Annotated in this window: 47 protein-coding genes, 3 tRNA genes and 1 pseudogene (1 of these 51 cut by a window edge); 38 read left to right on the top strand and 13 right to left on the bottom strand. The window is 40.6% G+C overall.

Translation table 11 applies throughout. The annotated features are described in order from the left end of the window. Positions 1 to 125 precede the first annotated feature (125 nt). The 3 genes from Q0779_RS06850 (at position 126) to Q0779_RS06840 (ending at position 478) form a co-directional block, all read left to right on the top strand. Positions 126 to 201, top strand: a tRNA-Gly gene (locus Q0779_RS06850). A 32-nt stretch (positions 202 to 233) separates the two neighbouring features. Continuing rightward, a tRNA-Cys gene (locus Q0779_RS06845) sits at positions 234 to 307 on the top strand. Positions 308 to 392: 85 nt separating this feature from the next. Beyond that, positions 393 to 478: transfer RNA gene (locus Q0779_RS06840), tRNA-Leu, on the top strand. Between the two features lie 528 nt (positions 479 to 1006). Here the strand turns inward: Q0779_RS06840 and Q0779_RS06835 are convergent. From Q0779_RS06835 to Q0779_RS06825, 3 genes are all read right to left on the bottom strand, one after another. Further along, entirely contained in the window at positions 1007 to 1588 is a 582-nt protein-coding gene (locus tag Q0779_RS06835; RefSeq protein ID WP_298770857.1) for a murein L,D-transpeptidase catalytic domain family protein, read from the bottom strand. A gap of 138 nt (positions 1589 to 1726) precedes the next feature. Then, entirely contained in the window at positions 1727 to 2056 is a 330-nt protein-coding gene (locus tag Q0779_RS06830) for a zinc ribbon domain-containing protein (protein WP_298770855.1), read from the bottom strand. Between the two features lie 225 nt (positions 2057 to 2281). After that, positions 2282 to 3199, bottom strand: a complete 918-nt coding sequence (locus Q0779_RS06825) for an IS5 family transposase (RefSeq protein ID WP_298770853.1) — start codon at positions 3197 to 3199, stop codon at positions 2282 to 2284. An 802-nt stretch (positions 3200 to 4001) separates the two neighbouring features. On the opposite strand from Q0779_RS06825, the gene Q0779_RS06820 reads away from it, so the two are divergent. After that, the gene (locus Q0779_RS06820; RefSeq protein ID WP_298770852.1) at positions 4002 to 6194 is read left to right on the top strand and encodes a hypothetical protein; all 2193 of its coding nucleotides are present in this window, start codon (positions 4002 to 4004) and stop codon (positions 6192 to 6194) included. A gap of 182 nt (positions 6195 to 6376) precedes the next feature. Here Q0779_RS06820 and Q0779_RS06815 read toward each other — a convergent pair whose 3' ends face one another. The 4 genes from Q0779_RS06815 to Q0779_RS06800 all read right to left on the bottom strand — a co-directional run bounded on the left by Q0779_RS06815 (position 6377) and on the right by Q0779_RS06800 (position 9399). Then, on the bottom strand, positions 6377 to 7291 hold the full coding sequence (locus Q0779_RS06815; protein ID WP_298770849.1) for a hypothetical protein: 915 nt from the start codon (positions 7289 to 7291) through the stop codon (positions 6377 to 6379). A 395-nt stretch (positions 7292 to 7686) separates the two neighbouring features. Next, positions 7687 to 8079: a PPC domain-containing DNA-binding protein gene (locus tag Q0779_RS06810; protein WP_298770845.1), complete on the bottom strand. Its 393-nt coding sequence runs from the start codon at positions 8077 to 8079 to the stop codon at positions 7687 to 7689. Between the two features lie 84 nt (positions 8080 to 8163). Then, complete coding sequence (locus Q0779_RS06805) at positions 8164 to 8415, bottom strand: DUF2999 family protein (protein ID WP_298770843.1); 252 nt, start codon at positions 8413 to 8415, stop codon at positions 8164 to 8166. Between the two features lie 132 nt (positions 8416 to 8547). Beyond that, positions 8548 to 9399: an alpha/beta hydrolase gene (locus Q0779_RS06800; RefSeq protein ID WP_298770841.1), complete on the bottom strand. Its 852-nt coding sequence runs from the start codon at positions 9397 to 9399 to the stop codon at positions 8548 to 8550. Between the two features lie 194 nt (positions 9400 to 9593). Between Q0779_RS06800 and Q0779_RS06795 the strand changes: the two genes are divergently transcribed. Next, entirely contained in the window at positions 9594 to 10052 is a 459-nt protein-coding gene (locus tag Q0779_RS06795; protein WP_298770840.1) for a GNAT family N-acetyltransferase, read from the top strand. Between the two features lie 180 nt (positions 10053 to 10232). Here Q0779_RS06795 and Q0779_RS06790 read toward each other — a convergent pair whose 3' ends face one another. The 4 genes from Q0779_RS06790 to Q0779_RS06775 all read right to left on the bottom strand — a co-directional run bounded on the left by Q0779_RS06790 (position 10233) and on the right by Q0779_RS06775 (position 12817). Beyond that, complete coding sequence (locus tag Q0779_RS06790; protein WP_298770839.1) at positions 10233 to 10685, bottom strand: hypothetical protein; 453 nt, start codon at positions 10683 to 10685, stop codon at positions 10233 to 10235. Between the two features lie 475 nt (positions 10686 to 11160). Then, positions 11161 to 11346: a hypothetical protein gene (locus Q0779_RS06785; protein WP_298770837.1), complete on the bottom strand. Its 186-nt coding sequence runs from the start codon at positions 11344 to 11346 to the stop codon at positions 11161 to 11163. A 300-nt stretch (positions 11347 to 11646) separates the two neighbouring features. Further along, positions 11647 to 12156, bottom strand: a complete 510-nt coding sequence (locus Q0779_RS06780; RefSeq protein WP_298770835.1) for a zf-TFIIB domain-containing protein — start codon at positions 12154 to 12156, stop codon at positions 11647 to 11649. Between the two features lie 19 nt (positions 12157 to 12175). Then, on the bottom strand, positions 12176 to 12817 hold the full coding sequence (locus Q0779_RS06775; protein ID WP_298770833.1) for a VTT domain-containing protein: 642 nt from the start codon (positions 12815 to 12817) through the stop codon (positions 12176 to 12178). Positions 12818 to 12977: 160 nt separating this feature from the next. Here Q0779_RS06775 and Q0779_RS06770 point away from each other — a divergent pair, with 160 nt between their 5' ends. The 32 genes and pseudogenes from Q0779_RS06770 to Q0779_RS06615 all read left to right on the top strand — a co-directional run bounded on the left by Q0779_RS06770 (position 12978) and on the right by Q0779_RS06615 (position 46842). Continuing rightward, a complete protein-coding gene (locus tag Q0779_RS06770; protein WP_298770862.1) occupies positions 12978 to 13517 on the top strand; it encodes a GNAT family protein in 540 nt (179 codons plus the stop codon). Between the two features lie 48 nt (positions 13518 to 13565). Next, on the top strand, positions 13566 to 14102 hold the full coding sequence (locus Q0779_RS06765) for a DUF924 family protein (RefSeq protein WP_298770832.1): 537 nt from the start codon (positions 13566 to 13568) through the stop codon (positions 14100 to 14102). Positions 14103 to 14198: 96 nt separating this feature from the next. Then, positions 14199 to 14948 carry an ElyC/SanA/YdcF family protein gene (locus Q0779_RS06760; RefSeq protein WP_298770830.1) on the top strand — a complete coding sequence of 250 codons (750 nt, stop codon included), beginning with the start codon at positions 14199 to 14201 and terminating at the stop codon, positions 14946 to 14948. An 85-nt stretch (positions 14949 to 15033) separates the two neighbouring features. Beyond that, positions 15034 to 15432 carry a flagellar basal body rod protein FlgB gene (gene flgB / locus Q0779_RS06755; RefSeq protein WP_298770828.1) on the top strand — a complete coding sequence of 133 codons (399 nt, stop codon included), beginning with the start codon at positions 15034 to 15036 and terminating at the stop codon, positions 15430 to 15432. A 2-nt stretch (positions 15433 to 15434) separates the two neighbouring features. Further along, the gene (flgC, locus tag Q0779_RS06750) at positions 15435 to 15854 is read left to right on the top strand and encodes a flagellar basal body rod protein FlgC (protein WP_298770826.1); all 420 of its coding nucleotides are present in this window, start codon (positions 15435 to 15437) and stop codon (positions 15852 to 15854) included. 50 nt (positions 15855 to 15904) lie between these two features. Next, positions 15905 to 16600 (top strand): flagellar hook assembly protein FlgD, encoded by a 696-nt coding sequence (locus Q0779_RS06745; protein WP_298770824.1) that lies wholly within the window; start codon positions 15905 to 15907, stop codon positions 16598 to 16600. 70 nt (positions 16601 to 16670) lie between these two features. Beyond that, positions 16671 to 18032 carry a flagellar hook protein FlgE gene (flgE, locus tag Q0779_RS06740; protein WP_298770823.1) on the top strand — a complete coding sequence of 454 codons (1362 nt, stop codon included), beginning with the start codon at positions 16671 to 16673 and terminating at the stop codon, positions 18030 to 18032. A gap of 232 nt (positions 18033 to 18264) precedes the next feature. After that, entirely contained in the window at positions 18265 to 19008 is a 744-nt protein-coding gene (gene flgF, locus Q0779_RS06735; protein ID WP_298770822.1) for a flagellar basal-body rod protein FlgF, read from the top strand. A gap of 63 nt (positions 19009 to 19071) precedes the next feature. Next, positions 19072 to 19860, top strand: a complete 789-nt coding sequence (gene flgG / locus Q0779_RS06730) for a flagellar basal-body rod protein FlgG (protein ID WP_298770820.1) — start codon at positions 19072 to 19074, stop codon at positions 19858 to 19860. A gap of 10 nt (positions 19861 to 19870) precedes the next feature. After that, positions 19871 to 20575, top strand: a complete 705-nt coding sequence (gene flgH, locus Q0779_RS06725; RefSeq protein WP_298770861.1) for a flagellar basal body L-ring protein FlgH — start codon at positions 19871 to 19873, stop codon at positions 20573 to 20575. Continuing rightward, a complete protein-coding gene (locus Q0779_RS06720; RefSeq protein WP_298770819.1) occupies positions 20575 to 21717 on the top strand; it encodes a flagellar basal body P-ring protein FlgI in 1143 nt (380 codons plus the stop codon). The genes flgH and Q0779_RS06720 overlap by 1 nt, the downstream gene beginning before the upstream one ends. Positions 21718 to 21750: 33 nt before the next feature. Beyond that, positions 21751 to 22887, top strand: coding sequence for a flagellar assembly peptidoglycan hydrolase FlgJ (gene flgJ, locus Q0779_RS06715; protein ID WP_298770816.1), 1137 nt, complete (start codon positions 21751 to 21753; stop codon positions 22885 to 22887). Between the two features lie 106 nt (positions 22888 to 22993). Further along, positions 22994 to 24928: a flagellar hook-associated protein FlgK gene (flgK, locus tag Q0779_RS06710; RefSeq protein ID WP_298770814.1), complete on the top strand. Its 1935-nt coding sequence runs from the start codon at positions 22994 to 22996 to the stop codon at positions 24926 to 24928. 182 nt (positions 24929 to 25110) lie between these two features. Further along, entirely contained in the window at positions 25111 to 26313 is a 1203-nt protein-coding gene (flgL, locus tag Q0779_RS06705; protein WP_298770812.1) for a flagellar hook-associated protein FlgL, read from the top strand. 202 nt (positions 26314 to 26515) lie between these two features. Then, positions 26516 to 27937, top strand: coding sequence for a flagellin (locus Q0779_RS06700; RefSeq protein ID WP_298770810.1), 1422 nt, complete (start codon positions 26516 to 26518; stop codon positions 27935 to 27937). Between the two features lie 212 nt (positions 27938 to 28149). Further along, the gene (locus Q0779_RS06695) at positions 28150 to 28569 is read left to right on the top strand and encodes a flagellar protein FlaG (RefSeq protein WP_298770809.1); all 420 of its coding nucleotides are present in this window, start codon (positions 28150 to 28152) and stop codon (positions 28567 to 28569) included. A 58-nt stretch (positions 28570 to 28627) separates the two neighbouring features. Continuing rightward, entirely contained in the window at positions 28628 to 29992 is a 1365-nt protein-coding gene (fliD, locus tag Q0779_RS06690) for a flagellar filament capping protein FliD (RefSeq protein WP_298770807.1), read from the top strand. Positions 29993 to 30107: 115 nt separating this feature from the next. Further along, positions 30108 to 30473: a hypothetical protein gene (locus Q0779_RS06685; protein ID WP_298770804.1), complete on the top strand. Its 366-nt coding sequence runs from the start codon at positions 30108 to 30110 to the stop codon at positions 30471 to 30473. 8 nt (positions 30474 to 30481) lie between these two features. Continuing rightward, positions 30482 to 30883 carry a flagellar export chaperone FliS gene (gene fliS, locus Q0779_RS06680; RefSeq protein WP_298770802.1) on the top strand — a complete coding sequence of 134 codons (402 nt, stop codon included), beginning with the start codon at positions 30482 to 30484 and terminating at the stop codon, positions 30881 to 30883. 275 nt (positions 30884 to 31158) lie between these two features. Then, the gene (locus Q0779_RS06675) at positions 31159 to 32589 is read left to right on the top strand and encodes a sigma-54-dependent Fis family transcriptional regulator (RefSeq protein ID WP_298770800.1); all 1431 of its coding nucleotides are present in this window, start codon (positions 31159 to 31161) and stop codon (positions 32587 to 32589) included. 260 nt (positions 32590 to 32849) lie between these two features. Beyond that, positions 32850 to 34145, top strand: a complete 1296-nt coding sequence (locus tag Q0779_RS06670; protein ID WP_298770798.1) for a PAS domain-containing sensor histidine kinase — start codon at positions 32850 to 32852, stop codon at positions 34143 to 34145. Continuing rightward, positions 34142 to 35893 carry a sigma-54 dependent transcriptional regulator gene (locus Q0779_RS06665; protein ID WP_298770796.1) on the top strand — a complete coding sequence of 584 codons (1752 nt, stop codon included), beginning with the start codon at positions 34142 to 34144 and terminating at the stop codon, positions 35891 to 35893. The genes Q0779_RS06670 and Q0779_RS06665 overlap by 4 nt, the downstream gene beginning before the upstream one ends. 1255 nt (positions 35894 to 37148) lie before the next feature. Next, complete coding sequence (locus Q0779_RS06660) at positions 37149 to 38912, top strand: HEPN domain-containing protein (RefSeq protein WP_298770794.1); 1764 nt, start codon at positions 37149 to 37151, stop codon at positions 38910 to 38912. Between the two features lie 366 nt (positions 38913 to 39278). Next, positions 39279 to 39629 (top strand): hypothetical protein, encoded by a 351-nt coding sequence (locus Q0779_RS06655; RefSeq protein ID WP_298770792.1) that lies wholly within the window; start codon positions 39279 to 39281, stop codon positions 39627 to 39629. A 682-nt stretch (positions 39630 to 40311) separates the two neighbouring features. Beyond that, positions 40312 to 40488, top strand: coding sequence for a hypothetical protein (locus Q0779_RS06650; protein WP_298770790.1), 177 nt, complete (start codon positions 40312 to 40314; stop codon positions 40486 to 40488). A gap of 91 nt (positions 40489 to 40579) precedes the next feature. Continuing rightward, positions 40580 to 42265 carry an NAD(P)-binding protein gene (locus Q0779_RS06645; protein ID WP_298770788.1) on the top strand — a complete coding sequence of 562 codons (1686 nt, stop codon included), beginning with the start codon at positions 40580 to 40582 and terminating at the stop codon, positions 42263 to 42265. A gap of 229 nt (positions 42266 to 42494) precedes the next feature. Then, positions 42495 to 43019, top strand: a pseudogene (locus Q0779_RS06640) (IS3 family transposase); the annotation flags it as partial. A 103-nt stretch (positions 43020 to 43122) separates the two neighbouring features. After that, complete coding sequence (locus tag Q0779_RS06635) at positions 43123 to 43800, top strand: hypothetical protein (protein ID WP_298770786.1); 678 nt, start codon at positions 43123 to 43125, stop codon at positions 43798 to 43800. Positions 43801 to 43998: 198 nt separating this feature from the next. After that, entirely contained in the window at positions 43999 to 44448 is a 450-nt protein-coding gene (locus Q0779_RS06630; protein WP_298770784.1) for a GNAT family N-acetyltransferase, read from the top strand. 59 nt (positions 44449 to 44507) lie between these two features. Next, entirely contained in the window at positions 44508 to 45005 is a 498-nt protein-coding gene (locus Q0779_RS06625) for a hypothetical protein (protein ID WP_298770782.1), read from the top strand. A gap of 277 nt (positions 45006 to 45282) precedes the next feature. Then, a complete protein-coding gene (locus Q0779_RS06620) occupies positions 45283 to 46410 on the top strand; it encodes a serine hydrolase (RefSeq protein WP_298770780.1) in 1128 nt (375 codons plus the stop codon). A gap of 84 nt (positions 46411 to 46494) precedes the next feature. Continuing rightward, positions 46495 to 46842, top strand: a complete 348-nt coding sequence (locus tag Q0779_RS06615) for a hypothetical protein (protein WP_298770778.1) — start codon at positions 46495 to 46497, stop codon at positions 46840 to 46842. A gap of 492 nt (positions 46843 to 47334) precedes the next feature. Here the strand turns inward: Q0779_RS06615 and Q0779_RS06610 are convergent, their stop codons facing one another. After that, positions 47335 to 49179: a hypothetical protein gene (locus Q0779_RS06610; RefSeq protein ID WP_298770776.1), complete on the bottom strand. Its 1845-nt coding sequence runs from the start codon at positions 49177 to 49179 to the stop codon at positions 47335 to 47337. Between the two features lie 182 nt (positions 49180 to 49361). Here Q0779_RS06610 and Q0779_RS06605 point away from each other — a divergent pair, with 182 nt between their 5' ends. Then, positions 49362 to 49475 (top strand): zinc-binding dehydrogenase, encoded by a 114-nt coding sequence (locus Q0779_RS06605; protein WP_298770774.1) that lies wholly within the window; start codon positions 49362 to 49364, stop codon positions 49473 to 49475. A 125-nt stretch (positions 49476 to 49600) separates the two neighbouring features. On the opposite strand, the gene Q0779_RS06600 is transcribed toward Q0779_RS06605, so the two are convergent. Further along, positions 49601 to 49923 carry the end of a bile acid:sodium symporter family protein gene (locus tag Q0779_RS06600; protein ID WP_298770773.1) on the bottom strand. Its footprint extends 553 nt past the window's final position, so 323 of the gene's 876 nt are visible here — the last part of the coding sequence; the start codon falls outside the window, past its right edge — the gene reads right to left on this strand; its stop codon occupies positions 49601 to 49603.

Raw genomic sequence — 49923 nt, 5'->3', positions numbered from 1 at the left:
TAGCTCAGTTGATAAGGTTGAAAGTTGATACCTTCAATTGTGTTAGAGTAGCAAAATAAGCGACATTAGCTCAGTTGATAAGGTTGAAAGTTGATACCTTCAATTGTGTTAGAGTAGCAAAATAAGCGACATTAGCTCAGTTGGTAGAGCGATACCTTGCCAAGGTATAGGTCATCGGTTCGAACCCGATATGTCGCTCCAAAATATTTTAAAGTTATTTTGAAATAAAATTTGGCGCGATGGCAGAATGGCTATGCTGCGGATTGCAAATCCGTCGATCTCGGTTCGACTCCGGGTCGCGCCTCCATATTAAGAATAATTGAGTCAGCGATTTTACTATCAATGGCAGTATTAACTACCGATAATACGTATCAATTTATTCAACCCGTTTTGCCCGAGTGGTGGAATCGGTAGACACAAGGGATTTAAAATCCCTCGCTTAATAGGCGTGCCGGTTCAAGTCCGGCCTCGGGTACCATCTTTATACTAATCAGATAGTAAAGAGTATTTAATCCTCGACATTAAGTCGGGGCTTTTTTATATCTGTATGACTGTTAAAGTTAACCTTGTATGCTGACGGTATTGATTCAGGCTTGGGATTATCATCCCTCGTCTCTTGCTTTTAAGACGGGCGTACAGGTATCAAGTCTGGCCTCGGGTACCATCTTTATTGCAATATAAAATTTGCAAAGAGTATTAAAGCCCTAGCTAATGCTAGGGCTTTTTTGTTTAAATTTTCTAAAAAGATAAACAGTTTTACTCAGATTGTATGGGATTGCTTTATGCTTGGGATTATCATCCCTCGTCTCTTGCTTTTAAGAAGGGCGTGCCAGTTCAAGTCTGGCCTCGGGTACCATCTTTATTGTAAAGATTATTAAAGCCCTGACTCATGTCAGGGCTTTTTTATCTGTATGACTGTTAAAGTTAACCTTGTATGCTGACGGTATTCATTGAGACTCGGGGTTATTATCCCTCGTCTCTTGTTCTTGAGTATGTTCTTGTTAAGTTATTTAATTTTTGGGGTGTTAGGATAAATATAAGGTGAGTCTTTGAACCACTCTTTTTTGGGAAAATAGGCGATAAGTATAGTGCCACCTTTTATATATTCAATAATCGTTCTTGATAGCTTAGGTTCAACAGCAAAGCAACCCCAGCTTTTTCCAAGTTTGTGATGTAGATGAGCAAAGTTTATGGATGCATATCGTGCTTTGTGCATGACGATATGTCGGCTTTCTGCATTATTATTAAACTTACCATCAATACCTTTTAGTTTTAAGGATAATCCATGTTTACCGTAATAGACCGATTCAGTTAAGTAAATGCCGATACTTGATTCATGGCTGTGGGGTTTGTTGGAAAAGTGAAATGGGTTTATACCATTAGCGACTAATGCCCTATAAATAACTTTATCGCTTTTTATATTGACAACCCATAATCTTTTATGAGCGGAATTTAATGAAAAATCGATAACAGTGACAATATTTGATGAGGTTAGTTTTTTTATTTTAGGCTCTGAAAGAATACTATTTGCAAAACGTAAAATTTCAATATTGATTTTTGAAGAGGGGGGATTTAAAGTACTGGCCACTAAACTGTCTGCTAATAAACAAGCAAAAAGTAGTGTAAGTGGCAATAATGGCTTTATTTTTTGTTGAAAAATCATCTTGGATTAATGACGTTCATTTTAGTTAATAGGTGTTCATGGTTAATAGTATGAAATTGTCTATTATTCATTTTGTATCTCAATGAGTTGCTTTTCGTAGTGTAACGGATGGTGTTTGGGATCATAAAACTCAATGGCTAGGCAATATAACATGAAGGCTAACCAGGCGAGGGAAATAGCTTGAGTTGTGAGTTTATAACCTTTACGAAGAACGAACCAAACAAAAATGTAAGGTATAAAGATAATGCCAAGCAATAATGGCCATGAAACTTTTCTTTCAGGGCCTTCTATTTTAGGTTGAGTTTGTTGCTCATTTGGATGGCCACAGAGTGGACAAGTTGAGCTGTCTTTTGAAATAGGCTGTTGGCATTGACTGCAAAGAATGAGTGCCATGACGATGTACTCTATGTGTGACTGTTTCTTAATTCTAGTTTAATTCTAGTTTAAATTGGGTTTGATTTGAGTTGGCCTTAACAAATATTGCTCAATTTAGAATGAGGTTCGATGTATTTCGAGGGATAATATACCCGTGACTGGGGATCCCTCAGTCACGGGTATATAGGGGCCTTGTTGATCAAATAGCTGCTTGAGATACAGCTATAGCAAGGTTTTCCGTTTTTATGCAGTTGCCTGTCGAACAGGCATACCTAGCCCTATGACTTTGTTTATCGCCTTGACGCCAGCCAATGCTTCCCCCACCTGTGCATTGTAATCACGCAAGCTTAACTTGCTGCTAATGAGTTGTTTATAACGGTACATCGCCGTCTCCGATAGTGAGCGTTGATGGTAATCATTGTCAACTTTCCATTGCTTTAACGTTCCAGATTTCAATGCGTCAACAGCTTTATTTCTCGGATGACCCTTTTCCCAATATCCTGCGTTTGAACGCGGTGGAATTGTGGGTTTTGCCCCTTTGCGTCGCAGTAACTGATGGCACGCTTTTGTGTCATATGCACCATCGGCTGAGACTTGACTTAATTTCCGGCGAAGTGGGTTGAACAATGTGGGGAACACTTCGTTATCAGCGACATTAACGAGGCTGACTTCAGCTGAGACAACATCATGAGTCTTTGCATCAATCGCGAGGTGCAACTTACGCCATGTGCGTCGCCGTTCCTTACCGTGCTTGCGCGTTTTCCATTCGCCTTCACCGTAAACTTTCAATCCTGTTGAATCCACAACAAGATGAGTGACGGGGCCTCGACAGGGACTGCGATAGTTAACCTTAACAGTCTTGGCCCGTTTGCTTATACAAGTATAATCCGGTGCCGCTAATGGCACATCCATCAGTTGAAACAGAGAATTGATGAAGCCTTCTGTTGCTCGCAGTGATAACTTAAAGACGCCTTTGAGCATAAGGGCGGTTTCAATTGCGGTATCACTGAATTGAAAACCTCTACCACGGCCGCCGTGATGGGTTTTGCAGTGCCAAGCATCGATAGCGGAGTCATCCAGCCAAAAAGTGACCGAACCTCGATTGATCAATGCTTGGTTATACTGTTTCCAGTTCGTTATTTTACGTTTGGATTTGCCCATGTCGTCTGTTTCGTTTTGATACTTATACGATCAGATCACAGAACAGCCAAATGGTTCCTTAGATTTAGGCAACAACGCTGTATATAGGTGTAAAAGTGCAGTTATATGCATTCATTTCCTGTTTTGTGGATATTCAAGTACCACTTGTTCACAGCCGAAGCGGACTAATTCTCATTTTTCCTATTCACATTTTGGTTTCACTTTATTTAGAGGTTAGTCAATATGAGTTTTAAGTGGTGATGTCATTTTATATAAACGAGTCGTTAACGCCAAGCTGAGTTAAACAAGGCCAATATTTAATTGAATATGTGAGACAGATAGTGTGAGTTGTGAATGAATAGATATAGCTATTCCATGTTATTTATTAGTGATACTTTCAATTTATGAATAAAAGATTAACTTAGTATTAATTATTTTTAATTTAACTTCTGTTTTGATGGTAAAGTAATCTGTTTGTGTCTATTTTGATTTATTGTTTTTTATCCTGTTGTTATATATCTATTTTTATTTAATTGTAAATGATCGTGATTTATTATTTTTGTTGTTTATTATTATCAATATTGTTTTTTATTTAAGTGGTGAAATATAGGGTCGTTTTAAAATTAGAATATTTTACTTTTTCTCACTTAATTCAATTTATAAATGATGTGTGAGTGAACATTCTTAATGTCATAGAGCCGTCAATAAGAGTGTTTTATTACGGCGAAGTATTTTCAACTGTGAAGCTTAAAAATATGCTTTATCTGGGTCTATAAATTTTTTATGGATATTAAAATCATGATATTTTCAAATAGGTATAATAATGCCAAATAGTACTATTCGTATTTTACTTTGTTTTAGTTCGCTGATGTTACTATCAGCTTGTGGAGGATCTGAGAGCGATCCAGAGCCTAGTACCCATGAGAGTCATCAAAGCGAAGGGGAAGGTGATGATTCAGGTGTTGTGGACGATCCGATTTCGGAAGATGAGCCAGTTGTTCAAGATCCTGTTACAGTCACAACGGGTGAAGTAGAGCGAAGTGACTTGGGTTTTGCTACGCTGACGGCAATAGAAGTGACATTACCTGATGCTCAATTGAATGCTAAAGAACAATATCAAGTTGCTCATTATATTGGGCGTACAGATAGTCAGCAAAATGAAGATAACATCAATCTACCTATTCGAAGTTACACTGCGACTTGTGATACAGAAACAACGACGCCACGCATGTTTGTGTCTATTTCTCTTTCTGAAGGAAGCAGTAGTCAAGATACTACGTATGGTTCGGTTTATGAGTTAAAGTATAACCCTGCAACAGAAAATTTTGAGCAAACGGGTAATGCTGCCGTTTTAAACCAATGTTATGAATCCCATGGTATTACAGCAAGTAATGATTGTTCTCGAGTTGCAGTACTTTGCAATACTGGCTATCAGGCTCATGTTGAAGATGAGGTTAATGCCGATCTTATCGAACAATTCGGCACAACTTGGATGAAAACAGAGGATAATAAGAGTCAAATTGAATCTCGAATTCAACAAGATATAGGATTAATGGTCGCCACTAACCATAATCCTCTTATTTATTTCTTTACCGAACACCCTACATTGACGATTCAGGATTTTCTTCCAGGATTGCAAGTTACTTTTCCTGACAATAATTTCGATGAAAGTATTACTTTTAATACCATTAAAGGCTCAGATATGGCTGATGAAATGGCTTATATCATTGATCAATTGTCAGAGGAGGACCATAGTGCTTTATTAGCGCATATTCGTGACAGTTTATATAAATATAATGATCAAATCTGGCTAATGGAATGGGATGACAATAAATTATTGTCTGAGAAACCTGCCGCTTATGTTGTTAATAAGATGCATGGGGGGACTCATTTAGGCACTCAAGAGCTTATTTATGTTGACAATGATGCCCAAGGGAAAAGTGCTTATGCTTTTTCTGTATCAGCAAGAATGTTTGATGGTTATGGCAATTCTCATTATTCTGCGGGATTAACGGTTATTGATCGAGATAACTGGGAAATAAATGACAGTGATAGAGGTTGGTCTTGGGCTTGTGGAGATGGCCATGTTTTAAATATTCGTAGTTTTTATAATCCAGCACGAGGATCATTTGGTGCTATTTGCACCAGTGATTGGAATGATTGGATTGGAAATAGCCATGGTCAACTTGGCACGGTAGCAATTAAAATGGACTCCGCGAGCAGTAGCTCTGAAGGTGTGGTGAATTATTTTGTTCCTGCTACTTCAGCGATGGTTTCCAATGGTGGTGGGCATACTGTTGTACCAGTTGATTTTGACACTAACTTATCTGTGATTGTGGCTCCGAAATATATTGATGATACAGACATGGAAAGATTTCTCGTTAACGAAGTGGGTGTTGATACCCATTCATCTAACGCTTTTGACAGTCAGTGCGCTGATTATGATTCGGTAAACTGTTTTATTTCGTATATGAGTTATGAGTATTGGGAAAAAAATGGACTTTATCCTAGCTTGCCAAGACAAGGCTTGTATTCGGGAAATACGCTAGAGGCAAGTTCATTAACTCGAATTGGCATTGCTAAAGTGAATGGGGAATATGGAAGCATCAGTAATTCTGCTTTTCATTGGCTTGTTGAAGATGAGGATTGTCAAATCAGTGATCCTCAACTCATTGATTTACGTAATGGACGTTATTTACTTGGCTATGCGCGATTTCAGTGTATCTCTGACGGCTTATCGTTTGACAGAACCGATAGCAGTCGCGGTGCAATGCGTATGTTAGTGCCTAAAGATTATCATGTGATGGAAATAGATAAGGATTTTAATATATTAGCAGGCCCTGCTAGACTTCCTAATCATGGTTGGGGAGGACTCGATGAGCCAGTGTATCTTTCTGAGGGGAAAGTGGCTTGGACTTATATTAAAAATCCAACCATAGACACTTATGTCGCAGGTCAACAAAATGAATGGGAGGTGATGGTATACCACTCTAATAGCGTTGAAAGCGGGCAGTAAATTTTAAAGAAGACACTAAGATTATTGCTAAGGGAGTGACCCCCAAGTGTTACGCTTTAGCTGTTTTTATTCTTACAGAACGTTCACTATTTGCTGTTCATTTAGCCAATAGTGAACGATAAGATTGCCAGTGTGCATATGGTAAAATGTTCGACATTGAACACTCATTATTGCGATGCCAGTTAAGCTATTTTAGTACCTTGATTAACTTCATCATAGACTTTACTTTTTCCTGTCACGATAACGAGTTTATTATCGCTAAATGTCAAAGAATCATTCTTAAACATGTCAATCATTATGGCTAACCCTCCTAAAGCTGAAGGTTCAAGGTTAAGTTGGCTATTGTTGGCAAGTAAGATTGCATCATCAAGAGACTTTTCGGTAAATTCATTGATAGATGAGTATTGTCCTATTCTTTTCATTGCGACTTTAGTTTTGATGAAATTGTCATCGATTATTGAGAAGGGGTTAAATGGTGCATAGAGTTTATCTGCTTTTGAATATTTACAATGTGTTTTTCCACCTATGACATTGACATTAAATGGTTCGTTAAAAATATCCATAGATAAAAAGCTACCGTAGAGATGACCTGTCCCATAAGGCACAAAGATGTAACCGTTATTAAAGTGGGACAAGTGAGACATAAAATCTTTGTAATAACTATCGTAGGGTTTAATCGCCATATTGGATGTGATTTCTATCCCCTTTTTATTGTTTGTGAGTGTTAGAATATCATTAGATGATAATAAATGAGACTCGAGATCACATGTGTATATTTCACATCCCATTTTTTCTAATATGTTAATTTCTTCTCTTGAAGAGTCAATCAGTACTTTTAATGAAGGGAGTTGGCGTTCAATTAACGCGATTTGAATAGCATATGCAGCAGAACCACTGGATATTATAGATAATCTCAATTTAGTATGGTGTTTCAACATCTCTTGATAGATAGTTGCAATGGTCTGTGCCATGCGATCTTTATGGGTTCCCGATGGATTATTTGATTCATCAAGTATTGCTATTTTTCCATAAATTGAGTGTGTGATTGTCTGTTTGGCTGGTTTTCTTATTGGTGTTGCTTTATTATTTTTCAACATAAACTGATATCCTTTTCCTTGTGTTGAATAGTAATGGTTTATTTTAGGTATGACATTTAAAATGGCATTGATAGTCGGAGTAAAATAAATTTTGATGGCTATCAAGTAACATTCTATATAGAATTTAACATATAAAACACATTATAGGAGTGTATATATGTAACAAAATATAATATTCGAATTTATATTATTCGATTTTTTGTTAATGGGCGTTAAATATTATTTTTTATAATATATAACCGTAAGAAGGGGCTATGTTTATTGATTTTAAACATGATGTCACTTTATTTTATTTGTAAGATTATTAGGCGAATAAGGGAGCACTTTCTTTTATGTATAATGTTTAAATGTTAGCTCTTCAGTTGACTCATTATTTCATTGTTAGGTTGCTCATGTTAATCAATAGCAAGCTCAGTAAAGCCTGTGTTGGGATCGTATTCTCTTGTGAAGTTGAGTTGAGGATAATGATGAATAATGAGTTCGCCTGTGGTGTCGATAATCGAACCTTCTAGTAAATGGCCTCCAAAGACCTCACCTTTTTGGTTGGCTACACAGAGATGAATATGGGTGTGTTTAAGGGTCAGTGTGCCCATCACAGAGACTATTTCTAGAGGCTCTTGCAGTGTGAGAGTGTCAGTTGCACCTGCAAGCCTGATTTTGAGTGCGGATAAGCTACCGACACAAGAAGCGATACTTCCAGCCGTAATGTGATTTTTTTGAACCACTTCTTGAATAGCGACCTTTAAATCAGTGCCTTGTGTAAGACGAGAGGCAAGGGGGGTGATCATGATTATGTCCATAGAGAGTATTGAGTGAGAGAATAAAAGCCAGTTAATGGGCTGACTTTTCGTATGGAATTCATTGGTGACTGACTATTTATTTAAGCTTGCTTTTGCTTTTTCTACTTTAGAAAAGTCCAAGCCTAATTCATTGACGGCTTCTTTAATTAGCTCAGGTTGTTGCATCAGTAACATCATTAAGGATTGTAATTTTTCTTGTGGGATCCCCAACTCTTGTACTGTCGTCATCGCCATGAGTGGATTTTCAGTTAATGCCTGAAAAACGGCTTTAGTTTGTTCATCGCTGACATTATGTTCTTTTAAGAGTGTAAGAATAGGATTCATTCAGTTACCTTTAATGTTTATATAAGAAATGGAGCTTATTTTAGTTGGCGATATTCTAGCAAAATAGTGTCTAGTACAAAAAGGATTGTGAGTGATTTCTTTTTGATTTGCTTGTTAGGCGGATACAATGAATTAGGATTGAAGGAACTCGTCAATAAGGTGATTAAATTTTTTAGGGTTTTCGATAAATGGGAAATGCTTTCCTCCTTCTTCTACGGCAAAAACCCTTAGCCTTGCATGTTTTATTTGTTGACTCATCCATCTCTGTGAAGAAACGGCAATGGGGCTGCCACTACCTGCAATAATGAGAGTGGGAAGGGAAATATACTTGAGTGTGTTGCGCCAATCTTGATGGTAATTATCATAAAATAGATTGGCTGCACCAGTATTGGGTAGGCCAGAAGCACTGTCGAGTATATGCTGCTTGTCTGTGTTTGAGATATTTTTTGATAACATATAGTTGAGCAAAATTTGTTGGTATTGTCTTCCTCCTACACTGGCAATTTGATGACACAATGTTTGCACTGTAGCGGTATCTGAAGTTGGTCCAAAATGTGCTATGTCATCACTTGACCAAGCGGGATTGATAATGGGAGTGGCTGCTCTGTCGACTAAAATAAGCTTTTTAATGTGCCGTGATCCAAAAAGCTCCCAATAGCATAAAATAATGGATGCGCCTACCGCATGGCCGAGTAAGGTAGCGCCTTGTATATCTAAGTGATTAAGACATTCATATAAATCGTGTGCAAATCGATAAATTTTATAACCGTAATCAACTTTTTCAGATAAACCGTGCCCTCTCATATCCAATGCAATAACACGATATTTTTTGCTTAGCGCTGTAATTTGATGCTGGTATATATCGGTACTGAGGCTCCAGCTTGGGAGCATCACGATAGGTTGGCCTTCTCCTTTATCAAGGTAATGTAATTTAACATTATCATTGGTGATAAAAAAATGGCTATGATGCCTAACAGAGGCCATATGATCCCCTAATGATGTAATGTGTTACCCGCAAGTATAACATTATCTTCTACTCTGAGTTTAGGGGCTGTTGCTCTTTAGTGGTTAAATTAAGGTTTACATAAAGACAATGGTGAGCGACTATACATTGCTATGGAAGCTGGTTTACTCATTTGAGAAGCAGCAAAAGCAAAGTTCTAGGTTAACAATAATATATGATTGAATTAATAGCGTCGTGTGTTGAAGACATCCCATACTTTGTGTCTATGGAGCAAAATGCAGAAACGATTGAGTATATTATCCCTTATAGTCATGAAAAACATATTAGTGAAATGCTTAAGGATGAGATCGTTTATCTTTCTATATTAGAAAGTCAAGTGTTTGTTGGTTTTATTATTTTAGCCAATGATGCTTCTAGCAGTGTTGAGTTTCGTCGTATTGTTATTGGAGCGAATGGCAGAGGTCGGGGGCTGGGTCAGTTAGCCATACAAAAAATGGAATTGTATTGTCAGTCTGAGTTGAAGGCTCATCGAATCTGGTTAGATGTGTTTGATACTAATTTGAGAGGTCAGTATCTTTATCAAAAATTAGGTTACCAACAATTTGACCAACAAAATATTGATGGTCAATTATTATTTTATTTTGAGAAAAAGTTAGCGTGTACGGTGAATTGACATAATGTCATTGGTTTAAATGGCCTTGACTTTAATAGTACATCATAGTGAGGGATGCTGATCATGAGAGGGAAAGTATGTCAATTTCAGTGACTAATGTATCACTATTGAGATAGGCATCCATGCCAAGAGACTCTGTTCAGTAAAATAACGATTATCGGATTGGGTTGACGAAGATAACTAGCCAATGCTAAATTCAAGTTCAAATCCATTTGTTGCACTAGCAGACCAATCCCTTTTATATAAACTAATGTTCGTTTTTTTGTAAATAAATTGAACATCCTGTCCATGCTTTATTGCATGAATAATTCTTTCATCAAGTGGGCGGTCAAATATATATAAATATAAATCTTTAGCGCAGGCCAGTAAGTATTCTTTATCAGCGGGCATATAACTAATATCATTAATGTTTAATATTAACCTATAGGTATGGCATTGCGTTTTGTTTCCTGCAATATAATAAGCAATATGATTAGGATGTTCCGTATCTTCTAAGTGAAGATAAGAGGAACTTGCGTAATACATATCTGGGTATTGTATATCTTGTTTATATTGTCCGCATACAAGGTATTTAGAGCGGTATTGAAATAACTCTCCTGCTTGTTCAGGCGCATACTTGACTAATGCTTCCATTTTATCTCCTTCAGGTTTATTTTTCAGTACAGCTAATTTTGAGTGTGTTAATTAGTTGTTAACATTGCAACGGTAGCAAGTAATGGCAGTATTCACAAGTATAAACATATATTTTAAATATTAGGGAAATAGAATAAATATAATAATATAGATAGGATGTTAATAATTTAAGGTTAAACCGTCTCCATTTTTGGATTGGTCTATTTCAGCAATATGTACTTATTTTCTTTTAAGTCTCTTACTGATATCTCCTTTATGTTTAACTGTTAATGTATTGGTACTATGAGTATAGTAAAGTGTTTGTATATCATTATATTAATGTCTTTCATCCTCTAGTATTCACTGAGAAGGAGGGTTAACATGATAGTCGTAGGTAGCGGGGTAATATTGGAAGGGGAGGAGCCTTGATATCGAGATCAAGGTCTTTTATCTTTTATTGTCAGGATGTTCAGCATGAATAGAGTAAAAAGACTATTTAAGACTGAGAAAATAAATAGGTGCTAATACTCAAGGTATTTGCATCTTCACTTGTCGTTTTTTTATCACTGTGTGTATGTTGATGAAAGCATTCTTTAAACCCTGTTTTACTTAAATTTCCCTGTATTTTATCTTTTTGTTTTTTAATAAAATACTTTATATCTTCATCTAAATTACATGCCATGGCTGCTATCTCTATATGACTTTGTTTGTTATATTTTTATTCTTGTTTAAGTTGGTTTGTAGCATAGAAATTACATTTGTCAAAGTGGATTCTGTTATAAAATGTATCATTTTGGAGTGATTACTCAATGTTTAGGACGTTTTTCGTATTACTTTAATATAAAAAATAAGGAGTTGATTATACCTTGTTGAAATAATCAATAAACATACTATTTCATATTTTTTGTTGCTTGTTATAGGCGCTATTGTTGTGCAATTGATGGCGTTTGTGTATGGATTAATATTGACTTGTTTTTATGATTCAGGGATTGAATAAATACAAAAAAGAATTGACCTGCTTAATGTTCTGTATTCTTTTGGCCATCGCTTCTTTGGCTTCTAAATGTTTAATGTGACCTTGGTATTGGGAACTGTGGATGATGTTTTCTTCAAATTCTCTAGCCGCATTGTCCCTGTCTGCCTTTGTGGGGAAAAGTGTTCTTATTTTTTCAAGTTCACCATAATCAAACCAAAACCCACCGCAACCTGGGCACTCGTCAATTTCAATAATTTTTTTAGGGCTATAGTAATGCCTTTGCATAATAATTTTGATACATTTGGGGCATTTTATTCGTTGGTTTAAATCTATTTTTGGTGGCGTGAATTGCTTTAAATGATCTGCTAATACTTGACCGCGCCGTTCATGTTTTTCATCAAAATGTTGTAGTTCTAGGTGATCGAAGAATACACCGCCGCAAGCGGTGGATATATCGACCGTAATTCCACCGACTTTAACTGCTTTAAGAGGCGTTCCAGTTCTTGGGCATAGCATGATGAGTCTTCCATGTGATTCAGTTATTTTTTCTATTCTGTATTGCGCATCCAATAATAGGCAGTGCAATAGAAACAAGAATAATACCTAATACAATTAAACTTAAATGGTGTTTTACAAAAGGTATATGACCTAAAAAATAGCCTACTTCAATAAGGATAGCAATCCAAGCTAATGAGCCAATTCCATTAAAAAATTGAAACCGTCGCCAATTCATGGCCGCAATACCAGCAACAAAGGGAGCAAAAGTACGTACTATAGGAATAAAGCGTGCAAAAACAAGCGCAAGACCTCCATATAGCTCATAAAAGTGTTGAGCTTTTTTCAGGTGACCTGGGTTAAACCAGCGTGATTGAGGAAAGTGAAATACTTTAGGACCAAGCCATCGGCCAGTGAGGTAATTTATCGTGTTACCTAATATTGCCGCGAGCATTAATGAAGGTAATAAAATATACATATCAAGTGTTCCGATACTCGCCAGATAACCTACTGCTAATAATAAAGAGTCGCCGGGTAAGAAGGGAAAAATGAGAAAGCCAGTTTCACTAAAAATGATGAGAAAGAAAATGAAATAAGATCCATTCCCCATATAAGCGACTAAGCTATTGAGGTGAGTATGTAAGTGTAAAATAAAGTCGATAAATATGGCAAGATATTGCATAAGCTCATTATTTCTCGAATAGCATAATAATACCTAATACTTACCTGTAACTAATTATTTCTGAAGCTTGTTATTTTTAATTTGTTAGATTAACTATATGTTGTTTATTATTTTTTATCCTGATATTTTAGCGTTAATTATTATTTATAATGGTATTGGAATGTGTCCTGAATTAATAACGGATCGTGTATTGATAAGAGGGTTGTCTGACAATGATCTTTTGGCTTTCAGCTTATATCGAGCGATGCCAGCGGTGGCAAAGTATCAAAGTTGGGATGAAAATTATAGCTTGGCGGATGCACAAGCATTATTAGCGGGAACGGATTATGCCTCTTTTGGGCAAGAAGGTTGCTGGTATCAACTCGCCATTGTTGACCGTAAGACTGAAACATTGTTTGGTGATTTAGCGGTGCATTTTATTGATGAACAACAAGTTGAAATAGGATTTACGTTAGCGCCGCAGTTTCAGGGTAAAGGGATAGCTTATGAAGCGGTGAAAGCATTATTAGCCTATCTCTTTAATACGCTGAATAAACACAGAGTGATAGCCATTACTGATACCCAAAATAGTGCTTCATGCCAATTAGTTGAAAGGCTTAATTTTCGACAAGAAGCTCATTTTATCAACAATGTTTTTTTTAAAGGGGCTTGGGGTGATGAATATGTTTATGCCGTATTGAAATCAGAGTACCAAGCATAGACAAATCTTGTTGATAAGCTAAATGGCATGAATGCAAAAGGAAACTTTATGTATCAAAAAATATTGCAATTTTGGTTTGAAGAGATAAAACCTGCTCAGTGGTGGGAAAAAGATCCCATATTTGATGAAACTATTCGAGAACAATTTGCTAAAATACATCATCAGGCTAATCGTTGTGAGCTTTATGCATGGCGGCAAACAGCGAAAGGGCGGTTGGCCGAAATTATCGTTCTTGATCAGTTTTCAAGAAATATGTATCGGGATACCCCTCAAGCGTTTGGGTCCGACTCATTGGCATTGGCTTTATGCCAAGAGGCTATCGCGCATAGGGCCGATAAACAATTAACCCGTATTGAGTGCAGTTTTCTGTATATGCCTATGATGCATAGTGAGTCGCGACTTATTCATGAAATGGCTCTGCCCTTGTTTAAGCAAAGAGCCGTAGAATCGAGCGTGGATTATGAACATCAACATAAGGCCATTATTGACAGGTTTGGTCGTTATCCCCATCGAAATGATATTTTAGGTCGGGAGTCCACAGTTGAAGAGTTGGATTTTCTCAAGCAGCCCCACTCACATTTTTAAGACTAAACATAGACAAGAGAACTACACTTAATAGATTGATAGATCATATGAACCCTCTGTGCTGTTTGAGCATCAGTTGGTATCATTGAGGTTGACATGTTTTATATCAAGTGGGTGTTAGGCCATCTCTTAAACCCCTTACCTGCCTGTTTAGGCATCATGTTACTTGCTTTGATTTTTGTTTATTTATTTGATGGAATCTTAGGGTATACCTTATTGGGGTTGAGTGTTGTTTTGCTTTATTTATTGAGTCTTAAACCTGTTGCTTTTGGCTTATTGAGGCCTCTTGAATTTCGCTATCCGGTTTATTCAAATGCATCTGTAGGGTTTATTCACGTATTAGGTGGTGGCCATATTGAAGACCCTTCTTTACCTATCACGAGTCAATTAAGTTATACCTCCTGTATTCGAGTGGTTGAAGCGGTGCGGATCTGGCATTTGAACCCTGAGGCCATTATGTTGTTATCAGGATATAGTAGCTTAGGCCATACCCGCTCAACGGCAGCCATGCATCAAGAGCTCGCCTTGGTGTTGGGAATACCTGATAGGTGCATTCAGATTTTTGAAACACCAAGAGACACCGAAGAAGAAGTGACATTAATCAGTGAGCGGGTCAATAATCAATCCGTTGCTGTGGTGACAACAGCTAGCCACATGTTCAGAACCATGGCGTTTTATCAAAAAGCGCATATGACTGTCATCCCTGCCCCTACGATGCATTTAAGTCGAGAGCGATGTGGCTCTTTATCACTTTCTGACTTTTATCCAAAAGAGTGTTATTTGCAGATGTCTGCTACAGGGCTTCATGAATGGATTGGTCTGTTATGGATGAAGATTAAACCTTAGTTCGACAACGGCAATATGTTGCCGTAATTATCCTTTGGCACATCAATTGCTTGATATTTTATATTCAATATCAAGAGGCAAAATTATGGCGATTAACTTTGATAAAGCCTTAGGGGTTCATCAATATACTCTAGGGGTGCGGTCTCAACGAGCGGAAGTCTTATCTTCCAATATTGCCAATGCCGATACGCCACAATATAAGGCTCGTGATATTGACTTTGACAAAGCCCTCGCTTCTGCCAGCCGACAACAAAATGGGTTGCAAATGGTAAAGAGTCATAGTAAGCATTTTGACTTAAAAGCCTTATCACAACAGATGCCAGGTTATCGTATACCGACCCAGCCCGATACGGGAGATGGTAATACTGTCGATATGCAGCAGGAGCAATCAGCATTTATGCAAAACACCTTGGAATATCAGATGTCACTGGGATTTTTAGACAGTGGTTTCAAAGGATTGAAAAAAGCAATTAGAGGTGAATAATCATGGGCTTATTTAATATATTTAATGTGGCGGGATCCGGAATGTCTGCACAGTCTGTGAGGCTGAATACGACAGCCAGTAATATTGCCAATGCCGATTCGGTTTCTAGCAGTGTTGATAGCACGTATCGTGCTCGACACCCTATTTTTGAAGCCAGTATGGAAAAAGCGAACAAACAGCAGCAATCTTCGGTGGGCGTGGCAGTGAAAGGCATAGTTGAAAGTGATTTACCCCTGACGAAAACTTACTCTCCTAATCATCCTATGGCAGACACTGAAGGGTTTATTTATAAACCAAATGTGAATGTGATGGAAGAAATGGCCGACATGATCTCAGCGTCTCGCTCATACCAAATGAACGTTCAAGTCACCGATGCGGCGAAAAGCATGTTGCAGCAAACCTTAAAAATAGGGAAATCATAAATGCTATTTATTATTGCCACTGCTCCATATCGTTATAAAAGAGGTCTTGTATGAGTGCATCCAGTATTGTGACGGGGAATCCTTTTTTAGACGCTCTGAGGCTGCCAACCGAATCGGTGATCCCAGAAGAGAATAATCAAGAGTTGACCCAAGAAGATTTTTTAACCTTGTTGACTCAAGAACTCTCCATGCAAGATCCTTTTAAGCCGGTAGAAAATGATCAAATGGTGCAGCAATTAACCTCGTTTTCCACTGCCGATGGGATCAGTAAATTAAATGATGAAATTGTTAATCTCAATGGCATTATGACATCGAGTCAAGCGTTGGAAGCATCCAGTTTAGTGGGCCAAAAAGTGCTTATTCCTTCAGATACTGGCTATATCTCTGAGCAAGATCCGACATTGAATTCGGTTGTGAGCACCCCAGAGGCAATTAATGAGATCACTGTGCGAGTGGAAGATGCAAATGGTGCCTTAGTGACCAGCTATATTGTCGATGGCAGTGCCGGTGGCAATATCGATCTTAGTTGGAATGGCCTTGATGCCAATGGGGAGGCCGTGGCTGCGGGGAGTTACGCGATTAAGGCCAGCGGAAGAATAGACGGTGAAAGTCAGGAGTTACCAGTGTCTACCTATGCTCATGTGACGAGCGTGTCTTTAGGGACGGCAAATACAGGTGCCATACTCAATTTGCGCGGACTTGGTGGTATTCAAATGGGAGATGTATTGGCGGTATCTGAATCATAGTGTTTGTGTTTACGGCTAAAAAAATAAGAAAATAAAAAGTAAAAAATAAAATAGACAAAGGGATGGGGATATGTCGTTTAATATTGCACTCAGTGGTATTTCTGCTGCACAAAAAGATTTAGACACCACAGCAAATAATATTGCTAACGTGAATACCACAGGCTTTAAAGAGTCACGTACTGAATTTGCAGATGTGTATGCTAATTCTATTTTCTCTAATGCGAAAACCGCTGTCGGTGGAGGCGTTACCACCACTCAAGTGGCGCAGCAATTTCATCAAGGTAGCCTGCAGTTTACCAAAAATGCCCTTGATATGGCTATTGGTGGCGGTGGGTTTTTTGTGACCTCTTCTGGCATAGACAATCAAGACTTTTCGTTTACCCGTGCTGGTGACTTTAAAGTTGATGCAAATAACTACATTTCGGACTCACAAGGCAACTTTTTACAGACCTTTCCCGTTGATGAAGAGGGGAACTCTACCGCAGTGAGTTTAACGACCACAGGTCCGGTGCAAATTCCGGATACGGCAGGTAGCCCAGCGATGACCGAAAATATTGGATTGCAGATGAACCTCAATGCGGGAGATGATGCACTCGATGTGAGTGCATTTGACCCTAATGATAGTGCGACCTTTAATTATTCGACGTCTGTGACTATGTATGACTCTTTAGGTGAGCCGCATATTTTAAGCTCGTACTTTGTCCGTCCAGAAGGGGCTGCGTATACCGGTGAAAGTAATTGGGTGGCTTTTTACGCGGTTGATGGCGAGCCTGTGGATGTGGATGGAACAGCGGCGACTTACAATGTTGACAGCACTGGGGATGGCGCGGCAGATACCACAGGTAATGCACAAACTGCAGCAGGTTGGCAAGGGGCTGTATTGACCTTCAATGATGTGGGCAGTTATACGGGAAGTACACCAGCGGCGATCACCACACAATCTTTAGGCGTAGGCGGGGCAGGCGTATTAGGCGCTGGCACCGATGGCGCGCAGACATTAACGATTGCTTTTAATAATCCCACTCAATATGCGGGGGTTTCAGAGGCAACGCAGCTGACTCAAGATGGCACTACCGTTGGTCGTTTAACCAATGTCGAGGTGGGCTCTGATGGTCTCATTGTGGCCAGTTACAGTAATGGCACTGCGGTACCATTGGCACGAGTGGCATTGGCGCGTTTCGCCAATGAACAAGGATTAACCCAAGTGGGTAATACCTCATGGAAGGCAAGTTTAGACTCAGGTGCGGCCCTAGCAGGTGAGGCCAATAGTGGTACATTTGGTGATATCACGTCATCGGCATTGGAACAGTCCAATGTTGATTTAAATAACGAACTGGTTGATCTCATTTCAGCGCAGCGAAACTACCAAGCCAACTCAAGAACCCTTGAAGTGAATAATACGCTTCAGCAAACCATATTGCAGATCCGATAATGTGTCGCTATTTCAGCTATCGATAATCGCGGCAAGTCCTTGCCGCTACCTGCAATGAATGCAAATAATGCACATTGATAATGGAAATACCACGGAGCCTACGCTTATTTCGTTAACAGAATACAGCTAGCAGAATGGTTTAATAAAGGTGGCATAAAGATTGCCTCTTGCTCTATTAAAAGAAAGCCGTTACCACAATGAATAAAGCACTAGGGGATTATCGGAGTCATTAATGGATAAATTACTGTATATCGCCATGAGCGGCGCGAAGCAGAATATGAATGCGTTAGCCGTGAGCGCCAATAATTTGGCGAATGCCAATACGGATGGTTTCAAATCGGATTTGGTGCAAGCCCGCTCAATGCAAGCTTTTGGTGATGGACTGCCGACTCGTGTGTTTGCCATGACAGAGTTGCCAGCATCAGATTTTACGCCAGGGGCGATAAAAACCACTGGGCGGGATTTAGACATTGCCGTTAAAGGTGATGGCTGGATAGCAGTACAAACACCTAACGGTGAAGAAGCGTATACCCGTTCTGGCAGTTTACGTTTTGATGCGACAGGCTTGCTTCTAAATGATAGAGGCACGCCGATTATGGGGGGGAATGGCCCGATTATTTTACCGCTTCCTATTGATAAAGTAGAAATCTCTCAAGACGGTATCATCTCGGTACGTCCGCTTGGGGCCACGGGGGATGTGGTTGAAGAAGTGGCGCAGATAAAACTCGTTAATCCTGGCAATGACAATATGATGCGTGGTGAGGATGGGTTATTTCGTTTGCTCTCTGGCAACAGGGCGCCAGCAAATGAAAATGTCAGGGTTGAAAGTGGCGCCGTTGAAGGCTCAAACGTGAATGCGGTCCATGAAATGGTGTCGATGATCGATATTCAGCGTCAGTTTGAAATGCAAGTGAAGTTAATGAAAACCGCTGAAGAGAATGATAAAGCGTCGGCATCATTGATGCGTGTTAGCTAGATATTATGAGTCAAAAATAACAATAAGAATCATTATTTTCGCTTTTGTAAAGGGGTGAGGAATATGCATCCAGCATTATGGATAAGTAAAACGGGACTCGATGCTCAGCAAACTGATATTGCCGTAGTGTCTAATAATGTGGCCAATGCCAGCACCGTCGGGTTTAAGAAAAGCCGAGCGGTATTTGAAGATTTACTTTATCAGACAGTGAATCAGGCCGGTGGCGTGAGCGCGGCGAATACAAAATTACCCAATGGGCTCAATATTGGTGCGGGGACCAAAGTGGTGGCGACGCAAAAAGTCTTTAGCCAAGGCAATATGGTGACGACGGACAATTCACTGGATTTAATGATTGAAGGTCCCGGTTTTTTTGAGGTGCAAATGCCGGATGGTAGTGCCGCTTATACACGAAGTGGTCAATTTTCACTGGATGAAACGGGCCAAATTGTCACATCGGGTTCCGGGTTTGTGGTGCAACCTGGGATCACCATCCCTGAGGATGCCACCAGTATTACCGTGTCTTCAGAAGGCGAAGTGTCGGTGAAAGTCAGCGGTGAAGCTGAAAATCAAATTTTAGGTCAACTGAATATGGCAGACTTTATTAATGCCAGCGGTTTAGAACCTCAGGGGCAAAACTTATACATTGAAACAGGGGCCAGTGGCGCGCCCATTGAAGGCACGGCAGCATTGGATGGTATGGGGGCGATACGTCAAGGCGCCCTTGAAACGTCAAATGTGAATGTGACTGAAGAACTCGTCAACTTGATTGAAAGTCAGCGGATTTATGAGATGAATTCAAAAGTCATTACCGCAGTGGATCAGATGCTTTCTTATGTTAATCAAAATCTTTAAGACTGAGACTATGATGCGTTGCTTATCTGATGCTTCTTGGCGTCATTTGCTTCTGGCTTGCCTTATTCTACTTGGACTGTCGGCTTGTACGTCTGGTCGAAGCAAACCCATTGCGGACGATCCTTATTATGCACCTGTTTATCCTGAGACGCCGCCAACCAAAATGGCGCCCACGGGATCCTTATATCAAGAGCAGCAATCGTCAAGCCTTTACACTGACATTCGTGCCCATAAAGTGGGTGATATCATTACAGTGGTGTTAATGGAGTCCACATCGGCGAAGAAAAGTGCCAATAATGAAATCAGTAAAGGTTCGGATCTCACCTTAGCCCCACTCTATGCGGGGGGTAAAAATGTCACTATCCATGGTAATCCAATCGATCTTAATTATTCCGATAGCATGAAGACGAAGCGAGAGGCGGACGCCGATCAAAGCAATAGTCTTGCGGGTAGCATTTCTGCCAATGTGATGCAGGTATTGAGTAACGGCAATCTGGTTATTCGAGGTGAAAAGTGGATCTCTATTAATAATGGCGATGAATTTGTGCGGATCACTGGGATTGTTCGCGCCGAAGACATTAGTCCTGATAATCGAATTGAGTCTCCTCGTGTGGCCAATGCTCGCATTCAATACAGTGGTACAGGTACCTTTGCGGATTCACAAAATGTGGGTTGGTTGAGTCAGTTTTTTTATAGCAGCTGGTGGCCATTTTAATGACGATACGATTATGTAAATCTGCTTATTCTCGTTTATCTTGGGCGGGATGGGGATTGTTTCTCATTTTATTGTTCATCAATCTGTGGTTATCGCCTTTGGCTCAGGCTCAGCGCATTAAAGATATCGCCAATGTGCAAGGTGTGCGAGATAACCAATTAGTGGGATATGGTTTAGTGGTGGGGTTGCCCGGCACGGGGGAGAAAACCCGTTATACCGAGCAAACGTTTACGACCATGCTGAAAAACTTTGGCATTAATTTACCCACTGGTTTTAGGCCCAAAATTAAGAATGTGGCTGTGGTGGTGGTGAATGCCACTATGCCGGCCTTTATTAAACCGGGTCAAACCATGGATGTGACGGTATCGAGTGTGGGTGAAGCTAAAAGCCTTAGAGGTGGCACTTTATTGCAAACTTTTTTAAAAGGCTTGGATGATAAGGTGTATGCCATTGCACAAGGCAATATGGTGGTAAGTGGTTTTAGTGCTGAAGGATTAGATGGTTCTAAGGTGATCCAAAACACGCCCACTGTGGGCAGGATCCCCAATGGGGCGATAGTCGAACGTGCTGTATTGAGTCCCTTTGGGAGTGGCGATTATTTGACCTTTAATTTACATCGCGCTGATTTTTCAACGGCGAAAAGTTTAGCCGATACGGTTAATGCATTGCTGGGACCGGGAATGGCACGGGCTATCGATGGGACGTCCATTCAAGTCAGTGCCCCAAGAGACGTGTCACAGCGAGTGTCTTTTTTGGCGACATTAGAAAATATTCAAATTGAGGTGGCTAACGAGTCAGCCAAAGTGATTGTCAATTCTCGAACGGGCACCATAGTGGTGGGAAAAGATGTGCGTTTATTACCCGCTGCGGTCACCCATGGTGGTTTGACGGTGACCATTGCCGAAGCGAATGCGGTTTCACAACCCAATCCTTTCGCCAATGGTGAGACGGTTGTCACCTCAAATAGCCAAATTAATGCCTCAGAAAAAGACAGCCGTATGTTTTTGTTCAATCCAGGCACCACATTGGATGAATTGGTGCGTGCGGTCAATTTAGTGGGCGCTGCGCCTTCTGATGTGTTGGCGATTTTAGAAGCATTGAAAATGGCGGGTGCCTTACACGGTGAGTTGATTGTGATTTAGACCGTCATGAGTCAAGGTAAATGGAACTGATATATGGATAAACTCGCTGATGCATCACAATTTTTAGACTTGAATAGCTTTGCGGCTTTACGTTCAAAAAGCCAAAAAGAAGATCCTGAGGCATTAAAACAAGTGGCTCAGCAGTTTGAAGGCATTTTTGTGCAAATGTTGATGAAAAGCATGCGTGATGCCAATAAAGTGTTTGAAGCCGATAGCCCATTGAACAGTCAATACACTCAATTTTATGAGCAGATGCACGATCAACAGATGTCATTGAATTTATCCAGTGAAGGCATGTTAGGCTTATCGGACTTAATGGTACAACAACTCTCGCCGCAAACCAGTCAACAGTTACCTGCATCGGTATTAAGAGCCGATCATAACGCCACAAACTTTACGCCTCATGTGTCCATACAGGACAATATTGCGAAGCAGGATCCACTTTCTTTCAAGTCTCATTTACTCGATCCACTCACACCTAATATGCTGGAAAAGGGTCAGCGAAAGATGGCACTGGCTCAACATTTGCCAGTGCCTAATGCTATCACTGCTACGAATACTGTGCATAACACGGCTCTTATAAATGCAGGTATAAATAATGGTATGAATGCAAGTCTAAATGAAAGTGTGAATGGTAGCGTCGAGCCAAGCTTGGAAACAAAAGAAGCCAGCGCAGCTTCTCAAGTATCGAGTCCAGCCGCCTTTGTGGCTACATTGTATCCTTATGCCGTTGAGGCGGCGAAGCGGTTAGGCACCCAAGCGGAAGTCTTATTGGCTCAGTCGGCATTGGAAACGGGCTGGGGACAAAAAATCATTCAGACCCAAGCAGGCGATACGAGTCATAACCTGTTTAACATTAAGGCGGGTTTGAGCTGGCAAGGGCAGACCGCTGTAGTGGATACGCTGGAGTTTGAGCAGGGGAATCAGGTCAAGCAGCCAGCCTCATTTCGCGTCTATGATGATATCAAACACAGCTTTGATGATTTTGTGAATGTATTAACGCAACAGGAACGCTATCAAGCCGTGATGCAAAATGCCAATACGCCACAGACCTTTATACAAGGCTTGCAAGATGCAGGTTACGCGACGGATCCTCAATATACCCATAAAATCATGAGAGTCTTGAAATCCATTACTCAAGATCTATTACCTAAAGCGGTATTGAGATAAAGATTGTTATGTTGAGATAATTATTTGAAAAAAGGTCAAGGATCGGCGTGACTGGTCGTTAACTTAATATGGGTCATTAGTCGTTCTATAAAAAAGGAGCCTGTTTATGGCAGTCGATTTACTTAATATTGCTCGAACAGGTGTGCAAGCCGCTCAATCGCAATTGGCCGTTACCAGTAATAACATCACCAATGCCAATACGGAAGGTTATCATCGCCAAGTGGCTTCTCAGTCCAGTCTTGACGCTCAATCTTTCGGAGGCAATTTTTACGGTACGGGCACCTACGTCAATGACGTTAAACGTATTTATAATGACTATGCCGTTAAAGAACTGCGTATCGGCCAAACGGCAGTCAGCGCTGCGCAAACCCGTTATACAAAAGCGTCTGAGCTGGATCAATTATATTCATCGGCAGGTCAGGCGACGGTACAAGGGCTCAATGATTTATACGCGAGTCTAAACAGCTTGGCTGACTCGCCAGATGATTTAGGGCTGCGCACCAATGTGCTTAGTCAAGCGGAACAATTGGCCAGCAGCATGTCACAAATGCATACATCGCTTGATGGACAAATGCAGCAAACCAATGATGAAATTGTCGCTATTACTGAGCGGGTTAATGCCATCAGCAGTGAAATTGCCAATATCAATAATGAGTTGATGAAATCAACAGGCGATAATGCTCAGTTGCTTGATGCTCAAGATAACCTGATTAAAGAATTGAGTGAATATGCTCAGGTCAATGTCGTTGAGCTGGATACGGGAGCCAAAAGCGTGATGTTGGGTGGCTCAGTCATGTTAGTGTCTGGTGAAGTGGCGATGTCTTTGTCGACCACTTTGGGGGATCCTTTTCCCGGTGACATTAACATACTCGCGACCAATGATAATAAAGGGAGCGGTGATGGCAGTCGCATTAATGTGGATATTGCCTCTTTGGGGGGAACATTAGGTGCGCTTGCCGATTTTAGAGATGATGTGTTAACGCCTGCCGCTCTTGAGCTTGACAAAATGGCCTTGGGGATCAGCGATGCGTTTAATTCGTTACAAACTCAAGGGATAGACTTAAGTGGTGCACTTGGTCAGAACCTATTTACCGATATTAACGCATCGACAATGGCTTTTGGGCGCGTAGGCGCATTGAGTGATAACACGGGAACGGCGAGTTTGAGTGTGAATATTCATGATGCATCGGCATTGACGGGGACTGAATATAAGTTAGTGTTTACTTCGTCTGCAAGTTATGCATTAACCGACACGAATACCGGAGAGACATCGTCTTTAACGTTAAATGGTAATACCCTTGAGGGAGCCAATGGTTTTAGTCTTGATATTGACAGTGGCGTCCTAGCTTCAAACGATACCTTTATGTTGCGGCCAACGGCAGGGGCTGCAAGCGGTTTTGATGTGGTGATGAGCTCGCCTGCGGCTATTGCCAGTGGCCGTCCTAAAGTGACTCCTGATGAGGGTAACAGTGGAAATACGACACTCACCTTAAGCAGTATTGATGATACCAATGCCATTGGTTTTCCTGTGACGGGTTCAGAGTTAACCTTCAGTATTGATCTTAGCGCAAATACCTTTGAGGTCTTTGATGTTGATGGCGTGTCTTTAGGCGCTGCAGCAAGCTATACCCCTCCAAGTATCAGCGCCTATGGCTTTAGCTTTGATATTGACTCTAGCGCGACAGGCACCGAACGTTTTACCTTCGATTTATCGCAATCAGCAGGCGACAATACCAACTTAGTGCAAATGGCCGCGTTAAGTGAATTAAGGCTGATGAATGGTGGACAAGACACATTAACAGATGTGTATGAAAACACTAAGCTGGCCATTGGCAGCGAGACAAAAACAGCAGAGGTGGGGGTTACGGCCGCTGATGCTGTGTATGCGCAAGCCTATGACAGAGTGCAGTCGACATCCGGCGTTAACTTAGATGAAGAGGCGGCCAATTTAATGCGTTATCAACAAGCCTACTCGGCTTCGGCGAAAATTATGACGGTGGCGACAGAAATTTTCGACACGCTTTATAATTCGCTGCGTTAATTGATCCTCAAGCCACTTGATAGTGCATCTTCAATGGGGTCGAGGTTCTCTTTTATCGATATGACTGAATAGATGACCAATACCGTGTTAAATCACTCCATATTCAGCTGTTTCGTCACCGAGTCATAATGAGCTGACGGAAATCATGACGCTAAGAAAATAGTGAAGTTAAGGAAATAGTGATGAGAATATCCACCGCGCAAATGTTCAATCAAACCTCATCGAGTGTACTGAAACATCAGTCAAATGCGAATGAGATTTTAGGCCAAATATCGTCAGGCAAGAAAGTGTCAACCGCAGGTGATGCACCTGTGGCCGCCATTGCCATTGATAATATTAAACAGCAAAGTACTCAAGCTGAGCAATATATCAGTAATATCGATATTGCAACGGGGCGGTTATCGGTGACGGAAAGCACCCTTGGGAGTATCGAAAACCTGGTACAGAGCATGCGCGATAAAATGCTTCAAGGGGTCAATGGCAGTCTAAGTGATTTAGACAGGCAAGCGTTAACCGATGAGTTAACATCGAGTCTCGAGCAATTGGTGGATTTAGCCAATACCAAAGACAGTGCAGGTAATAGCATTTTTTCAGGCTTTAAGACTGACGTGACGCCTTTTGCCTTCGATAGCAATGGCGATATGCATTACAGTGGAGACGCGGGGGTGAGAGAGACCCTCATTGCATCTGAAAGCACGTTAGCCACGAACATTGCGGGCGACAGTGTATTTATGAAGGTGCCCAATGCGATGGGAGATTACAGCGCAGACTATTCCTCTGCCCAGCAAGGCACATTTAGTGTAACAAGCGCTAAAATTAGTGACAGTACGACGCATACATCAGGGCAATACCAATATGATTTTATTGATAATGGCTTAGGCGGTTTGGATCTTGATGTGACCGACCCATCAGGTAGCGTGACGCGCCTGACAAATATTGATGCAACGCAGCCAATGACGCTTAATGGCTTAACAGTGCAATTAGAAGGCGCGCCTTTGGGGGGGGATTCGGTGATGTTAAATCCTGAGTCCAGTAGTAATCTATTTGATAACTTAAGTGACATGATAACCTTGCTTGACACTGGAGAAGCGGTGAATAGCCCTCAAGGGCAAGCCACATTTAATCAGCTGTTAAATAATATTGATAGTGGTCAAGCGCAGTTAGCATTAGGGCGCTCACAAGCGGGCAATGATTTAAATGCATTAGATAACGCTAAAGACGTGCATATTAACACTCAGCTGGTGAATACGTCAGCCTTGTCCTTGTTAGAAGATTTAGACATTGCCAGCGCCATCACTGAGTTTGAAAAACAGCAATTGTCGTTGAATGCTGCCTCACAGCTGTTTAGTCGAGTCAACGCTGTGTCATTATTTGATTATTTATGATTGAGTTATCAAACGAACTATAGACAAGGATATTGCTGAATCATCATTTTTTTGCGTATTTGTAAAAAAGGCCTAAAGCTTAACTCTTTGCTGCCGTTAAAGTGATTGTAATTAGGAAATTATAGTACCAAATTCAGTCGCCTGACTTGAGTAGACAGGCAGTAGTTAAGGCTAGCGAAAGCTAGGTAAAGAGGAATTAACCATGGCGATTACAGTCAATACCAATGTCACTTCAATGAAGTCTCAAGGCAACCTAAACAGTGCGAACAACGGCCTAAAAACCTCAATGGAGCGTCTGTCTTCAGGATTGCGTATCAATAGTGCAAAAGATGATGCAGCCGGCCTACAAATTTCTAACCGTATGACCAGCCAAATTAATGGTATTGGTGTGGCTATGCGTAATGCCAACGACGGTATTTCCATTGCGCAAACTGCCGAAGGCTCAATGCAAGAGTCCACTAATATTTTACAACGTATGCGTGACTTGTCATTGCAATCGGCTAACGGCTCAAATTCTCAAGATGACCGCGATTCCATGCAAAAAGAAATCAGTGCGCTGCAAACGGAATTAACCCGTATTGCTGACACGACGTCTTTTGGTGGCCAAAAGTTATTGGATGGCAGTTATGGCACACAGAGCTTTCAAGTGGGTTCAAATGCCAATGAAACCATTTCTCTGTCGATTAGTGATGTGTCGGCTAATGCGATAGGTCAACATCAAATGTCGGGGGCGGGTACTGAATTTGGTGCCGATGCTGCGGCTGGTACTGCTTATGGAACAGCGACAGCTGCAACAGACATTGTATTAAGTGGTCCAAGTGGCACGTCTGTTGCGACGGATATCTCTGCTATGGATGCCCAAGCTGCCGCAGAAGCGTTAAATGGATTAAATACAGGAATAACTGCCCAAGCGAGTGCGAGCGTGCAATTATCAGGCTTTACTGCAGCGGATACTGGGACGCTTGAGATTGGTGATACTTCATATGATCTAGGCAGCTATAACGGCAGTTTAGAAGAGCTTGCAACCGATATTGGTAAAGATGGTTATTCTGCCAGCTATGACTCCTCTACAGGATTATTATCCATTGAAGCTGACGATGTTGCGGGTATAAAAGCAGTTGGGCCTGCTGGTGGTACTTTGCAAATGGCTACTGTAACCAATGGTACTGCAGGTGCTAATGCAACCGTTGATGCAGCAGGTGTTGTTGTGAACTCAGAATTATCATTTTCTGCGGATGATTCATTTTCTGTTACATCAGCAGGTGGTAATGCGGGTGTGATCACGGCAGCGGGAGGCAACTCCTCGCTTTCAAGTGTTAAAGATGTGGATATCACGTCAGCCACAGGTGCGCAAGATGCATTAGCTGTGATTGATGCGGCGATTGGTGCGATTGATTCTCAACGCGCCGATTTAGGCGCGGTGCAAAATCGCATGAACTTTACCATAAATAACTTAAGCAATATTCAAACCAATGTATCGGATGCACGTAGCCGTATTCAGGATGTGGATTTTGCCAAAGAAACGGCAGACTTAACGAAGCAACAAATTTTGTCGCAAACTTCATCGTCTATGCTTGCGCAAGCGAATCAATTGCCACAAACCGCGTTGTCGCTTTTAGGTTAATGTTTTTAGGTTAAGTGAGAATAGTTAAGCACTATTCGTTAGGCATGGATCTTTGAGCATTAGGCATAAGCGTGTTGGTTTTTGCTAAATGCTTGAATATAAAAGGAGAGCATAGGCTCTCCTTTTCAGCTTTATCGATAAAGTGATGATGGCTTTGTGGTATCGATACCTGTTTTTTGTTTTGTTTAATCGCTTATTCAAAAGGAAATACCATGGAAATTGATGTCACAGAGTCTCTATTAACAGCATTAAGCACAGTGACGCCCATTGAGGTCGTGAGCGGGCAAAATAAAACAGATGATGACTCATCAACACCTGGGCAAGCGAATGGCAAATCAAACGGTCAAGTTGTGCAAGGGGTTGAACAAAGGGTTGAGCAAGTCAATAAGCTTGACAGGTTTCAGTCGACTCAAGTGCGGTTACAAGATCTACTCTATTCATTGTCAAGCATGCAAGCGGTGCAGCGTACGGCGTTGCAATTTAGTGTTGATGACGCAAGTGGGTTAGAGGTGATTCGAATTATCGATCGTGAGTCTGGCACCTTCATTCGAGCGCTTTCTAGTGAGGAAGCCTTAATCTTGTCTCAAAAGCTTGATGAGATAAAAGGGTTATTGATTGACACTCAAGTATAAAAGTTAGCATTTGACGCGAGTATTTGTAACTAGCTAGCAAGGCATAAAGGGGAAGGGAATGGCAATTACGTCAGTGGGTATTGGTTCAGGCATGGATATTAACGGTATCGTCTCGGCGCTGGTTGGTGCAGAAAGTGCCCCTAAAACCGCCAAGTTCGATGTGGATGAAGGAAAATATAATGCACAAATATCGGCTGTAGGCTCGCTGAAAAGCGCCATTTCTGAATTTCAAACAACGCTTAAAGATTTAACGGATCCTAATACGTTTTTGACGCAAAAAAGCAGTTTATCTAAAAGTACTTATTTAAGTGCCAGTGTCGATGAAACCGCAGTCGCGGGGAGTTATCAATTGCAGGTGAAGCAACTGGCTGAAAGTCAAAAAATTGGTTCAGTTTCAGTGAGTGATAGCAGCGCAGCATTGGGTGAAGGCAATATTAATATTGATGTGAATGGTGAGCACTTTGATATTGAAGTGGCCGCTGATGATTCTCTTGAAGCTGTGATGAACAAGATTAATACCAGTGAGAATAACACGGGAGTTACCGCCACTATCATTAATGGTGATAATGGTCCTCAGCTTATCATGACGTCCACTGAAACCGGGGTAGACAATCAAATCACAGTGACCGGCAGTGATACTGATGGTGGCACAGGCATTAGTGACACTTTTACTATGACTGAGCTGAGCGCAGCGAAAGATGCAATTATCACTATTGATGACATCGAAGTGACGTCAAGCTCAAATACTGTCGAAAATGCCATCACTGGCGTCACGTTTACGTTAAAAGAGGCGGATCTTGATGAGACGACGGTGCTTAAGGTTGAGCCTAATACCAGTGGCGTTAAAAGTCAGATTAACACCTTTGTGGAATCCTACAATACCTTGATGACGACCATTAATGGCTTGTCAGGCTATAACGCAGACACTCGGCAAGCAGGAATATTACAAGGTGATGCATTGCCTCGTAGCATGCAAAGCCAGCTTAGAGGAATGATATCGAATAGTTATGATACGCCCAGTCAAGCCTTAACCTTAGCATCAATCGGTGTCACCACCACATTAGAGGGGACCCTTGAGGTCAATGACAGCATATTGGACAGCGCGCTGGAGTCAGGATTAAGCGATATCAGCGCACTCTTTAGTACTGAAGAGACGGGACTGGCTTTTAAGCTTGACAGTTTTGCCGACAGTTACGTGCAAGCGGGCGGGATTTTAGACGCTCGAGATGAAACCATAGATAATCAGCTCAGTCGATTAACGGACACTCGCGAGCAATTTGCATTAAAAATGGCGGCCTATGAGTCACGTTTATTCAAACAATATAATGCCATGGACTTAGTCGTGGGCAGTTTGAATTCACAATCGAGTCAGTTACAAGAGCGCCTTAATTCCTTGCCCGGTGTGGTGTCAAATAATGAATAGCGTCATTAGAATGCGGGATTTTTATCCTGCTTTTGAACCGTATAAATGTGCTAGTTAGTATCATTATACTAACATTTGAAACAAGGCTTTTAGGATTGTGTCTAAGGATCCTACGATGGAAAATCACATACTGAAGTGCGAGGAGAAGTGCGAGCAAACATTACTTTCACTGAATAGGACTATCCAGATCCTGTTAGATGATTTGATGAATGTCGCAGAGAACAATGCTATTGATGAAAATAATATAGTTAAGTTACAGAACCTTATTTTACAAAGAGAGCAGCAGTTAACCTTAGGGCTCGTACAAGACTCTAATGATGTCCAGTGGAGTGAGTCTTCTTTACGGGCGCAACTTAAGTTAACGCAAACGTTTCAGACGCAGGCGAAAACGATTTTATCGCATTATTCATCTGCGTTACAATTTAGTCATAAAAGTAAACGTCAGCTAAATGTTTATCAAACGATAGCGACAACTAAGTAGGGAGTCATATGAGAAGTTCTTTACAATCATATCGTAAGGTATCTGTTGAGAGTGGTATAAGTGTTGCTTCACCCCATAAGATCATTCAAATGTTATTTGCAGGTGCACTGGAGCGATTAGCCCAAGCAAGGTGTGCCATTGAGCAGAATGATCTGGCTAAAAAGGGGGAAGCCATCGGTAAGGCCATTAGCATAGTGTCGGGGTTAAATGGCAGTTTAAACATGGAAGTTGAAGGTGAAGTCGCTAATAATCTCAATGCCTTGTATGATTTCATGTTGCAGCAAATGTCTGCAGCCAATATGAATAATGATGTGAAAGCCATTGATGATGTAATGGAGATTTTAAAAGTAATCAAAGAAGGTTGGGATACGATCCCGCCAGAAATGCATCAATTATCATCGAAGCAGTAACAGACTTTGGTCGAGTAGTTGCCAGCTTGTTGACATATTATTTCCTTGTCAGGAGTCAATAATATGACGTATTTTGAGCGTTTAGGTGTTTTTTTGGGCTAAACACGGGAGAGAAGCTGATAAATCTCATTAGAGGCTTGCTTATATGCAGCTGATAATACACTATTCATTCTCACAATGATTGTGTGTAGTTTGTTAATGTAATACACAATTATTTAAGCAACCAACACTAATAATTAATGCGAAGCAATATTTGCACTTTATGGCCGTACTGAATGATGCAAACAGATCAAAGAATTTTACTTGTCGGTAGCCAATCAGATCGAACCAATCGCTTATCTTGCGTATTTGAGTTCTTGGGTGAAAAAGTCGAGTTTATCGATATGGATAAGCTCGAGCATTATACCAAGTTAACTCGCTTTAGAGCGGTTGTTATTCCAGCAGCAACGCAGTTATCTGTCTCGCTGCCGTCTTTGGCGACTAAAATACCTTGGCAGCCCATACTGCTTTTAGGGCAATTTGAAGAGACTAAGGCTTCAAATATTTTGGGCTGCATTGAAGAACCCTTAAATTATCCACAATTAACTGAGCTGCTTCACTTTTGTCAAGTGTTTGGTCAAATTAAGCGTCCAGAAGTGCCAACCAGTGCCAATCAAACCAAGTTATTTAGAAGTTTAGTTGGCCGCAGTGAAGGTATTGCCAATGTGAGGCACTTGATTAATCAAGTGGCAAGCTCTGATGCGACTGTGTTGGTGTTAGGCCAATCAGGCACTGGCAAAGAGGTGGTGGCGCGTAATATTCACTATTTATCGGGTCGCCGCAGTGGGCCTTTTATTCCGGTGAATTGCGGTGCGATACCGCCAGAATTGCTTGAAAGTGAGTTGTTTGGACACGAAAAAGGCTCCTTTACCGGGGCGATCAGTACCCGTAAAGGGCGGTTTGAACTGGCAGAAAAAGGCACGCTTTTCTTAGATGAAATTGGCGATATGCCGTTGCAAATGCAAGTCAAATTATTACGGGTATTGCAAGAGAAAGTCTTTGAACGTGTCGGAGGCAGCAAGTCAATTATTTCTGATGTGAGAGTGGTGGCTGCAACCCATCGTAATCTGGAGGCGATGATTGAAGCGGGTGATTTTAGAGAAGATCTTTATTATCGCCTGAATGTCTTTCCTATCGAAATGCCGGCACTGTGCCAGCGAAAAGAAGACATTCCGCTGTTATTGCAAGAGTTGGTGAGTCGGGTGTTTAACGAAGGGCGAGGCCGTGTGCGTTTTACACAAAGAGCCATCGAATCGTTAAAAGAGCACGGTTGGTCAGGTAATGTGCGTGAATTATCTAATTTAATTGAGCGTTTGACCATACTGTATCCTGGCGGATTAGTGGATGTGAATGATTTGCCAGTTAAATACCGTCATATTGATGTGCCTGAATACAGCGTGGAAGTCAGTGAAGAGCAATTAGAGCGTGATGCGCTGGCTTCTATTTTTAGCGATGAGCCCATTGATATTCCAGATACGCGTTTTCCAAGTGAGCTGCCTGCTGAGGGGGTGAATTTAAAGGATATGTTGGCTGAGCTTGAGATTGATATGATCCGCCAAGCACTGGATCAACAAGATAATGTGGTGGCAAGAGCCGCTGAAATGTTGGGGATCCGCCGCACCACCTTAGTTGAAAAAATGCGAAAATATGGCTTAAGCAAAGACTGAAGTATGATGTTTTTATAATCCTATGGATCCTTGCTTAATAATATAATATCAAATGCCCAATGAACTCAGTTTGTTGGGCATTTTTTATGCTTGAACTGAACCTTGGTGGTTGGATTGAGTGGCTTTTGGTTGTATTGCTGGTTTTTTTGATAGGGATTGGGCCCATTTAATCAGCTGTGCTGACTTGGTATGGGATCTGCTTAATAGACTGGAATATGCGTAATAATGGCAAGGATAAGCAGTTTTTTGACGGAGTCCCTATGTTAGAACCTTTATTAGAGCCATCAGAAGTTCCAATCTCAGTCAATTCTTCGATCAAAAAATCGTTTGTGAACACGGCGAGTTTAAAAGAGACTCAAGATCATATGACGCAGAATAATTTTCTTGGATCTGTTGCTCTTAACTCGTCTAAAGCGCTTGATAATCGCATGACGCATATTTTACATGCGATGCCTTCGGGGATTGTGATTTTGAATGCCAATGGCGTGATAGAACAAGTGAACCTTGTGGCCTGTGAGTTGCTGCTGCAAAACGTTTCAGGCAAGGCAGTACAGGATGAAGCAGTCTTGATTGATGAGGCTTTGAGTGGCTCGCCTTTGCAGGGGCAATTAGTGGGGAGACCATGGAGGAAGATCATTAAAACAGCATTTGTCCCCCAAAATGATGATGGTTATGAAGTGTCGCTGCGTTCAGGTCGACGAGTGAGTATTGCCATTCGTCCGTTAACCCCAGAGCCGGGGCAATTGATTGTATTGACGGATCTGACTGAGACCCGTCAACTGCAAAAGAACGTGTCTCACCTGCAAAGACTCTCTGCATTAGGTAAGATGGTGGCCACATTGGCCCATCAAATTCGCACGCCGTTGACTGCTGCGATCTTATATGCAGAAAATTTAAGTCACCGCCACATCACCCAATCAATGCGAGATAAATTTCAAAAAAAATTGCTCAATAGACTCGCCGAATTGGAGCATCAAGTCAGTGATATGTTGTTAACGGTTAAAGGCCAGTCTTTGCAAATAAAAAGAAACATAAGCATTGGGCATATTATTGAGAAAGTGCTTGATAATTGCACGCCTATAGCGCAAAAAAAACAATGTCAGCTGTCCTTTGAAAATGCCTTTGAAAATGTCTTGGAGCATGCTGTTAATGGCGGGCATAGCCAAGGCTGGCTTCTTGCCGATGAACCCGCATTAGTGTCAGCCATCAATAATGTGCTCATGAACAGTATTGAAGCGGGAGCGTCAAACATTGACTTATATGCTTATGAGGATGGCTCACATCTTGTGGTGGAGATCATTGATGATGGCTGCGGGCTGGTTGATTCAACGCTCATGCAACAACTTAAGCATCAAAATCGGCCCTTTTTTACCACTAAAAAGCAAGGAACCGGACTGGGCTTGAGTGTGGTTCGAAATGTGATGACAAAACATGAGGGAGAGCTGACTATCGTCAACAGACAAGAAGGTGAGGTGAAAGGTTGTCGAGTGTTATTGCGTTTTTTAAAGCCGCTGAAAAAGCATGTTGCTGTCGATAAAAAGGGAGTTTTGGAATGAGTCAAGGCAGATTGTTATTGGTTGAGGATGATGAGACGTTACGTGAGGCGTTAACCGATACTTTATTATTAGCAGACTATGAATGCCACAGTGTCAGCTGCGCCGAAGAGGCGATTATTTTTTTAAAACAACAGGCTCATCGCATCGATTTGGTGATCAGCGATGTGCAAATGCAAGGTGTGGGGGGCATGGGATTATTGCGCTATATGCAAAGCCAGATGCAAGCGCATATACAAGCTAAGGTGCAATCCGAGTTTAGCACAATCCCGCTATTATTAATGACGGCCTATGCCAGTATTGATGCGGCTATTGCCGCGATTAAGCAAGGCGCGGTGGATTACTTACCTAAGCCTTTTTCCTCGCAAGTCTTGCTTAAGCAAGTGGCTCACCATATTCAAGCAAACGCGAATGCATCAACACCTCTGGATCAGCGTGATCCAATATCAATGATCCCCCCTAAAGTAAAAGGACAGACAAAAGAAACGTTAAAAAAACAGGCAAAAGGGCAGGTCATCGCAGCCGATGACAAAAGTCTCGCCTTGTTAACCTTAGCCCAAAAAGTGGCTCGCTCAACGGCTTCAGTCATGATCTTAGGGCCAAGTGGCACAGGAAAAGAGGTGTTAGCACGCTACATTCATGAGTCAAGTGAACGAGCGATGCAGCCTTTCGTGGCCATCAATTGTGCGGCAATTCCAGATACTATGCTAGAAGCTACCTTGTTTGGGTATGAGAAAGGGGCTTTTACTGGCGCCCACGCAGCCAGTCCCGGTAAGTTTGAGCAGGCCCAAGGTGGCAGTATTTTATTGGATGAAATATCAGAAATGCCACTGGCCTTGCAAGCCAAGTTACTGCGGGTATTACAAGAGCGCGAACTTGAACGGCTTGGTGGCAAAAAAACCATTCAATTGGATGTGCGGGTTATAGCCACATCCAATCGTGATTTACAGCAATGCGTGTCTGATGGCAGCTTTCGAGAAGATCTCTATTACCGCATTAATGTGTTCCCCCTCACTTGGCCAGCCCTTAAAGACAGAACAAAAGACATATTGCCCTTGGCTGAGCATCTGCTGCAGTGCCATGCAGAGCCGTCTTTACAGGTAACATTGAGTGAGCGGGCTAAAGAACGCTTATTGGCTTATGGTTGGCCGGGTAATGTGAGAGAGTTGGATAATGTCATACAAAGGGCCTTAATTGTCGCCGAGAGCCAAGTCATAGAGCCGCAAGCACTACTCCTTCATGATGATTGGCAAGAGAGTCTGCATGAACAGGAACAGGAACAGGAACAGGAACAGGAACAGGAACATGAACAGGTTAAAGTTATTCAAGCAGACATTGATTACGGACAAATAGGACAAGCCGCTAAGATAGATAAGATAGATAAGATAACGGGATTAGCTGCCAGTGAGCCTAGCTTTAAGGAGACGGCTTTTAGCCATGGTGCAGACAGTGAGTCTGCTGAAAATAAGACGGCTTATTTGTGTGAGCGATGTGAGTTAGCAGACGAGAGCCAGTTATTCCAAACAGTACAATCGAGCCAAGATCAACAAGCCCGCCAAAAGCAACAAGGGCAGTTGGCCCAGTTTAGCGTTCAGAAACAGAGTCAAGAATACCAGCTTATTTTAGACACCTTGCACCATTTTCAAGGTCAGCGAAAATCCGTGGCAGAAAAACTGGGGATCAGCCCTCGCACCCTGAGGTATAAGATGGCAAAAATGCGAGACTTAGGGATGGTGATACCATCAGGATGATGGGTGTTCTACCAATAGAACACCTTTGGTAAGAGGTTATTTTGACTTTTTGTTTCTTTGGTCAGTGTGTTTGGAATACGCCACCTTAGTTGTATGAATTGCTGCCGCAGGCTAAGGTCGTGAATTCCCATTCACACTGGGGTATGAGATATTAAGCTGCGCTTAATGGAACAATGTGAATGTTCACTCATGTGAATATAACAAATCGCTATTGAATCGTTATCTGTATTAGTTCAGTGTGCTTGGAATACGTTACCTCAGTTGTTTGAATTGCTGCTGCAGGTTAAGGTCGTGAGTTCCCATTCACACTGGGGTGTAATCAATAACTTCATTTGTTTAACGTTATCTTATTTGAAATGGTTGGGCCTATTTTAGTAAATTGCCTGCCGCAGGCTTTTGTGCAAACACACTTGTGACACAGCGCAAGTATATCCCTATAGCTTCGGCCGTGACGTCCTTGTCACGGACGGTCACAACCGTATTTACACTTGTTTTGAAAGCTAAAAGCAAAAGCTGAAATCAACAGAAAAAGAAAAGATAAAAGCAGGGCGTTTCTTCGAATGGGCGATGTTTGATAAATCAACTCTGAAATTGCTACCTACATTCTATATTGTGTAAGTGTGTGTGGGTCGAGTCTTCATGGGGATGAATTACTGCCGCAGGCTAAGGTCGTGAGTTCCCACTCCTTCTTGTAATAAAGAGTGGGATTAGGAGGACTGCTCGTCCTAAGGATATCCCTATCCAAAGGCCAGCCAAACATCCATATTTGTCGCTCAAAGAGGCCATTATTATGGCCTTCGCCCTCCAACAACCTCCATAACGCCCGACGGAGTGAAAAATACTGAGTAGGTGCCTTGTTCTTATAAAATCAATGGTTAACATTTCCGATGCTACATCCCTATAGCCCGAAAATTAAACAGATATCCATATCTGTTTTACGTTATTTATTTCAACGAACTTCAGCCACTCCGATGGGGAGCTAAAATCAACAGAAAAAGAAAAGATAAAAGCAGGGCGTTCCTTTGAATGGGCTTTATGAGAGTAGTGTGAGCTATCTCTATAGTTTTGAGTTGGATTACTATCGGGTTAAACATTTTATTTACACAAGTAACTTGTTGATGGTATTTTCTGGGACTAGTTGATGGAACTGCTTTGCTTATTGAGTCGCAGCTGAGACAGTTGTGGATGGGCAATATATAAAGGTTATGTTTTCGATCATCACCGACGAATGTTATTAAACTAGTGGAACTATTTTATGATTTTTGACCGTCATATTGGTTTTTTAGATGAATTTTCAGTAGATGTGGAAGTCTTTACTTCATTTGGATCTGTTGTTGGGAATGGGAACCTTTCAGTTAAGAAAAACAGTACTCCTCAGATTAGCTTTGATTTCAGGATAGATATATCAAAATTCCTTAACCAAAAATCGTTTACCTGCAAGTCCGAAAAATACACTTATCAATTGTTAGATTGTGATGTCCTGAATGACGTTATAATTCCGAGGTTCTTGATTAGGGGGAAAAAGACGCGAACTAAGTTTAAGAAAGTAAATCTACTTTTCCAAGGATTGTCGCAGTGGATGGATACGGATGGAAAGTTTGAACTCTCAGATAATAAAATTATAAAAACAAGAGAATCCAAAGTATTCAATACTGAAATAGTTACCGGAGAGAGAAGGTTTTCTTTATCTAATGAGCACTGGTGTGAAATCAAGAGTGTTGGAGCAAATAACAATCAAATATACGAATATACACTTCTAACTGTAGAGGCAAAGAATTTCTCTTGGTCTTCTGCCGAGTTGCTAGAAATCATTAGTGACATCCGTACTTTCTTCACATTGTTACTTGGGCACTATACAGGATTAGAATATGTTTTAGATGCGAGCGATAATAATTCAATAGATTCAATTTATTTTCTTAATGCTACTAGAGACGTGAGCAAGGAAATATTACAAAGAGAGTGTTTTGCTCAATCTAGCCAGCTATTTTATAAGGAGAGGTGGCAAGGGATATTGCAGGGTTATTTTAGCAGTAGAAATGACCAATACCGAAACTTGTGGTCAAGGATTTCTGGTATGCTTTCATATGAGGGTTTCTGGGAGTACCGAATATTAGCATATGTAAGCTTGGTGGATAGGTATGTAAGCCTTTACGCAGAAAACGAAGAAAAATCTTTGTCTAAAAAGCAATTTAAAAAATATAGGCGAGCTGCGCGCTCTAGTCTCGAATTTATTAAGTCAGAATGTGAGATCAAAGACGAAAATGAGAGAAAAATATTTGATGATGTAATCAATAGTATGTGTAAACAAATTGGCGAGAATATCCAAAACACTTCTATTGCATCATTTAACGAGAAGTTCGACTTAGCTCTTTCCAAAACGAATAACAATATCATCGAAATACTAGATTTTGATAAAAATGACTTCAATCATTTAAAAAGAATTCGTAATTGCGTGGCGCATGGGGATGAGCCCACCATTGAAAATGATGGAGATATTACATACGAGGTTACTATTACAAATAAGCTGGCCTTGTTGCTCCGATATTGGGCATTTGTCGATATAGGTTTTTCTTTTTCTGAATTCATAGCCTATTTAACCAACTGGATGTATCCGATAACTCGGCAAGCTCGGATAAGTAAATCCGCTTTGGATGCTGCATCGGGAAATTATCATTTTATTAAAGTAAACAAAACAAATTTTAAAAGGGCTAAGCAATACAGGAATAACTGCCTAGTTTTTGACTATGTAAAAGCAAGTGATACTCTTAGAGTTAATATATTGGCAACAGAGCAAGCGCGTAGTTTACGTTTGAACCCAAATAGAAAAAATAGAACGATTGAAGAAGAATTGATGACAGTTGTGGATACTAAAAAGGTTCACAATATTGCATACTTCAGTAATTTATATATCAAGTATGAAAGTGATCAGCTCCAAATTTCAGCTGGCGCATGTATATTTAATTGCCCCGACCACATATTGTCCTGTCAATTGATTAAAGGTCGTATGTGTAAAAAATGATCAGCATAACTAAGGCATATATGGACGCTCCCTTATAGTCAAGCCTGTTTAGACAATAATTAAGACATATATGGACGTTCCCCTGCAGTCAAGCCTATTTTGATTTTCAATAAGCCAAAGGAATCTCGCCAAGGTCATAATAGGCCTTGGTGATTAAAATTAGCTTCTTTTTACTCACTCGCTACTTACTCAATCTGAGTCATTAGTCTTGATGTTGGCTACTTATGCTTGCTTAAGGTGTTTGTACTGACATTGGTAACTAAGATAACTAACACACCCATAATTATTTGATTTAGTTATTTTTTTATAGTTAATATTTTGTAAACTATAGCCATAATAAAAAGTATACAATGAGAGATAAATATCATGAGACAGTTCCATTTGGTTTTAACGGCATTCTTAATCTCTTTGCCACTGTTTGTCAGCGCGGCAACAATGAAAATTTCAGGCTCTGGGATAGTAACGACAATTAGAGTGACGTCTGAATATAACACTTCTGTTCTAGAAGGAGGAAGTGAGATGATTTTTAAGTTGTCATCAGGTCATGATGGATGTGATTACTTAGGAGTTAACAGTAAAGACACTGCTTTTGTTTCTTTGTTATTATCCGCACAAGCTCAATCTAAAGCTGTAACCGTATGGTATTATTCTGACAAGTTCTCACCTATTTGGCCTAATGTGTGTCAAGCGGCAACAATAGAGTTATCAAACAACTGACTAATAACAACTGACTAAGACAGCCATCATTAATGGCATGTTCAAAACCCTCCAACTAAGCTTTATGAACGAGTAGATGTTGGAGGTTGCTATTCATAAAGGGCTATTTATTACCAGCCTCTGCCACGTCCTAGAAGAAGTTTAATTAGTATTGAACTTTCCGTTTAACCAAAAGACCATATTACCCCTATATGTCAGGATTGTTGTAGTCGCGTAATTATCGCGAACATTTAGATAAACGACGACGGCACTTTTCCAAAGTGCTGCCAAAATGTTGTCAGTATATGCCTATAGACTAGCGCGCAGCGTGTATCTCAATTATATCGGGATATGTTAAGTGTTAAGACCACGAACCTCAGCCTCATATTATAAAAGGCCAACTGAGTCGGTGCCTTACACTTCAAAATTCACTACTTTCCCTAATATTACTCATTTTTTAAGATAAACAGCAGGCATTACGTTAAAAGCAGTCAGGTCATGATTTGATAAATGCTGAGTGTTGATCTTGGCTAAAAATTTCATTATGTTATTGATTAATAATGGCTGGCTATAAATTAGTCCTATATATTATCCTTAGGATAGGATGAATAGCCATTCTGCTCCTGCTTGTTAACGGTTTCTTGAACTTGTTAGGCATCGAGCTGCACTTATAGTCATTTTTTAATAAGAATAATCGTTAGATATGGAAGTTAGACTATACGATACGCCCATGGCTAATGGGCAAGCGAACACTTCATTCATCTTCGAAGATAGTCTATTTTTGCTAACCGTGAGGGAGCAGTGGATAGAGCATCAGTCCGTTTTCATTGGAAAGAAAGCTGATGTCATTGCTGAACAAAAAAGCGCATTACGCTGCTAGAAGAATACCTTCGCTTAGAGCGTGCCAAGTACTATGGCCGCAACAGCGAAAAAACCTCGCTCAAGATTTACACCTAATATAGGATTTTTCGATGCACTCATTCGAGACTTTGAAGGAACAACTTACCAACCTTAACCCTGCAACTCGGGAGGCGCTTTCTTCCAAGGCTGCACTGCGGCCTGTGTCCACCATAGGGAGTGGTTCAAGGGAGACGGAGGCTGAGTTTGAGGAGACTCTGACGCTTCCCGGTGAGCATGCGCATACTCGATGGCTGGTCGACGATGACCTTGGGGCTGATGGGTTTCTCGATGCATTCCACTGCGCTCTGTCTGAACGGTGCGCTCGCGTGGCAGGTATTAGTACGCCTAAGCGGATCGTGATCGCAGGGGCTGGCCCAGCAGGACTGACCACAGCAATCGAATGCGCCATGCGTGGCCATAACGTGACGGTTTTAGAGAAACACGGGCGTCCGATACGTTCGCGTATTGTGGGCATCTTTCGTCACGAGGAACGCTATCTTTCCTCCTTAGGCGCGCCTCGATCTCTTCGTAGCGAGATCGCACCATCGTATGCAGACAAGAGCACCATCTGGCTCTTTGATCTGATCTTCTTTCTGCGCGTGGTGGCCCTGAAGCTTGGCGTTGTCTTGTACGAACATTGTGATGCGGTGGCCGAGGATGGTAAGTTGTTTGCTCGGTATCACCCCAACCCAAATCCTCTCAAGAGCTCGTGCATGACGCGGCGTGCTGGTGTTGAACTCGTGGAGGTTGCTAACGAGATATCATTGCCTTTTGATGTCGTGGTTGATGCTTCCGGAGGGCACAGTTCTATTCGAGAAGCTCTGGCGGGAAAAGAGTCCATTTGCGGGCTGCGAAAACTGGTACAGGAGGTTCTGAGTCCCGGTGATCTGTTGAGCGCTTATTTAGAGGGCTCGGGATCCGAGTTACATACGATCGACGATAAGATCCAAGATTGTCGCGAAGACTGGAAAGAGTTCTTGACCTTAGCGTTGGCCGATGATCCAAGAGTCTTTGACGATCCGATTTGCATGGTCTGTAGCCTAGATCGTGCGATATTCACATTCGATCGTCTCCCTGATCTTTATTCCAATAATATGGTACCTCCAGATTGGGTTTGGATACCAGAGTCTCGCGGAGACATGTTAGATCCACAGAACTGGCATGGCTTAGATCGAGGTAGCATTCGTAGAGTCCATCTCGAAGGGATGTTTCCGCGCGAAGCCTGTACACTTGTGGGGTCCGCTTGGTCAATCGCGGAGCGTTTGCTCGGCGCTATGGGGGTGGACTCCAAACTTGATAAGGAGAAAGTGGGGCGTTTTTTGGAGGAGGAGAACTCGTTCCCCTCGGCCGCGCAAAACACGGCCAGTTTCTTTCATAGCTACCTCACCGGTGTCCGATCCGGGCGCACTTCGGGGAGATACGGTGAAGGTGAGTATTTTATTGTTGGCGATGCAGCGCAGTCAGCTTGGTTTCGCTTTGGAATTGGTGTTCACGACGCATGTTGGACTGGGGCCGCCGTGGCGCGCTACCTTCGAGCAAGCAATCTGGATGAGCGGCAGCGCCTAATTAGGGAAACCGAGCGCCGTATGGATCGCCGGAAAGTGCAGGTTCTCTTTTCAATATTTCAGACTGAAGGCCTCCTATCTCAGCATCCAGTCATGAGAAGGGTGCTTGATGGCTCTCGAGGCGAAGCGTCGTTGCATCATTATGATGGCTGGCAACGCCGACCGAAGCCGGTTCGTATAGCGGGTGGATGAGACAAGTATAAAGCGTACGGTGGGCGTTAGCTTAAATAGAGGGAAAGAGAATAATTAAGACATATATGGACGCTCCCGTTGAGCCAAGACATAAGCTCCCCAGCTAAGACTTTTTTGTTTTGGTATGTGAATGTTGTTGTCTCTAGGAAAATAACAATAACTCAATAACTAAGAAACTCAATAACAAAAGAACCAATAACAAAAGAACCAAGACACCCAACGTAAATAGTTAAACATGAACTTTAATCCAACTTCTGCTAATCAAGTTTGGGCTGGTGACGTGACTTATTTGAAGACGGGTGAAGGCTGGATGTATTTAGCTGTAGTGATGGATTTATATTCACGTCGGGTAGTTGGGTGGCACATAGATAAACGCATGACGACGGATTTGATATCTAAGGCATTAATGAAAACTTACAACCTGCGGCAACCACCTAAAGGCCTAGTATTTCACAGTGATCGAGGTTCACAGTATACCAGTAAGCAATTCGGTAAGCTGTTATCAAGTTATAGGATCCGTGCCAGCATGGGGGATGTGGGCGCGTGTTGGGATAATGCAGTCGTAGAGCGTTTCTTTGGTAGTCTGAAACATGATTGGATTTTTAAAGTTAATCAACCAACAAGAGAATTTATGAGGATAGATGTGGCTGCTTATATGAAATACTACAACCTAGAGCGGCTTCATTCTGCTAATGGTGAGTTGTCACCTGTAGAGTTTGAATATTCTCAACTAAAAGTGTCCAATTTGGGTTGACCAGTACAGTTATCTGATATATTTATTATAAATAATTTATGGTTCTTTGAGTGTTATCAAAGCAGCGATTAAACGAGCGTTACACGTATTGGAGAAGTAATAAGTGGAATTAAAGAATACCGTGCCTTGGGGGCGATCTTTTGAAGAGTACAAGGAAATATTTTCTTTAACAGAAAACGATCTTTTGAAATACATTTTAGGGTGTGGCGATGGTCCAGCATCTTTCAATGCTGATCTAACTTCTAAAGGCGGTAAAGTGGTATCCATAGATCCCACTTATAGATTTAATGTTGATCAATTTAAAAGTCGTATTGAAGCTGTTTATAACGAAATTATGCCTCAAATGGAAATATACAAAGACAAATATATTTGGGAGAGTATTTTTTCTGTTGAAGAGCTTGGTAAGATTAGAATCTCTGCTATGGAAAAATTCATGGTAGATTATGAAAAAGGTAAAAATGAAGGTCGGTATAAAGAAGCATCACTACCGAATCTAGACTTTCAAGATGGGCAGTTTGATCTTGCTCTATGTTCACATTACTTATTTCTCTATAGCGAACAAGTTGATCTAGAAGAACACATTAATTCTCTTATAGAACTTTGTCGCGTAGCTAAAGAAGTTAGGGTTTACCCATTGATTACGTTGAATGGAGAAATATCACCTCACTTAAACAAGGTGATATTAGAGTTAAAAAGGATCGGTAAGACAACATATTTATCTGATGTTAATTACAAATTCCAGAAAGGTGCCACGCAAATGTTGGTGGTTAAATCCGTCTAAATAGACAAGAATTGTAGCAATAATCAGGAAGCAATAATCAGGACACCCAAAATTATTTTCAGCGACAAACCGCGGCAGCTAAAAGCGTTAATGAGGTTAAAGTTAAAAAAAATAATTAAGACATATATGGATAAATTATGCGTTGAATGGTCTGATGTGTAATCGAGCAAGCGTACTATAAAAAGGTTATCACTCAAAATGAATATCGAAGTGTACGATAAAGAAATAACTCCTGAATTGATGGATTTATTATTAAGTGCAGATCCCGATAAAAAAGCGATTTTATCGTATCTGCCTAGCTCAGAAGTGCTGGTCTGTAGGGATAGTGATATATTTGTAGGTATTGCTGTGGTAGTTGAATCTGCTGGAATATTTGAATTGAAGAATATCGCTGTTTTAAATGAGTATCAAAGGAAAGGTATTGCTAAATCCATAATTGGCAAGGTAAAACAACTGGCAAAAGAATCAGGCGCCAAGACACTTGAGGTGGGTACGGGTAATTCAAGCCTTTCACAGTTGGCCCTTTATCAAAAGTGTGGATTTAGAATGCACAGTATTAAATCGGGCTTCTTTGATTCTTATCCAGAACCAATATTTGAAAATGGCATTCGTTGTATTGATATGGTACGACTGCGCGCTGAGTTATAAAGACAATAACTAAGACAGGTATATCTTGATAAGTTTTTACTAAGGTAAATGAGGTTAAAGTGACATTTTTACGCATATTGCATGTTTTGATTTTTTTTTGCATTCCGTTTAAGGCGGCTTCTACAGAGCTGAGTAATGAGGAGCTGCAAATACAAAAACAAGCGTTACGAAAATATTTAGGGAATCAATTATCAGATCAAGATGTATGTTCTTTTGCTCCTGCTATCAATAAATTGGAGCCAAAAGAAGCAGCCAAGCATGCTCAACGTGATTATGATCAAAACGACATTTATTTTTATAGTGTTGCCGATGGTTTTGCCCCTAGTCGTCCGGGCTTTGAGTTTGAATTTTCTAGGTGCGTTATTTTTGATTCTAAATGGAAGTCTATTGATGTCGGTGGTGATGCCATTGTGTGCAAAGAACACTCCTCACTCAGCCAAAAAGCCAATCAGTATGTGGCGTTATTTAATCGAGAGATGACAAGGTTAGTTAGGAAAGATCCCAAGTCTTACCCTTGTCGTGATTCCATCAATATTACTAACCAGTCTTCGCATTAAGATGTAAGCATAAAGATGTAATCATAAAGATGTAAGCATAAAGATGTAAGAGTGGAGCCATTAAGAACAGAGACAGTCACAATGACCCTTGTAATGAACTCCACCATTCACTTCAAAATTCACTCTATGATTAATCAAACCATTTTACAACAATGGTTTAGCAGTATAGTCTTGTTCAATGATTTGTTTTAAAAAAGAGTCAGCAGTCTGGAAGATTATCCTGCTGCTGTTGAATAAGCTGATATATGCCTGTCGCGTTTAAAACTTAGGAATTTTTGTGAATCGATTCATAACCCAATCCATATCATTTATATTTTTTATTTCATTAATGGCAGTGTTGGTTTCTTGTAAAAATTATGACGCAATTAACTTTGAGTCAAATACGAAATCTGAACTTATTGAATTTATTGATGGAAATGTCGGGCAGGTGGTCTCAGTTTCCATTGTAGATGCTGAAAATATTTACCAATACCATTTAGGGAAATTAAGTGATGGAGATATTCCAAACAACCAGACAATTTACGAACTTGCCTCTATTACCAAAACGTACACCGGGTTAGTTGTTGCTAACGCCATTCTAGATGGGAAAGTTGAGCTTGATAAAGATATTCGTCATTACCTAAAAAATAGCGGATACGGAAATTTAGAGCTATCCAATAAGTATATTACTTTACGACATCTTATGACCCATACCAGCGGGCTCCCAAAAGATTTTGCTTACAGTAGCGAAGACATCGTAAAAGGTACTGCTTTTGGAAAAATATCAAAATATTCCCGAGATAATTACTTTGATGATCTCAAAAAAGTGAAACTTAACTCTACACCTGGTGAGCAATATCAATATTCAAACGCAGGCACTAAGTTGGTTGCGTATATTCTGGAGGAGGTTTACGAAAAGTCTTTTGAATTGCTTGTCTCTGAAATCATCACGTCTAAGTCTGGAGAAATGAGCACTGAGTTCAGGGGCACTAACTTTGCTCTAGGTGAAATTACTGTAGGTACAGATGGAAATGGTAAGCGTATGCCTTTACTAAGCTCCTATTCATTGGCTGAAGGAGGATTAACTTCAACAGTTGAATCTATCACTTGTTATATTCAGCTTCAACTATCATCAAGTCCAGAGGTTGCTATTTCTCATGAACTTCTGGATGGCAGTAAAAGTGGCCACGGTAGAGCCTTTTTTTGGAATACATATGAGTATGATTCAAATGAGCAATTGCTATATCACAGTGGTCGTTCAATGGGCACATCTAGCTGGCTTGCCATTTATCCGAAGAAAAACATAGGAATATTCGTCATTACCAATGTTTCTAGTAACAGTGCTCAGGAAGATCTAGAAGACTTGTCAAATATGATTTTTGACTATTTAATGGCATATAACAAGGTAATAAAGTCGGTTTCGTAACAGTTTGCTCGGTTCCACTTCGTTTCACATTTTAGCAAACTATTACTCTCCGCTTATTGCGGCGTTAGGCGTCCAAGGAGTATCGTGAAATATCTTGTTATTGCTTTAGTTATTATCTCCTCAGTAGTTTCTGCTGAGACACTTGTAACTGATAATTTTATTATTCAAATAGAACGTGAATGTGAAGAAGGGAACGTAACTTGCGATACAATTAGATTCATATACTCACCTGTTGGTTGTGAGCAGAAGCACACTGTCATCGGAAAAACTGTACACACAAAATGCGCTGACGGGGTCACCCCATGCGCATTTCAGGGTTACGAATTTCTAGCTGATGGTGCGAAGTTCTTCATTCATAACTCAGGCGTACTAAAAGTAATTGATAGTGAAGGTAACCAGCTTTTGGTTGATAAGGGAAAATGGCAGTACTAAAAACACCTATCAAAAATCGTTTCGGCCAAAAGGGCCTCCACTGGATGCGCTAACGCGCGCCTTTTATAGCGGCGATGGGCCCAAGAATATATGGCTAAAGTAATCTATTTTTTCAATAGAGATGACAAATACTATCAGTTATCAAACTTTGCTGTTTTGGCTTCGTATTGGATAATAATAAGTGGCGTACAATGGAGCACTATTTTCAAGCCATGAAGTTTGAAGGGACTGATCACTTTGACAAAATTCTAAATTGTGGCCAATATTAGTTGACCACTAACAGAGAGCAAAACGTTAGCTTTCGTTTTTTATGTCAGCGGCTTTGGATAAATTATAACATCATAGAATTTAACCAATCAGGGCAACTGGATTGGACTCAAAAAGAAAAGACGTTAGTGATTTCGGCATCAAGATAACAAATATGGGTAACGCTACACAATGTAGTTTATATTGCTTTATTTAGGTTTTTAATAAGCATAAACATATTTTCAATTATTCAGAGAGTTGAATATAAGTATTGGTTGTTACACGCCTTGAGGCAAGATCATTTCCAAAAAAATATTCATCTATGATTTCAATGATATTATTATTAATATCATATTGATAGTATTTCTTAGAGGTAGAATCAATCACATTATCATTTTCTCTATCTGTTTCTTGTATTTCTGATATTAAATTGTCATTACTATCGTAATGATAGGTAATCGTGAATAAAGCGTCTGTAGTCCCATCGGTATTATAGTCACTTTCTTTAATGAATTGGGTGACATTGCCATTAGAATCATAATCGAGGTGTGTAGAAGTCATTATATCATTAACACCATCATTATCACGATCTATTTCTTCGGTGACTAAGACCAACAATTCCAGATGATTATAAAAATATGATGTTAATGTTTCTCTGTTAAAAATATCATCGCCATCAGTATCTTCTGCATAAAGATAGGTCAGTCTGTCATTATTTTCATTATACGTATAAGTATTTGATCTTGATGTACTTGTAGCTCCTAATCTTTCTCGATTGAATTCGATGGCTTCTAAAAGTATATTTCCATTAATATCATACTCATAATGGGTTGATACAAAAAAAGTGTGCTCTCCATCAATATCTTCAGATGAGCCTTGATATTTTGAGAGTAGCAAATTATCACTATTATATTCATAATTATTAATACTATGGAGATCATAATTTCCATCTGCATCAAAATCATTGGCTTCATAGTTTTGAATTAAATTAGCTGAATCATCGTAACGTAAACTTGTTTGAATGATGGCATCATCGACCCCATCACCGTTATAGTCTCTAGTATTTCTGATTACAGTTGTGGAGACTAAATATTCATAAGTTGTCATTATTGATTGATCAATCGTGTCGTCTATCTCTCTATCTGTTGTTAATATCTCTTTCAATACTTGTCCATTTTCATCATAATCATAAGTATTGATACTGATATTGTCATCAATACCGTCACCGTTATAATCAGCAATTTCAGTACTTGTTTCTAGTAAAAAAGGTAATGGTTCAATTACCTCAATATTTTTAGTTGTTTCAGTTAAAAAAGGTTCAGTGTTTGTTGATGTAACTGTAATGGTATAAATATCTAAAGCAACATCACTCATTAGGGTTGAAGAAGAACATGCTTCATGGCTATTAAGTGAGATTGTACAAGCAGTAAAATTGATATTTGGGATTGTTGTCGTGATATCAAAGTTCAGATCATTTTCTATTCCATCCCAGCTCGCAGGTGGCAGTATTTCGACTGTTAGCGTTCCGCCTTGGCGAATAATAGAGGTGGCGACTTGATTATTTTTTAATAAATTGACGGTAATAATAGGCGCCGATATGATGGTTATAAGCGACATTTCCGGTTGAATAACATTTTCTCCTTCAATGTAATAACTTAATTGATATTCGCAGCGCGTTATATTCTCAGGTAGCGTTGGTGCAATAATAGGATAAGCAATAGATGTTGAATTCACTGAAATAGACTGAGGCTCGATGGTGTCAATGGAGGGACATTTAGGTGTCATTATTGCTGACGTTACAGTAACAGTTCTGGAGTCGCTTTGGTTTGTGGAGGTTTGCTGTCTATCATCGTCATATCTCAGACTTAACAATATATTACTATTGGTTGTTTCAATCATTATCTCTGGCGCATTGATTTCAGCTTTAATCAGAGAAGATGATGTATCAATAGAAATAACATTAGCAGTGTCAGACGTTGTTGAATGGGTATCGGATGAGGTTGCTGAACTGGACTCGTTCGAACAGCCATAGAAAAATAATGTCGAGCATAATACCATTAGATTTAACTTCATAGTGTTTGAAATATCCATTTAAAATCACCTACTCACTCTAATATCTCTTTTAGACAACATTAACAGGGGCGGTGATAAAAGCATCAGTCTCAGGTATGAAAGAGGATTAGCCAATGAGCTAAAAAAAATAAAAGGCTAATACTTTAGTGTTATTTTTTAAAAGAGTATGAGCTTGGTGACTGATATTCGATATGGAGAGCGTGGATATTCCGCCTCCTCATGTTGGCCATGTTTTTCCTTTTGCGCAAGCCCACCAAGCAATTCAATGTCTTCGCAGTGGCGATACTTTAGGCAAAGTTGTATTAGTCTGTTAATTATGACCCTAGAAACTTCTCTTTATAAGCCTAAATTTAAGCGAAGACGTTTCAATAGGGATTGTCATTGACTGAGTGAAGTCAAAATAGAATAACTTCATTTCTTATAGATAAAATTTCTTGATTCAAGACGTTTGTGTATGAGCCTCAAAGCGGTTTAATATGAGTGTGAAAATTGCCCCTGTTATAAACATTAATAAAGAGTAACAGGTTGCCGCGATGGCCATTTGTGTGTTTTGTAATAAACTCAGGGCAATGACTATCGCTAAGGTGCCATTTTGAAACCCAACTTCAATGGCAATTGATTTTTGTTGAGCAAAATTGAGTTTAGCCGCCCTTGCAAGGCTTAAGCCTAAAAACATACAAATCACATTAAGCAAAAGGCTTGCTAATCCCATTTGAACAAAATAATTGGCCATATGGCTAATGTTTTTGACAACGAGTCCTG

Source organism: uncultured Shewanella sp. (assembly GCF_947491715.1).
Lineage (GTDB): Bacteria > Pseudomonadota > Gammaproteobacteria > Enterobacterales > Shewanellaceae > Shewanella.
This window is presented reverse-complemented; position numbering and strand designations above follow the sequence as displayed.

What these genes read in the sequence shown, in the direction of transcription:
- Q0779_RS06830 (WP_298770855.1), bottom strand. Translation starts at nt 2,056, where the DNA reads ATGGCACTCATTCTTTGCAGTCAATGCCAACAGCCTATTTCAAAAGAC.
- Q0779_RS06825 (WP_298770853.1), bottom strand. Translation starts at nt 3,199, where the DNA reads ATGGGCAAATCCAAACGTAAAATAACGAACTGGAAACAGTATAACCAA.
- Q0779_RS06820 (WP_298770852.1), top strand. Translation starts at nt 4,002, where the DNA reads ATGCCAAATAGTACTATTCGTATTTTACTTTGTTTTAGTTCGCTGATG.
- Q0779_RS06815 (WP_298770849.1), bottom strand. Translation starts at nt 7,291, where the DNA reads ATGTTGAAAAATAATAAAGCAACACCAATAAGAAAACCAGCCAAACAG.
- Q0779_RS06810 (WP_298770845.1), bottom strand. Translation starts at nt 8,079, where the DNA reads ATGATCACCCCCCTTGCCTCTCGTCTTACACAAGGCACTGATTTAAAG.
- Q0779_RS06805 (WP_298770843.1), bottom strand. Translation starts at nt 8,415, where the DNA reads ATGAATCCTATTCTTACACTCTTAAAAGAACATAATGTCAGCGATGAA.
- Q0779_RS06800 (WP_298770841.1), bottom strand. Translation starts at nt 9,399, where the DNA reads ATGGCCTCTGTTAGGCATCATAGCCATTTTTTTATCACCAATGATAAT.
- Q0779_RS06795 (WP_298770840.1), top strand. Translation starts at nt 9,594, where the DNA reads ATGATTGAATTAATAGCGTCGTGTGTTGAAGACATCCCATACTTTGTG.
- Q0779_RS06790 (WP_298770839.1), bottom strand. Translation starts at nt 10,685, where the DNA reads ATGGAAGCATTAGTCAAGTATGCGCCTGAACAAGCAGGAGAGTTATTT.
- Q0779_RS06785 (WP_298770837.1), bottom strand. Translation starts at nt 11,346, where the DNA reads ATGGCATGTAATTTAGATGAAGATATAAAGTATTTTATTAAAAAACAA.
- Q0779_RS06780 (WP_298770835.1), bottom strand. Translation starts at nt 12,156, where the DNA reads ATGCTATGCCCAAGAACTGGAACGCCTCTTAAAGCAGTTAAAGTCGGT.
- Q0779_RS06775 (WP_298770833.1), bottom strand. Translation starts at nt 12,817, where the DNA reads ATGCAATATCTTGCCATATTTATCGACTTTATTTTACACTTACATACT.
- Q0779_RS06770 (WP_298770862.1), top strand. Translation starts at nt 12,978, where the DNA reads ATGTGTCCTGAATTAATAACGGATCGTGTATTGATAAGAGGGTTGTCT.
- Q0779_RS06765 (WP_298770832.1), top strand. Translation starts at nt 13,566, where the DNA reads ATGTATCAAAAAATATTGCAATTTTGGTTTGAAGAGATAAAACCTGCT.
- Q0779_RS06760 (WP_298770830.1), top strand. Translation starts at nt 14,199, where the DNA reads ATGTTTTATATCAAGTGGGTGTTAGGCCATCTCTTAAACCCCTTACCT.
- flgB (WP_298770828.1), top strand. Translation starts at nt 15,034, where the DNA reads ATGGCGATTAACTTTGATAAAGCCTTAGGGGTTCATCAATATACTCTA.
- flgC (WP_298770826.1), top strand. Translation starts at nt 15,435, where the DNA reads ATGGGCTTATTTAATATATTTAATGTGGCGGGATCCGGAATGTCTGCA.
- Q0779_RS06745 (WP_298770824.1), top strand. Translation starts at nt 15,905, where the DNA reads ATGAGTGCATCCAGTATTGTGACGGGGAATCCTTTTTTAGACGCTCTG.
- flgE (WP_298770823.1), top strand. Translation starts at nt 16,671, where the DNA reads ATGTCGTTTAATATTGCACTCAGTGGTATTTCTGCTGCACAAAAAGAT.
- flgF (WP_298770822.1), top strand. Translation starts at nt 18,265, where the DNA reads ATGGATAAATTACTGTATATCGCCATGAGCGGCGCGAAGCAGAATATG.
- flgG (WP_298770820.1), top strand. Translation starts at nt 19,072, where the DNA reads ATGCATCCAGCATTATGGATAAGTAAAACGGGACTCGATGCTCAGCAA.
- flgH (WP_298770861.1), top strand. Translation starts at nt 19,871, where the DNA reads ATGATGCGTTGCTTATCTGATGCTTCTTGGCGTCATTTGCTTCTGGCT.
- Q0779_RS06720 (WP_298770819.1), top strand. Translation starts at nt 20,575, where the DNA reads ATGACGATACGATTATGTAAATCTGCTTATTCTCGTTTATCTTGGGCG.
- flgJ (WP_298770816.1), top strand. Translation starts at nt 21,751, where the DNA reads ATGGATAAACTCGCTGATGCATCACAATTTTTAGACTTGAATAGCTTT.
- flgK (WP_298770814.1), top strand. Translation starts at nt 22,994, where the DNA reads ATGGCAGTCGATTTACTTAATATTGCTCGAACAGGTGTGCAAGCCGCT.
- flgL (WP_298770812.1), top strand. Translation starts at nt 25,111, where the DNA reads ATGAGAATATCCACCGCGCAAATGTTCAATCAAACCTCATCGAGTGTA.
- Q0779_RS06700 (WP_298770810.1), top strand. Translation starts at nt 26,516, where the DNA reads ATGGCGATTACAGTCAATACCAATGTCACTTCAATGAAGTCTCAAGGC.
- Q0779_RS06695 (WP_298770809.1), top strand. Translation starts at nt 28,150, where the DNA reads ATGGAAATTGATGTCACAGAGTCTCTATTAACAGCATTAAGCACAGTG.
- fliD (WP_298770807.1), top strand. Translation starts at nt 28,628, where the DNA reads ATGGCAATTACGTCAGTGGGTATTGGTTCAGGCATGGATATTAACGGT.
- Q0779_RS06685 (WP_298770804.1), top strand. Translation starts at nt 30,108, where the DNA reads ATGGAAAATCACATACTGAAGTGCGAGGAGAAGTGCGAGCAAACATTA.
- fliS (WP_298770802.1), top strand. Translation starts at nt 30,482, where the DNA reads ATGAGAAGTTCTTTACAATCATATCGTAAGGTATCTGTTGAGAGTGGT.
- Q0779_RS06675 (WP_298770800.1), top strand. Translation starts at nt 31,159, where the DNA reads ATGATGCAAACAGATCAAAGAATTTTACTTGTCGGTAGCCAATCAGAT.
- Q0779_RS06670 (WP_298770798.1), top strand. Translation starts at nt 32,850, where the DNA reads ATGTTAGAACCTTTATTAGAGCCATCAGAAGTTCCAATCTCAGTCAAT.
- Q0779_RS06665 (WP_298770796.1), top strand. Translation starts at nt 34,142, where the DNA reads ATGAGTCAAGGCAGATTGTTATTGGTTGAGGATGATGAGACGTTACGT.
- Q0779_RS06660 (WP_298770794.1), top strand. Translation starts at nt 37,149, where the DNA reads ATGATTTTTGACCGTCATATTGGTTTTTTAGATGAATTTTCAGTAGAT.
- Q0779_RS06655 (WP_298770792.1), top strand. Translation starts at nt 39,279, where the DNA reads ATGAGACAGTTCCATTTGGTTTTAACGGCATTCTTAATCTCTTTGCCA.
- Q0779_RS06650 (WP_298770790.1), top strand. Translation starts at nt 40,312, where the DNA reads ATGGAAGTTAGACTATACGATACGCCCATGGCTAATGGGCAAGCGAAC.
- Q0779_RS06645 (WP_298770788.1), top strand. Translation starts at nt 40,580, where the DNA reads ATGCACTCATTCGAGACTTTGAAGGAACAACTTACCAACCTTAACCCT.
- Q0779_RS06630 (WP_298770784.1), top strand. Translation starts at nt 43,999, where the DNA reads ATGAATATCGAAGTGTACGATAAAGAAATAACTCCTGAATTGATGGAT.
- Q0779_RS06610 (WP_298770776.1), bottom strand. Translation starts at nt 49,179, where the DNA reads ATGGATATTTCAAACACTATGAAGTTAAATCTAATGGTATTATGCTCG.